Annotated in this window: 66 protein-coding genes, 2 tRNA genes, 1 pseudogene and 1 riboswitch (1 of these 70 only partly in view); of the genes and pseudogenes, 4 read left to right on the top strand and 65 right to left on the bottom strand. The window is 39.1% G+C overall.

Translation table 11 applies throughout. From position 1 onward, the window contains the following. Positions 1-43 precede the first annotated feature (43 nt). The 7 genes and pseudogenes from A5849_RS05715 to ccpA form a co-directional block, all read right to left on the bottom strand. Positions 44-310 (bottom strand): hypothetical protein, encoded by a 267-nt coding sequence (locus tag A5849_RS05715; RefSeq protein WP_002314688.1) that lies wholly within the window; start codon positions 308-310, stop codon positions 44-46. After that, a complete protein-coding gene (locus A5849_RS05710; protein ID WP_002348482.1) occupies positions 303-626 on the bottom strand; it encodes a hypothetical protein in 324 nt (107 codons plus the stop codon). Before A5849_RS05710 ends, A5849_RS05715 begins: the two co-directional genes overlap by 8 nt. 11 nt (positions 627-637) lie before the next feature. Then, a complete protein-coding gene (locus A5849_RS05705) occupies positions 638-1,894 on the bottom strand; it encodes a lipase (protein ID WP_086309988.1) in 1,257 nt (418 codons plus the stop codon). Then, positions 1,891-2,286, bottom strand: coding sequence for a hypothetical protein (locus A5849_RS05700; protein WP_086309987.1), 396 nt, complete (start codon positions 2,284-2,286; stop codon positions 1,891-1,893). The genes A5849_RS05705 and A5849_RS05700 overlap by 4 nt, the downstream gene beginning before the upstream one ends. A gap of 42 nt (positions 2,287-2,328) precedes the next feature. Continuing rightward, positions 2,329-2,582, bottom strand: a pseudogene (locus tag A5849_RS05695) (hypothetical protein). Next, positions 2,579-2,974, bottom strand: a complete 396-nt coding sequence (locus A5849_RS05690; RefSeq protein WP_025478871.1) for a hypothetical protein — start codon at positions 2,972-2,974, stop codon at positions 2,579-2,581. The pseudogene A5849_RS05695 and the gene A5849_RS05690 overlap by 4 nt, the downstream one beginning before the upstream one ends. Before the next feature lie 353 nt (positions 2,975-3,327). Further along, positions 3,328-4,329 (bottom strand): catabolite control protein A, encoded by a 1,002-nt coding sequence (gene ccpA, locus A5849_RS05685; RefSeq protein ID WP_002299439.1) that lies wholly within the window; start codon positions 4,327-4,329, stop codon positions 3,328-3,330. 209 nt (positions 4,330-4,538) lie between these two features. On the opposite strand from ccpA, the gene A5849_RS05680 reads away from it, so the two are divergent. Then, positions 4,539-5,642, top strand: a complete 1,104-nt coding sequence (locus A5849_RS05680) for an aminopeptidase P family protein (RefSeq protein ID WP_002313499.1) — start codon at positions 4,539-4,541, stop codon at positions 5,640-5,642. Between the two features lie 62 nt (positions 5,643-5,704). Here A5849_RS05680 and A5849_RS05675 read toward each other — a convergent pair whose 3' ends face one another. The 28 genes from A5849_RS05675 to A5849_RS05540 all read right to left on the bottom strand — a co-directional run bounded on the left by A5849_RS05675 (position 5,705) and on the right by A5849_RS05540 (position 31,645). Next, positions 5,705-6,307: a YtxH domain-containing protein gene (locus tag A5849_RS05675; protein WP_002308610.1), complete on the bottom strand. Its 603-nt coding sequence runs from the start codon at positions 6,305-6,307 to the stop codon at positions 5,705-5,707. Between the two features lie 2 nt (positions 6,308-6,309). Next, the gene (locus A5849_RS05670; protein WP_002308608.1) at positions 6,310-6,750 is read right to left on the bottom strand and encodes a DUF948 domain-containing protein; all 441 of its coding nucleotides are present in this window, start codon (positions 6,748-6,750) and stop codon (positions 6,310-6,312) included. 125 nt (positions 6,751-6,875) lie between these two features. Beyond that, positions 6,876-7,814, bottom strand: coding sequence for a UTP--glucose-1-phosphate uridylyltransferase GalU (galU, locus tag A5849_RS05665; protein ID WP_002305573.1), 939 nt, complete (start codon positions 7,812-7,814; stop codon positions 6,876-6,878). Between the two features lie 14 nt (positions 7,815-7,828). Next, entirely contained in the window at positions 7,829-8,854 is a 1,026-nt protein-coding gene (locus A5849_RS05660) for an NAD(P)H-dependent glycerol-3-phosphate dehydrogenase (RefSeq protein ID WP_002340896.1), read from the bottom strand. Between the two features lie 43 nt (positions 8,855-8,897). Beyond that, positions 8,898-9,728 carry a prolipoprotein diacylglyceryl transferase gene (gene lgt, locus A5849_RS05655; RefSeq protein WP_002308605.1) on the bottom strand — a complete coding sequence of 277 codons (831 nt, stop codon included), beginning with the start codon at positions 9,726-9,728 and terminating at the stop codon, positions 8,898-8,900. Between the two features lie 14 nt (positions 9,729-9,742). Beyond that, positions 9,743-10,681 carry an HPr(Ser) kinase/phosphatase gene (gene hprK, locus A5849_RS05650; RefSeq protein WP_002289568.1) on the bottom strand — a complete coding sequence of 313 codons (939 nt, stop codon included), beginning with the start codon at positions 10,679-10,681 and terminating at the stop codon, positions 9,743-9,745. Positions 10,682-10,846: 165 nt separating this feature from the next. Next, positions 10,847-11,197 (bottom strand): phage holin family protein, encoded by a 351-nt coding sequence (locus A5849_RS05645; protein WP_002303620.1) that lies wholly within the window; start codon positions 11,195-11,197, stop codon positions 10,847-10,849. Further along, positions 11,197-11,505 (bottom strand): PspC domain-containing protein, encoded by a 309-nt coding sequence (locus A5849_RS05640; protein WP_002292752.1) that lies wholly within the window; start codon positions 11,503-11,505, stop codon positions 11,197-11,199. Before A5849_RS05640 ends, A5849_RS05645 begins: the two co-directional genes overlap by 1 nt. 175 nt (positions 11,506-11,680) lie before the next feature. Next, complete coding sequence (liaX, locus tag A5849_RS05635) at positions 11,681-13,249, bottom strand: daptomycin-sensing surface protein LiaX (protein WP_025478129.1); 1,569 nt, start codon at positions 13,247-13,249, stop codon at positions 11,681-11,683. Positions 13,250-13,348: 99 nt separating this feature from the next. Continuing rightward, positions 13,349-14,116 (bottom strand): YibE/F family protein, encoded by a 768-nt coding sequence (locus A5849_RS05630; protein ID WP_002292754.1) that lies wholly within the window; start codon positions 14,114-14,116, stop codon positions 13,349-13,351. Next, complete coding sequence (locus A5849_RS05625) at positions 14,113-14,805, bottom strand: YibE/F family protein (protein WP_002348473.1); 693 nt, start codon at positions 14,803-14,805, stop codon at positions 14,113-14,115. The genes A5849_RS05630 and A5849_RS05625 overlap by 4 nt, the downstream gene beginning before the upstream one ends. Beyond that, positions 14,766-15,146 (bottom strand): hypothetical protein, encoded by a 381-nt coding sequence (locus tag A5849_RS15155; protein ID WP_002348472.1) that lies wholly within the window; start codon positions 15,144-15,146, stop codon positions 14,766-14,768. The genes A5849_RS05625 and A5849_RS15155 overlap by 40 nt, the downstream gene beginning before the upstream one ends. A gap of 345 nt (positions 15,147-15,491) precedes the next feature. Beyond that, a complete protein-coding gene (phoU, locus tag A5849_RS05615) occupies positions 15,492-16,169 on the bottom strand; it encodes a phosphate signaling complex protein PhoU (protein WP_002289490.1) in 678 nt (225 codons plus the stop codon). A 12-nt stretch (positions 16,170-16,181) separates the two neighbouring features. After that, entirely contained in the window at positions 16,182-16,940 is a 759-nt protein-coding gene (gene pstB / locus A5849_RS05610; protein ID WP_002292757.1) for a phosphate ABC transporter ATP-binding protein PstB, read from the bottom strand. Between the two features lie 15 nt (positions 16,941-16,955). Continuing rightward, a complete protein-coding gene (gene pstB, locus A5849_RS05605) occupies positions 16,956-17,762 on the bottom strand; it encodes a phosphate ABC transporter ATP-binding protein PstB (protein WP_002292758.1) in 807 nt (268 codons plus the stop codon). A gap of 14 nt (positions 17,763-17,776) precedes the next feature. Next, positions 17,777-18,661, bottom strand: coding sequence for a phosphate ABC transporter permease PstA (gene pstA, locus A5849_RS05600; RefSeq protein ID WP_002292759.1), 885 nt, complete (start codon positions 18,659-18,661; stop codon positions 17,777-17,779). Continuing rightward, entirely contained in the window at positions 18,661-19,581 is a 921-nt protein-coding gene (gene pstC / locus A5849_RS05595; RefSeq protein ID WP_002292761.1) for a phosphate ABC transporter permease subunit PstC, read from the bottom strand. Before pstC ends, pstA begins: the two co-directional genes overlap by 1 nt. Positions 19,582-19,695: 114 nt before the next feature. Then, positions 19,696-20,553, bottom strand: coding sequence for a phosphate ABC transporter substrate-binding protein PstS (locus tag A5849_RS05590; protein ID WP_002347800.1), 858 nt, complete (start codon positions 20,551-20,553; stop codon positions 19,696-19,698). 336 nt (positions 20,554-20,889) lie between these two features. Next, complete coding sequence (gene cls / locus A5849_RS05585) at positions 20,890-22,338, bottom strand: cardiolipin synthase (RefSeq protein WP_086309985.1); 1,449 nt, start codon at positions 22,336-22,338, stop codon at positions 20,890-20,892. 151 nt (positions 22,339-22,489) lie between these two features. Beyond that, a complete protein-coding gene (ftsX, locus tag A5849_RS05580) occupies positions 22,490-23,374 on the bottom strand; it encodes a permease-like cell division protein FtsX (RefSeq protein WP_280515002.1) in 885 nt (294 codons plus the stop codon). Then, positions 23,367-24,053 (bottom strand): cell division ATP-binding protein FtsE, encoded by a 687-nt coding sequence (gene ftsE / locus A5849_RS05575; RefSeq protein WP_002292768.1) that lies wholly within the window; start codon positions 24,051-24,053, stop codon positions 23,367-23,369. Before ftsE ends, ftsX begins: the two co-directional genes overlap by 8 nt. 104 nt (positions 24,054-24,157) lie before the next feature. After that, positions 24,158-25,259 (bottom strand): peptide chain release factor 2 gene (prfB, locus tag A5849_RS05570; RefSeq protein WP_179189218.1). Its coding sequence is split into 2 segments (ribosomal slippage): positions 24,158-25,186 and positions 25,188-25,259, totalling 1,101 coding nucleotides; the frame shifts between segments, so codons are not numbered across the junction. A 126-nt stretch (positions 25,260-25,385) separates the two neighbouring features. Continuing rightward, positions 25,386-27,920, bottom strand: a complete 2,535-nt coding sequence (gene secA, locus A5849_RS05565) for a preprotein translocase subunit SecA (protein ID WP_002308589.1) — start codon at positions 27,918-27,920, stop codon at positions 25,386-25,388. 221 nt (positions 27,921-28,141) lie between these two features. Beyond that, a complete protein-coding gene (hpf, locus tag A5849_RS05560) occupies positions 28,142-28,693 on the bottom strand; it encodes a ribosome hibernation-promoting factor, HPF/YfiA family (protein ID WP_002292771.1) in 552 nt (183 codons plus the stop codon). A gap of 127 nt (positions 28,694-28,820) precedes the next feature. Continuing rightward, positions 28,821-29,540 carry a ComF family protein gene (locus A5849_RS05555; RefSeq protein WP_086309983.1) on the bottom strand — a complete coding sequence of 240 codons (720 nt, stop codon included), beginning with the start codon at positions 29,538-29,540 and terminating at the stop codon, positions 28,821-28,823. Then, the gene (locus A5849_RS05550; RefSeq protein WP_002308586.1) at positions 29,537-30,850 is read right to left on the bottom strand and encodes a DEAD/DEAH box helicase family protein; all 1,314 of its coding nucleotides are present in this window, start codon (positions 30,848-30,850) and stop codon (positions 29,537-29,539) included. Before A5849_RS05550 ends, A5849_RS05555 begins: the two co-directional genes overlap by 4 nt. A 79-nt stretch (positions 30,851-30,929) precedes the next feature. Beyond that, the gene (locus A5849_RS05545) at positions 30,930-31,250 is read right to left on the bottom strand and encodes a PTS sugar transporter subunit IIB (protein ID WP_002292778.1); all 321 of its coding nucleotides are present in this window, start codon (positions 31,248-31,250) and stop codon (positions 30,930-30,932) included. A gap of 107 nt (positions 31,251-31,357) precedes the next feature. Next, positions 31,358-31,645 (bottom strand): hypothetical protein, encoded by a 288-nt coding sequence (locus A5849_RS05540; RefSeq protein WP_002292779.1) that lies wholly within the window; start codon positions 31,643-31,645, stop codon positions 31,358-31,360. Positions 31,646-31,771: 126 nt separating this feature from the next. Between A5849_RS05540 and A5849_RS05535 the strand changes: the two genes are divergently transcribed. Then, positions 31,772-32,416: a YigZ family protein gene (locus A5849_RS05535; RefSeq protein WP_002308585.1), complete on the top strand. Its 645-nt coding sequence runs from the start codon at positions 31,772-31,774 to the stop codon at positions 32,414-32,416. A gap of 57 nt (positions 32,417-32,473) precedes the next feature. Here the strand turns inward: A5849_RS05535 and A5849_RS05530 are convergent, their stop codons facing one another. From A5849_RS05530 to A5849_RS05410, 25 genes are all read right to left on the bottom strand, one after another. Further along, positions 32,474-33,181, bottom strand: a complete 708-nt coding sequence (locus A5849_RS05530) for a GntR family transcriptional regulator (RefSeq protein WP_002292782.1) — start codon at positions 33,179-33,181, stop codon at positions 32,474-32,476. Between the two features lie 219 nt (positions 33,182-33,400). Beyond that, positions 33,401-33,571, bottom strand: a complete 171-nt coding sequence (locus A5849_RS14895; RefSeq protein WP_002292784.1) for a hypothetical protein — start codon at positions 33,569-33,571, stop codon at positions 33,401-33,403. Positions 33,572-33,693: 122 nt separating this feature from the next. Then, a tRNA-Gln gene (locus A5849_RS05520) sits at positions 33,694-33,765 on the bottom strand. Positions 33,766-33,771: 6 nt separating this feature from the next. Continuing rightward, a tRNA-Tyr gene (locus tag A5849_RS05515) sits at positions 33,772-33,852 on the bottom strand. Positions 33,853-33,939: 87 nt separating this feature from the next. After that, positions 33,940-34,176: a DUF2969 domain-containing protein gene (locus A5849_RS05510; protein ID WP_002316425.1), complete on the bottom strand. Its 237-nt coding sequence runs from the start codon at positions 34,174-34,176 to the stop codon at positions 33,940-33,942. Positions 34,177-34,286: 110 nt separating this feature from the next. Next, entirely contained in the window at positions 34,287-35,171 is an 885-nt protein-coding gene (locus A5849_RS05505) for an ROK family protein (protein ID WP_002308583.1), read from the bottom strand. Between the two features lie 81 nt (positions 35,172-35,252). Continuing rightward, the gene (locus A5849_RS05500; RefSeq protein WP_002308582.1) at positions 35,253-35,723 is read right to left on the bottom strand and encodes an N-acetyltransferase; all 471 of its coding nucleotides are present in this window, start codon (positions 35,721-35,723) and stop codon (positions 35,253-35,255) included. A 179-nt stretch (positions 35,724-35,902) separates the two neighbouring features. Continuing rightward, positions 35,903-36,199 (bottom strand): membrane protein insertion efficiency factor YidD, encoded by a 297-nt coding sequence (gene yidD / locus A5849_RS05495; RefSeq protein WP_002308581.1) that lies wholly within the window; start codon positions 36,197-36,199, stop codon positions 35,903-35,905. A gap of 131 nt (positions 36,200-36,330) precedes the next feature. Next, on the bottom strand, positions 36,331-36,507 hold the full coding sequence (locus A5849_RS05490; protein ID WP_002292789.1) for a DNA-directed RNA polymerase subunit beta: 177 nt from the start codon (positions 36,505-36,507) through the stop codon (positions 36,331-36,333). Between the two features lie 12 nt (positions 36,508-36,519). Continuing rightward, positions 36,520-37,821, bottom strand: a complete 1,302-nt coding sequence (gene murA, locus A5849_RS05485; protein ID WP_002308580.1) for a UDP-N-acetylglucosamine 1-carboxyvinyltransferase — start codon at positions 37,819-37,821, stop codon at positions 36,520-36,522. Between the two features lie 99 nt (positions 37,822-37,920). Further along, positions 37,921-38,151: a DUF1146 family protein gene (locus A5849_RS05480; RefSeq protein WP_002300479.1), complete on the bottom strand. Its 231-nt coding sequence runs from the start codon at positions 38,149-38,151 to the stop codon at positions 37,921-37,923. Positions 38,152-38,486: 335 nt separating this feature from the next. Further along, a complete protein-coding gene (locus A5849_RS05475) occupies positions 38,487-38,909 on the bottom strand; it encodes a F0F1 ATP synthase subunit epsilon (protein WP_002289005.1) in 423 nt (140 codons plus the stop codon). Between the two features lie 13 nt (positions 38,910-38,922). Beyond that, the gene (gene atpD, locus A5849_RS05470) at positions 38,923-40,329 is read right to left on the bottom strand and encodes a F0F1 ATP synthase subunit beta (RefSeq protein ID WP_002289006.1); all 1,407 of its coding nucleotides are present in this window, start codon (positions 40,327-40,329) and stop codon (positions 38,923-38,925) included. 22 nt (positions 40,330-40,351) lie between these two features. Beyond that, positions 40,352-41,254, bottom strand: coding sequence for a F0F1 ATP synthase subunit gamma (locus A5849_RS05465; RefSeq protein WP_002292792.1), 903 nt, complete (start codon positions 41,252-41,254; stop codon positions 40,352-40,354). Between the two features lie 13 nt (positions 41,255-41,267). After that, positions 41,268-42,824: a F0F1 ATP synthase subunit alpha gene (gene atpA, locus A5849_RS05460; protein WP_002292793.1), complete on the bottom strand. Its 1,557-nt coding sequence runs from the start codon at positions 42,822-42,824 to the stop codon at positions 41,268-41,270. 22 nt (positions 42,825-42,846) lie between these two features. Then, the gene (locus A5849_RS05455; protein WP_002292794.1) at positions 42,847-43,389 is read right to left on the bottom strand and encodes a F0F1 ATP synthase subunit delta; all 543 of its coding nucleotides are present in this window, start codon (positions 43,387-43,389) and stop codon (positions 42,847-42,849) included. After that, a complete protein-coding gene (gene atpF, locus A5849_RS05450; RefSeq protein ID WP_002292796.1) occupies positions 43,376-43,900 on the bottom strand; it encodes a F0F1 ATP synthase subunit B in 525 nt (174 codons plus the stop codon). The genes A5849_RS05455 and atpF overlap by 14 nt, the downstream gene beginning before the upstream one ends. A gap of 90 nt (positions 43,901-43,990) precedes the next feature. Next, positions 43,991-44,206 (bottom strand): ATP synthase F0 subunit C, encoded by a 216-nt coding sequence (gene atpE / locus A5849_RS05445; protein ID WP_002292797.1) that lies wholly within the window; start codon positions 44,204-44,206, stop codon positions 43,991-43,993. A gap of 52 nt (positions 44,207-44,258) precedes the next feature. Beyond that, positions 44,259-44,978 carry a F0F1 ATP synthase subunit A gene (gene atpB / locus A5849_RS05440; protein WP_002300474.1) on the bottom strand — a complete coding sequence of 240 codons (720 nt, stop codon included), beginning with the start codon at positions 44,976-44,978 and terminating at the stop codon, positions 44,259-44,261. Between the two features lie 301 nt (positions 44,979-45,279). Next, complete coding sequence (smpB, locus tag A5849_RS05435; RefSeq protein ID WP_002345266.1) at positions 45,280-45,744, bottom strand: SsrA-binding protein SmpB; 465 nt, start codon at positions 45,742-45,744, stop codon at positions 45,280-45,282. 21 nt (positions 45,745-45,765) lie between these two features. Continuing rightward, the gene (gene rnr, locus A5849_RS05430; RefSeq protein WP_002347796.1) at positions 45,766-48,123 is read right to left on the bottom strand and encodes a ribonuclease R; all 2,358 of its coding nucleotides are present in this window, start codon (positions 48,121-48,123) and stop codon (positions 45,766-45,768) included. 2 nt (positions 48,124-48,125) lie between these two features. After that, on the bottom strand, positions 48,126-48,881 hold the full coding sequence (locus A5849_RS05425) for a carboxylesterase (protein WP_002308573.1): 756 nt from the start codon (positions 48,879-48,881) through the stop codon (positions 48,126-48,128). 102 nt (positions 48,882-48,983) lie between these two features. Next, positions 48,984-49,220, bottom strand: coding sequence for a preprotein translocase subunit SecG (secG, locus tag A5849_RS05420; protein WP_002292802.1), 237 nt, complete (start codon positions 49,218-49,220; stop codon positions 48,984-48,986). A gap of 117 nt (positions 49,221-49,337) precedes the next feature. After that, positions 49,338-49,616, bottom strand: a complete 279-nt coding sequence (locus A5849_RS05415; RefSeq protein WP_002300467.1) for a GNAT family N-acetyltransferase — start codon at positions 49,614-49,616, stop codon at positions 49,338-49,340. 112 nt (positions 49,617-49,728) lie between these two features. Beyond that, positions 49,729-50,697: an alpha/beta hydrolase gene (locus A5849_RS05410; protein WP_002292805.1), complete on the bottom strand. Its 969-nt coding sequence runs from the start codon at positions 50,695-50,697 to the stop codon at positions 49,729-49,731. Positions 50,698-50,911: 214 nt separating this feature from the next. Then, positions 50,912-50,956, top strand: a riboswitch (PreQ1 riboswitch). A gap of 23 nt (positions 50,957-50,979) precedes the next feature. Here A5849_RS05410 and A5849_RS05405 point away from each other — a divergent pair. Continuing rightward, complete coding sequence (locus A5849_RS05405) at positions 50,980-51,954, top strand: nucleoside hydrolase (protein WP_002347795.1); 975 nt, start codon at positions 50,980-50,982, stop codon at positions 51,952-51,954. Positions 51,955-51,958: 4 nt separating this feature from the next. Then, the gene (locus A5849_RS05400; RefSeq protein ID WP_002347794.1) at positions 51,959-52,534 is read left to right on the top strand and encodes an ECF transporter S component; all 576 of its coding nucleotides are present in this window, start codon (positions 51,959-51,961) and stop codon (positions 52,532-52,534) included. Between the two features lie 64 nt (positions 52,535-52,598). On the opposite strand, the gene A5849_RS05395 is transcribed toward A5849_RS05400, so the two are convergent. The 5 genes from A5849_RS05395 to tpiA form a co-directional block, all read right to left on the bottom strand. Then, positions 52,599-53,738: an ArgE/DapE family deacylase gene (locus tag A5849_RS05395; RefSeq protein WP_002347793.1), complete on the bottom strand. Its 1,140-nt coding sequence runs from the start codon at positions 53,736-53,738 to the stop codon at positions 52,599-52,601. Positions 53,739-53,957: 219 nt separating this feature from the next. Then, on the bottom strand, positions 53,958-54,320 hold the full coding sequence (locus A5849_RS05390) for a hypothetical protein (RefSeq protein WP_002346068.1): 363 nt from the start codon (positions 54,318-54,320) through the stop codon (positions 53,958-53,960). Between the two features lie 2 nt (positions 54,321-54,322). Beyond that, a complete protein-coding gene (locus tag A5849_RS14890) occupies positions 54,323-54,484 on the bottom strand; it encodes a hypothetical protein (RefSeq protein WP_002347792.1) in 162 nt (53 codons plus the stop codon). A 578-nt stretch (positions 54,485-55,062) separates the two neighbouring features. Beyond that, the gene (gene eno, locus A5849_RS05385) at positions 55,063-56,361 is read right to left on the bottom strand and encodes a phosphopyruvate hydratase (protein WP_002292812.1); all 1,299 of its coding nucleotides are present in this window, start codon (positions 56,359-56,361) and stop codon (positions 55,063-55,065) included. Between the two features lie 115 nt (positions 56,362-56,476). Further along, positions 56,477-57,032 carry the 3' portion of a triose-phosphate isomerase gene (gene tpiA / locus A5849_RS05380; protein WP_002292815.1) on the bottom strand. The gene runs 200 nt beyond the window's last position, so the window shows 556 of its 756 coding nt (coding positions 201-756); its start codon lies beyond the right edge, outside the window; it ends in the stop codon at positions 56,477-56,479.

Raw genomic sequence — 57,032 nt, 5'->3', positions numbered from 1 at the left:
AATGTGAAAAGCCATTTTCACAAAATTTTTCTACATAACTTTACTAACGAAACTGTTTTAATTTCTTTTCTTGTCTTTGGAATAATTCGGTTAGTTTTTCTGCAAATTGCCCTTTTACTGATTCTTTCAAGTGTACATGTCGGTTAGAAAATTCTTGAGCAGCTTCTTCTGCAGTCATTTGGTAGTTTTGATCTGTCAATCGTTTTTCTGCCCAAATTTGCTGAGATATCCCCATACCAACTGAACGTACATTTGATCGATGTAGATTTTTCTCTAATTCTTTTAGTAATTGCATTAAAAATTCATTCATAAGATGATTTCTCCATAGTTATTTGTCTGATTTTTTGACGATAGGAACGTTCTAGTTCATCTTGCTGCTGATAGAGTATTCGTCGTTCTACTTGTAGGGCTTGTTGATAATGCTCCTGATAATTCGAATAACTTCGTCTTGCTTGAAACAGAGGCTCATTATCTAAAGCTAAGTTCTTTAATACATGATGCAGTCGCTGCTCCTCTTGCTCCATCAATCGTAATCCTTGATTCTTAAAGTGGATCAATTCATCTTCTTGAGCTTCTAATTGTCTTCGTTCACTTCGATAATCTCTTTCCAATTCTTCTAGTTTCATCTACTTCTCCTTTAATTGAATTGCTGTGCTAATTCTCGATCTCGTGCCACGATTTCATTGATTTTGTCTTGGTTCTCCTTCGCCAATGTATCAAAGGCCTCCCCCATACGTCTTGCCTTATTGATTCGTAGCAGATAGACTTCTTTCGCAGAATCGACTAAGTTTTCTTTTGTGGCGCCCACACTAGCTAATGCTTCTATGATTTCCTGTTCAGTCAACGAAGGGGCGACAACACGTGCTTGCCGCAAGCCTTCTTGCCATTTTTTCTCTAGCTCAAAAATTCCTCTTTGATTGATGCGGATAACTTCTTCCATAGCGCTTTTCATTTTTGCCGATAACTTTTCCACTACTAACCTAGCTTGTGTGTCATCTAAGTAAATTTGTTCATTAACTGTCAGCCGGCCGCCACTTAATCGTAGTTTTTTACGTATGTTGTTCAGTTCTTGCAACTGATAGGAAAACAACTGGGTCGCTTGGTTTTCTTTCTGTTGTTTTCGAGCTTTAACATTGTTTTCATTTTCAGGAATAATCAGCTTTCCATTTTCATCAAACTTCCAAGAGGTTAAACTGTGGGAAGCAAGCAGATTCAAGAATGCTGTTTCCATACTGATCCGAACTTCAGCACCTGTGCCATTACCACCAAAATTACCGATAAAATCGGCGTGATTTCGGTAATTGGTGAGCATACCGGGATTTTCTTCCACCCATTTTTTTGCTTCTGGTGATAAGAGATCATACGGGTCCGGCCCGTTGAAGCCGACATTTTTCCATTGTTTCTCTGCTGCTACATATAATGCTAAGAATCCACCTAATGAATGGCCGGTAGTAGAAATAGCAGCTTCTCCATATTCCTTTTTTACTTCATTAGCAAATGCAATCGCTGAATTGATTTGCCCCGCTGTTTTCAATCCACTAACGGATAAAATCTTGTTTGTTGTTGCTTTTTCAGAAAAACTTGCTCCTGGTCTATTCCCATAGAGATTCATAACACTTCTTGCATCCGTTTCCAAATCTTTCCAATCGCTTAAGTTCGTTCCTGCAAAAGCAATCACTACTTGAGAAATATCCACTTTACCGTTCTTGATTGGCGCTACAGCCATCGCCTGCATGCCGTCCAATGAGTCTTTGATTTGTAGGATTTTAAATTCAACACCCGCAAAATCCCACTCACTATTAATTTTTAAATCAGGCTCATATTTTGAATGTTTAGGATCTAGCCAATAAACCTTGTCACTTAACTCCCGATAGAATTCTTCAGTTATAGTCAAACTAGTTCCTCCTCTTTATTTGTATAAGTAACTTTTACTTTTTCTTTAGTGATTCCCTTTTTTTGTATATTTCTATTTTCTATACTATAACTCCCGATTTTGTTTTGCTCTTTCCAAAACGTATACGAGAAAGATACTGTTTCGTTATTAATAGTTATTAGCGTTATATGCATTCCGTAAGAACCAGTTTTTTCATTTTTTCCTGCTTCGTTAATCTTCACTTCCTTGATATCCGCAAAGGTATTTTTCAGAACTTTGACGGACTGTTTTTCTACTGCGAGTAAATCTTGCTGTTTTTGCACTTCTCTTTTGTCCATATAGACTTTCCCTCCGATTCCTAATATGACGATTAACAAAATGGCTAAGCTGAATTTTCTTATTTTCCGGGGCAAGAACGTGCCTCCTTTCTTTTTATGTAAGTATTGATACCTTTATTATTTAAGTACGCGAAAGTTTGCAGGAATTTTTTATTTTTGAAATTTTTCTCCAATTTGCTATGGACGATTGGCGCTACAGCCATCGCCTGCATGCCGTCCAATGAGTCTTTGATTTGTAAGATTTGAAATTCCATACCAGCAAATTCTTTAACAGAGTTCTTTTTGTATCCCTCATTGTAGCGGGGATATTTGGGATCTAGCCAATAAACCTTCTCACTAATATCATTGTAATGCTTATCGTTTATTGTCATACTAACTCCTCCTGTCCGTTAGAAAAAATTACTTTTACTCTTTTTATAGTGACTCCTGTCTTTTGTACCGCTCTGTTCTCAATGCCAAAACCACCAAGTTCATTTCTCTCCTTCCAAAAACTATAATCAAAATAAACAGATTTCCCTTCATTATTTGTCATTGTCACAAGTGCACCATAACTTCCGGTAACAGGGTTTTTTTTAAATTCTTCTACCTTCACTTCCTTGATATCCGCAAAGGTATTTTTCAGAACTTTGACGGACTGTTTTTCTACTGCGAGTAAATCTTTCTGTCTTTGCACTTCTCTTTTGTCCATGTAAAATTTCCCTCCGATTCCTATAGTAAGAATGGTCAAAATGATGACTATGGTCTTTCGTCTTTTCTTAGGCAAATAGAAGTCTCCTTTCGGGCTATGTATGATGGATTGTTTCTCCTTTAAGATAAGTACGCAATCGAGCCTGGAATTTTTTGAATTTTTTAGAGTTACTTATCTACTTTTCTACTTTCTTTTTTATCACGTTTTCATTTTAAAGTAATTTTGATAGTAGTGAACAAAATGTAGCATCTACGCACAGATTGTGTCGTATACGATGGACGTAAGGTTTGTTTCCGCCATTCTCTCTTTTTTTTAAAGTCACAAAAAAAAGGGTTATGACAAAATTTTGTCATAACCCCTTTTCTCGTATAAAGGTTGTTCCAGAAGTTGACCACTTTTGGAACAACCTTTAAATGATTGATCTTTTATTATTTAGTTGATCCTTTTTCTTCGATTCCATAAGGCAAGATAATCGTTTTTTCTTCGACTTCTTCTTTATTCATCATTTTCGTCAATAGGCGCATGGATACCGCTCCTAAATCGTATAATGGTTGTGTGATACTTGTCAAACGAGGACGAGCTACTTCTGTCAGTAAAGAATTGTTGCTTGTGATGATTTCGAATTCTTCTGGTACTTTTACGCCACGGTCTAATAAACCATCCAAGATACCAATGGCTAATTCATCGTCTGAAACATAGACAGCTGTTGCACCGCTATTATGGATCCGGTCAACTAGAGACAGACCATCTTTAAAGTTGTATTGTGCCTCAAAGATTAATCCTTCGCTATATGGTAGATTGTTTTCGCTTAATGCTTCTTTATAGCCTTTCAAACGGTTTTGGCCATTGATAGGATCAATCAGCGCACCGCTGACAAAAGCGATTTTTTTATTGCCGTTTTTTGCTAATTTATTTACTGCATCTTTTGTTGCTGATACATAATCAATGTTTACGCTACCTACTTGTTCATCTGGATCAATGGAACCGGCTAGTACAACAGGCGTTTTTGAACGTGAAAATTCTCCACGGATTTCGTCTGTGATATGGTGACCCATAAAGATCACGCCGTCCACTTGCTTAGCCAATAAATTATTCAATACATTGACTTCTTTTTGATCGTTGCCATCTGAGTTTGCTAAGATGATATTGTATTTGTACATTGTTGCCACATCGTCGATACCACGTGCTAAAGAGGCAAAGAACATATTGCTGACATCAGGAATGATTACCCCAACTGTTGTTGTTTTCTTACTTGCCAAGCCACGTGCGACTGCATTTGGACGATAATCCAAGCGATCGATAACTTCCAAGACTTTTTTTCTTGTTGCTGGTTTGACGTTTGGATTGCCATTTACGACACGTGAAACAGTAGCCATCGAAACATTTGCCTCTCTCGCTACATCATAGATAGTGATTGTTTGCTTTTCCATTTGTGTTCTCCTATTCATATTTTATATGTTTTCTGAAAATACGTCTTACATTTCTAAAATAGGATATCAAATAATCTCAACAATTGCAACCGTTTTATCTCTGTTTTCATGAAAATTTTTACTTTTTTCAGTTTTAAGAACGTTGGTCTTTTAATCAATCAGTGGTACAATTATTGAATACAAAATTAATTTAGAAAGTAGGTTGCCAAATGAATAACGTAAAAATCAATGAACTACGTCAATGGATGGCACAACACCAAGTAGAATTGGCTTATATCAGCGACCCTGGCCACATCGCTTACTTTTCCGGATATGAAAGTGATCCTCACGAGCGTGTACTAGCTCTTTTTATCCCTCTGGAACAAGATCCTTTCCTTTTCACTCCTGCTCTGGAAGTTGAAGATGCTCAAAACAGCAGCTGGGCGTACGATGTACGTGGCTACTTAGACAGCGAAAACCCTTGGGAGATCATCGGAAAAGAGCTTCGCGCACGCTATGGGCAACCTGGTAATGTAGGTATTGAAAAGAATGCTCTGACTGTCGATCGCTTCGATGCTATCTCTGATATCTTGACAGGTACAGATTCTTACACCGATCTAACTTCTATTATCCAGCGTCTGCAACTGATCAAAACGGTAGAAGAAAAAGACAAACTGATCGAAGCTGGTAAATGGGCCGATGTTGCCTTTGAAATTGGCTTCAAAACAGTAAAAGAAGGCGTAACTGAACAAGCAATTATCGCAGAAATCGAATACCAATTAAAAAAACAAGGTGTTTCACAAATGTCTTTCGACACATTAGTCCTTGCAGGAGCAAATGCTGCAAGCCCTCATGGTACACCAGGAAGCACGAAGGTTTCACCAAATGAACTAGTGTTATTCGATCTTGGCGTTATTTGGAATGGCTATTGCAGTGATGCTACTCGTACAGTTGCTTATCAAAAACCAACTGAATTCCAAGAAAAAATCTATAACATCACTCTTGAAGCACAGCTTGCCGCACAAGAGGCAGTTCGCCCAGGTGTGACAGCAGGTGAACTTGATCAAATCGCACGAAACGTGATCAACAGCTATGGCTACGGCGAATATTTCAATCACCGTTTAGGTCACGGAATCGGAACAACCGTCCACGAATTCCCTTCTCTTGTAGAAGGAAACGACTTAGTGATTGAAGAAGGGATGTGCTTCTCTCTTGAACCAGGAATCTATATTCCTGAAAAAGTAGGGGTACGTATCGAAGATTGTGTGTATGTGACAAGTGATGGTTGTGTGCCATTCACGACTACACCAAAAGAATTACTTGTTTTAGAGTAATGAAAATAAAAAAGGTGAGAGCTGGTCCGCTCTCACCTTTTTTATTCTAGAAATGAGTAATCTTAGTGATTGGTAGTCGAATCTGTCATTGTATCTTTCATTTCTTTTTTAGCTTCTTTTGCATCTTCTTTTGCCATTTTCAACATTTCTTTTGTGTCATCTGCAACTGGTTTTGCTTCTGACATTCCTTCATTGACCGTCTCTCCTGCTTTATCTGCAGCATCTTTTACATCGATCATGATATCTTCTGAAGTATCTTTAGCAATACTACCTAATTCGTCTGCTGGCTTTTTCAGATCTTCTGCTGTTTTTTTGAAACGATTAGATAAATCAGCTGATTGTTCTTTGAGGTTTAACAAGATATCATCTGATTCACTTCCTGCTTCCTCTGCTGATTCACTTACCTTCTGCTTAACATTGCCTGCTAGATCCCCTGCTTGTTGAGAAAGATCTTGCGCTTTTTCTTTTGCAATACCTGTTAACTCAGATGATTTTTCTTTTGCCATATCTGTGTAATCTGAAGCCATGTCCATCAAATCATCTGCTTGAGCAGCCAATTCATCCCGAAGTTCTTTACCAGATTTGGGTGCTAACAATAATGCGGCGATTGCTGCGGCTGTACCTCCAACTACTGCACCTAATAAAAATCCACCTTTTTTAGCCATTCTTATTTTCCTCCTGTCGTTTCAGTATGTTTTTTGTTTTTAAAAAATTTCATCGCTGTTCCACCGACTTTTCCGGCAACAGTCGCTTTAGCTGTCGTTTTTCCGATTCCGCCGACTTTCGTCACGATGTTTTTACTAGAATGATTAAGTTCCGATACACTTTCACTTAAATCAGCAACTGCTGTGAACAATGGATCGATCGTTGCGACTTTTCCATTGATATCCAAGAGCAGCTCATTACTTTTGACTAGCAAGCCTTCTACTTGTCTAGATAAAAGATCTACGTCTTGTGTGACGATCTCAATTGTCGTATTTGCTTCTGCGACAGTCTGGTCTACTTTTTCTAAAGTTTTGGAAACTTGCAACAATACGCGAACGATGAAAACGACAAGTATCGCAAAGGCGATTGCTGCGATCAATCCTGCAATTTCTCCTCCTGACATGATCAAACTCCCTTCTTGTCTCTCTTTTCTATAAGGATAGCATTTTCGTGTTTTTTAAACAAATAAAAACGAGCTTCAACTACTTTTTATTCAATTAGCAGCTGAAGCTCGTTAGAAAAAAATGATTATTTTTTCTTTTCTTCTTTGATTTCTGTTATTCCTTTTGGATTATGATCGATCTTGCTTCCTTCTGCTTCTAATGTTTTACCTAAAGACATGATGTATTCACGCAAAGGTGCCCCTACTTCTGGATGTGTCAGACCATATTCAATACTTGTTTTCATAAAACCAAATTTGTCACCAACGTCATAACGTTTACCTGTGAATTTACGGGCAAATACGCGTTGTGTTTTATTCAACGTATCGATTGCGTCAGTTAGTTGGATCTCATTTCCAGCACCTGGTTGTTGTTCTGATAATACATCAAAGATTTCTGGAGTCAATAAGTAACGCCCAATAATAGCTAAATCACTTGGTGCTTTGCTTGGATCTGGTTTTTCAACAAAGTTTTTGACATTGTATAACCCATCTTCCAGTACTTCCCCTGGGTTGATAATTCCGTATTTTGAAGTTTCATCGTGAGGAACTTGCATAACGGCAATCGTAGAAGCGTGTGTACGTTCATAGTCATCGATCAATTGCTGTGTCAATGGTACTTCGTCTTCCATGATATCATCGCCTAGCATAACGACAAACGGTTCATTTCCAATAAAGGCTCTTGCTTGAAGAACGGCGTGTCCTAACCCCTTTGGATGAGATTGACGGATGAAATGCAAGTTGACATCTGTCGTTTCTTCTACTAATTTCAATAATTCGATTTTTCCTTTTTCACTTAGGTTTGTTTCTAATTCGATATTTGAATCAAAGTGATCTTCGATTGGTCGTTTAGCTTTTCCTGTAACGATCAAGATGTCTTCGATTCCTGATTTCAACGCTTCTTCAACGATGAATTGGATCGTTGGTTTGTCCACGATTGGCAACATTTCCTTTGCCATCGCCTTTGTTGCTGGTAAAAATCTTGTTCCTAATCCTGCTGCTGGAATAACTGCTTTTTTTACTTTCATATACATTCGCTCCTTCAAAAAATTGTTAATGAGAATTCATTTTCTTTTTTCCCATCACGTAACATGATTTCTTTTGCGGCTGTTTTGATTTCTTTTTGTTCATACAGCACTTCATAGATTGTTTGAGTGATGGGCATTTCGATTTCCATCATTTGGGCTAGTTCCATCGCTGCTTGAGTAGTATTCACACCTTCAACGACCATTCCCATATTGGCTAGCACCTCTTCTAGAGGCTGTCCTTGTCCTAACAAGTTGCCTGCGCGCCAGTTTCTGGAATGAACACTTGTGCAAGTAACGACTAGATCGCCTACTCCGCTTAAGCCAATAAAGGTCAGCGGGTTGGCACCCATTGCTACACCTAAACGGCTGATCTCAGCTAATCCGCGCGTCATGATTGCCGCTTTTGCATTATCGCCAAACCCTAAGCCGTGAATAGCACCAGCTCCAATGGCAATAATATTTTTCAAAGCTGCCCCCATCTCTACACCAATCACATCAGGGTTAGTATAGATTCGAAAATAATGGTTCATGAACAGCTCTTGTACATATTTTGCTGCTTTTGCATCTGTGCTTGCCGCTGTGATCGTCGTAATGTCATGCTTTGCTACTTCTTCCGCATGGCTTGGCCCAGAAAGAACAGCAACAGCTTTTCTTTTTTCTGTCGGGATTTCCTCTAACAAGATTTCAGAGATTCTTTTATGCGTTCCCTGTTCTAATCCCTTACTTGCGTGGATGATCACTGGCTTCGTATTCAATTTGGCAACTAGTTCTTTTGCAACAGAACGTATCGCTTTCGTTGGGATAACGAATAGTACCGCATCTGCATCTTTTACTGCATCTTCCATATCGGTGAATGCTCGGATGGAATCGGGTAGATGATGATCTGGTAAATAACGTTGATTGGTGTGTTGGGTGTTGATTTCTTCTACTTGTGAAGCACGATGTCCCCAAATCCGAACGTCATGTCCGTTTTCAGCGAGGACTTGTGCTAAAGCAGTCCCCCAAGAGCCTGGTCCTAAAACCGCTACTCTATAATTCATTTTACCACTCCTGAAATTTTTTTCATTTTTAACGCTCTAAAAATCAAATAATTTGTTGATTTTTTCCTAATGAGCGGTCATAATCCGGTAAATTTCCTTTTTTTCTACGCCAAATAAACAGAATCAATGTGCCGACAAATAAAACAGCAGACAATAATTGAGAAATGCGGATCACACCTAAAAAGTAAAGGCTGTCTGTGCGTAATCCTTCGATAAAGAAACGTCCGAAACTATACCACATTAGATAACATAAAAGGACTTCTCCTTTTTTCAAAAGATGCGGTTTCTTCCGCAAAACCAAAAGCAGAATAAATCCAATCAAACTCCAAAGTGATTCATAAAGAAAGGTTGGTTGTCGATAGATCCCTTCGATATACATGTTATCAATGATGAATTGCGGTAAATGCAGACTTTCTAAGAAACTTCGTGTCGTGTCTGGACCATACGCTTCGTGGTTCATGAAATTTCCCCATCGTCCGATTGCCTGCGCCAGTAATACACTTGGTGCAGCGATATCTAAAAAGGTCCACAAAGAAATAAAATGATATTTGGTAAAAAAGTACAGTGTGATTGCACCTGCAATCAATCCCCCGTAAATCGCTAATCCTCCTGAACGGATATTGAATATTTGGATTGGATCAGCTATATATTGGGGAAGATCGAATAAAACATAATACAAACGGGCACCAATAATGGAAATCGGCAATCCCCACAACATAAAATCTGTCACGTCATCTGCTTTTAATCCTACCCGAACAGCTTCTCTGCTGCTGAGCCACATGGCAATAATGATTCCTGATACGATAATCAATGCATACCAGTAGATAGGAATTCCTACAAGCTCAAAAGCAACTCGATTGATTTGTGCTAACATATTGTCACTCCTTGCTAGTCATTGCCTGAGTTTTCTTCAATCAAGCGACTTAATCTTTCTTCAAATGTTTTCGTTGCGTCAAAGCCCATTGTACGCGCGCGGAAATTCATCGCGGCTACTTCAATGATGATTGCAACGTTTCGTCCTGTTTTGACAGGGATTTTTATTTGTGGAATGCCCACTTCCGCGATTTCAACGGTCGTGTCTTCAGAACCCAAACGGTCGTATTTCTTATCTTTCGCCCATGCTTCTAGATAAACAGCTAACTGGACTTGCATAGAGCCTCGTACCGCACTCGCACCGAAAAGATTCATTACATCTATGATCCCGATCCCTCGAATCTCAATCAGATGTTCCAGGATTTTAGGAGGTTCTCCAATTACCGTCAGTTCATCTTGCTGATAGACATCTACTCGATCGTCTGCGATCAATCGATGTCCGCGCTTAATCAGTTCCAACGCCGTTTCACTTTTCCCTATCCCACTGTCCCCTTGAATTAGTACACCTAATCCGTAGACATCGACTAACACACCGTGGACACTTGTTCGAGGGGCTAAGCGCCCATCTAAATAACTAGATAATTCACCTAGCAGCCGAGACGTTGAGATAGGCGAACGCAGCACAGCTATCCCATTTTCATTGGCTGCTTGGATCATTTCTTCCGGAGCCGGCAATCCTCTTGAAATAATAAATGCGGGCATATCTTCACTACATAATCTTCTCATGATGATCAAACGCTCTTCTGGGATCATCCGTTCCGCAAAACTGATTTCTTTACTGCCAAATAGCTGTAAACGATTATGAGAATAATAATTAAAATAACCGGTCAACTCTAGTCCTGGGCGTGAGATGTCCCCAGTCACGATGACGCGGTCTAAACTTTTCTCGTCGCCTGTGACGATTTCCAAAGATAATTTTTTTACTAATTGGCTAACTTTTACAACTTCTGACATTCATGCTACCTCATTTCTATTAGAGTGTTCTCTACCATTTTATCATTGTCTAGCCAAAAGTACTACCAATTAAAAAAAACGTTTTTATTTAATTACCAATGTAATAGAAAACGCATTCTTAATTATAAACAAAAAAGCTGCGCCGAGATCTCGGCACAGCTTTTTTTATTTTCTGCTGTTATGTTCACTAACGATTACATTGACAAGTGACATCAAGATAGCTACGAATAACGCTGCACCAAATGAAGAAAAACTAAAATGTTCTGCTCCTACAAAAAAGGAAGTCATTTTAAGAATCGCTGCATTGATAACAAACGTAAACAATCCCAATGTGACTAATGTAAAGGGCAGGGACAGGATCGTCAGAATCGGTTTGACAAACATGTTCAACACAGATAATACGAAGCTGGCAAGGACGGCTGTCCAAATACTGCTCACATGGACCATCGCAGGAAAAAGAACAGCCAACGATATGAATGTTAACGTATTAACCAAAATACGCTGAAAGTACGACATTAAAAGTCACTCCATTCGTCATCATCGATTTTTTCCGCTTCTTTGCGTTTTTTTGTTTGTTCACGATAATTGTTTTTTTCATAATATGCATTGTTATGTCCATAGTTTGTTCGTGCAGAACGCGCAGATGGGATAATCAAAGCTAATAAAATGTATAAAATGATTGGACTTCCAAAAGCAACTAAGCTTAGGAATACATAAAGCACACGGATAACAGTGGGATCAATCCCGATATATTCCCCAATCCCTGCTAAAGTACCTGTCAAAACAACATTTTTATTGGATTTTGTCAACTTTTTTTTCATCATGTCTCACCTCTGTTCTACTATTTTAAATGAAGAAAATCGTTGTGACAACCTTCTTCTTAATCGGTGTTCAAGAGATAGCCTATCGGCAATAAGGCACAATTTTGTAAAATAGGGGAAGCTATTTTACAAAATCGCTTCTTATTGCTCAAGGCTGAACATCTCTTTCACAACCTCTTTATTTATCTGTATCTTTTAAATAGATACTTCCTGTTGTCGTTGAAAGTTGCACTTGCGCGATCTCATCATCTGAAACACGACGGAATTGCAACATTTGGTTTGTCCGTTCTTTTTTCTCACGAACTACTTCGTAATTGGACAGACGGCTGTTGATGCTTCCAAGACTTGTTTTAGCGTGTCCTTCCAAACCGATGGTATCTGGTAAAGCAACTTTGACATTCCCGTTCACTGAACTTGCTTCTACTTTTTTCAAATTATCTTCTTTAATCGTAAGACGTACATCACCATTTACTAAAGACACAGAAAGGTTTTCTGGTGTGGCACCAAATGTCACTGTGCCGTTTACTGTTTCGATAATAGAATCTAAGATGTTCCCGTTTCGAATATCGATATTGCCGTTTACACCTTCTACTTCCAACATCGTTGCAGTTAATTGGTTCACGATGATGTTCCCATTCGTAGATTTTGTATAAATATCTTTAGCTTCCAATGTCTCAATCATGATGTTGCCATTTAGAAGTTTGATAGCTGCATGGTCGTATACTCGTTTAGGCAAGTAGAAAACAAGGTCTGCACGCACACGCTTATTTGGAATTTGGAAGGAGATATGATCTTCATTGACCTCGATCTGGCTCCGTTCAGAGAATGCTTCAAATGGTTCAGCACCCATTTTTCCGTAAAGTTTGATCTTAGCTTCCACTTTCACATCATCACTGTCCCACGTTTTTAACGTCACGTTTCCGTTTGCTGCCTTGATATCAAGGATACTTGCTGCAGGAGCTTCATAGTAAAATTCGTGTTCAAATTTCGTTGTCGCAATTCCAGGGACACGTAAGCTGACATCTTTCCATTCCATGTTGTCATTTACTGTTTCTGAAACAGTTTGGAATGTTTTCTTCAAGAATTTGCCTAACTGTGATCCAGCTTCTGACATTTTTTCGCCTACTTGATTCAGCGTATCTGTCGCTTGATCTTTCCAATCATCTGGCAATTCAAACTTATCCGTAAACGTTTCTTTTTTCTCAGACCATTGGTTCTTGCGGATATCTTTTAATTCTGCTTCCAGCTTCAATTGTTCTTCTAATAGTGTATCGCCGGTTGCTTCTAACTCTTTGATTTCTGCTTCTAACGTTTGACGCTGTGCTAATTCTTCTTCTGTCAATTCGCCTAATTCTTCTTTTGTATTCAGCTGCATCAATGCTTCCTGTTTCTCATTACGTGCTGCCTTATTGTCAGCAAATTGAGCATTTACTTCGTCTAGACGCGCCGAAGTTTTATTCGCTTCAGTTGCTAGTTCATCTAAGATCTTTTCTAAGTTTTCTTGATCTTGTCTTTCTTTTTCTTTTGGATCAACTGGCTCAGAAATTCTTTCTTCACCGTTTTCAAGTTCATCGATCAATTGACTTGCCTGATCTTTTTCTTTATGACTAGCAGTTACCTTCTCTGCTTCTTTTTTGATTTGTTTTTCGTCTTTTTCAGTTGCCATGCTTTCTAATAAATCTAAGCCTTCTTCAGTCGAAAGGATTCCTTTTTTCACTAAGTCTAAAATACGTTCTCTTTCTTTCATGGAAATTGCCTCCTTAAGCAAAATTGTTTGCAAGCTTTTCCTTACATCCATATTATGCACTGATTCAGTAAAAATGTCATAGGACTTAAGTTGTAACTTTTACTCCATCTTGAGATGTTCTTTCTTTTTTGTAAAGAGATATGCTGTAGTCACGCAAGTTAAGGGCAGGACAAGTAGTGCGGCCAATGTGGTAAGGATAGCCATCGTATATTCCAAGACAAATGATTTTTCATTGATTATTTGCTGAAAAGGAATGTCTAAATCAATGAACCAAAGAATCAACGCTAAAGAACTCCCCATAAACGCAAAAAGAAGAGTCATCACTGTTGACGCCAATATTTTTTTAGCAATGGCAAAACTAGCATGGCGCAATTGGTTAAAAGACAAATGTGGATTTGCCTGATATACTTCGAATGTTCCACTAGAAATCGCTACACTCGCATCTAAAACAGCACCGCTAAGACTGATCAGAAGCAACGACCTCGCAAGTAGTCTAAAATCAATTGCTAACGTCTTATCTAAGCCAGATAGTTCTTCTAGTTCTATCGAAGTAAACCCTTGGATCGCTAAAAAATCAGTGATAGGAATCAATAGTAGGAAACAAAACAAAAAGATCAGTATACTGGCAAAAGCGGCTCGCATTTTCAGATTATAACCGTTGATAAAAAATAAGATAACCACAGCGATCAATAGGAATCCTATAATCGACAATACCAATATCGGCCACTTCTGATGATAGCCGAATAATAATAGGAAAAAGATTCCTAAATTAATGAATAATCCTAAAAGAATATACATACCTTGCGTACCACCGACAAATAGCACACTAATTGCAAAAATCCCAACAAGTATAATAAGTACATTCATTTTTTTAACCTCCTTACAGCGAGAAAAAAGAGGACCGCGATGGGGATTGATAATACTATTCCTAAGCTGCCAGCAATGACGCGTAAAAATTCTAATGATAAATGTTGTTCTACCGTTTCTTTGAAAGACCATTGATTTCCTAAATATAACAGAAGCGATGGAATCGCTCCGCTGATATAGACGAATAAAAGGATATTAGCCATCGAACCAATCACATCTCGGCCCACTTGCCTTCCTGAAAGCCATAACTGTTTCGCTGATATTTTCGGTTGTTGCTTGGTCAATTCTTCTAATGTCGCAATGACTGTGATCACGGTATCGAGTGTCCCTCCAGCTGTCCCGATCAGCACGCTGGAAAGAAAAACAGAACGATACGGTCGTGTCAGATAATTCAGTTCTTCATAGCGCAGTCCTTGATCTTTCCAATGATTCATTGTCAAAAGACAAATAAAAAATGCTAAAAAAACACTTGTAACTGCAGCCGAAATTTTGATTATACTGCTTCTATTCCATCCGTCTAATGCCAATATACTAACGATTATCCCTATAACGACAAATAAGATTACTATATTTAAGAGAGAAATGCCTTCTGTTTTGGCAAAGAGGAGCAACAAAAGTAAAAGTAAAACGATGTTGACGATGAGACTTCCTAAAGCAAATACACCCTGTTTTCCACCAATAAGCAACATGGTGCCAATGAAGATACTTGTAAAGAAAAAAAGCCAGCCATCATTTTTTTTGCTACTAGTTGCCATTCATCTCCATGCATTTGGACAAGATAGATTTGTCTTGTTGTTATATTTGCTGTTTCGATTTGATTTTTTTGATAAGGAGCCGATAAAGAAATCACTTCTCCTTTTTGGTCCGTGTTCATCAATCTTCCTGTAATCAATTGCTGATCCTCTTCTATTCTCACTCTTTCGATCTCGATAACAGGTACGTCATATAGAGCAGCTTGACGCTGAATAAACCATGAAGCAAGTATACAAATAAAAAATAGAGTGATGATGATGCTAATCTTTTTTTGCATTCTTTATCCTTTCTATTGGAATAATGAAAAGGGTTTGTGACATGTTTTGTCACAAACCCTTTTCCCGAATAAACAGTGTTCAAAAGCTTGCATCTGCGGTAATAAGTCCAATCAAACGAAAAATAGGAGGAGCTATTTTTGTTTGGCTGTTCTTATTACTTGATGCAGGACAGCTTTTTCACAACCTCTTCACTAAACGGTGTTCAATCAGCTGACCTTCGGTATTAGCTCAAAAAACGGCAAAATATGAGGAACTATTTTTCCGTTTTTTTCTCTAATACTCAGGTCAAAACGCTGATTTCACAACCTCTTTTCCTAAATAAACAGCAGAATCACAACTTCAGTTTAGAAAATCTCATTGTGGTTCGTATTTAACTCAGTGATTTTCCCTGTAGCCAAGTAGACGATCCATTCACAGATGTTTGTCACATAGTCTCCGATTCGTTCTAGATAACTGGCAACATTCAAATAGTCTGTTCCACTGATGACTGTTTCAGGATTTTCTTGCATGTTTTTGATGGTTGCATTATAGATTCGATTGAAATAGTCATTGACTCTTTGATCCATATTGGCGATCGTACGCGCGTCTTTTTCGTCTGTTTTGACATATGCAACTAGGACGTTGTCCACCATTTTTTTCACGTAATCGGACATATCGGAGATCTCTTTTTCGATTTCCGGTATTCTCGTCTGTCCTTTTACGCGGATTGTGGATTTAGCAACGGACACCGCATGATCGGCCATACGTTCTAAATCAGAGCTAGCTTTCATGACCGTGATAATCATACGCAAGTCAGTTGTAACTGGCTGTTGCAATGCAATCATTTCAAAACTTTTTTTCTCCAAACGCGTTTCCATATTATTGATATTTATATCGTTTTCGATAACTTCTTGAGCTAAGATTTTATCGTGTTTGATGTATGCACGAACTGACTTGTGCACAGCGCTGCTCACCATCATCCCCATTTCGTAGAACTGATTATGGAGATTCAGCAATTCTTCTTCAAATTGTGTACGTAGCATTCCGTTTCCTCCTTATCCAAATCGACCTGAAATATAATCTTCTGTCTCTTGTTTTTCTGGATTCATGAATATCTTCTTCGTATCGTTGTATTCGATCAAGTGACCATCTAAAAAGAATGCCGTCTTATCTGAAATACGTGAAGCTTGAGACATATTATGGGTCACGATGATCATCGTATACCGCTCTCTTAATTCTAACAGCATACTTTCGATTTTCCCAGTAGAAACAGGGTCAAGTGCACTAGTTGGTTCATCCAATAAGATGATTTCGGGATTCACTGCCAAAACACGTGCGATACATACACGCTGCTGCTGCCCACCGGATAAAGACAAGGCACTTTTATGCAGTTTATCCTTCACATCCTCCCAAACAGACGCTGCCTTCAGACTTTCTTCCACTACTTGATCAAGGACTTTTTTATCTTTTTCTCCTTTTAACTTCAATCCATAGATGACATTTTCATAAATAGAAAAAGGAAATGGATTTGGCTGCTGGAACACCATGCCGATTTCTTTTCTTAGTTCAACAACATCTGTTTTCGGACCATAGATGTCTTTGTCTTTATATAAAACACTTCCGGTGATCGTTACATTTGGAATCAGATCGTTCATTCGATTCAACGAACGTAGATAGGTAGATTTCCCGCAACCAGAAGGACCGATCATCGCTGTGATTTCACCTTGATTGAAACTTAGATCGATTCCCTTTAGTGCTTCTTTCTTTCCATAATACAGATGAAGATCTTTGGATGAGATAATTTCTTTTGTCATGTTGAGGCCTCCGTCTTAACCAAAATGACCGGACACATAATCTTCGGTTGCCTGAATTTTTGGTCTGGTAAATATCTTGTTTGTTTTGTCATATTCCATTACTTTTCCTAGATAGAAAAAGGCAGTGTAGTCGCTGATACGAGCTGCTTGTTGCATATTATGCGTCACGATGATGATCGTGTAGTCTTCTTTCAAGTTTACAAGTGTTTCTTCAACCGTTCCTGTCGAAATAGGATCCAAGGCACTTGCCGGCTCGTCTAACAGCAAGATATCGGGTTTCATCGCGATTGCACGAGCGATACACAAACGTTGCTGTTGTCCGCCAGATAAAGCCAAGGCACTTTTATCCAAGCTATCTTTTACTTGATCCCACAAAGCTGCTTGTTTCAAGCTTGTTTCAACGATTTCATCTAATTTCTTCTTGTTTTTTTCACCATGCTGTTTCAAAGCAAAAGTTATATTGTCATAAATCGATTTGCTAAAAGGGTTGGGGCGTTGGAACACCATGCCGATCCGTTTGCGCATTTCATAAACATCCACTTGAGGCGCATTGATATCCACGTCTTTATACATGATCTTTCCAGTGATTTTCGTATTAGCGATCCCATCATTCATACGATTCAAAGAACGAAGATACGTGGATTTTCCGCAGCCAGAGGGGCCAATCAATGCAGTGATCTTATTTTTTTCGAACTCTAGATCCACTCCCTTGATTGCTTCATTGTCGCCATACCAAACATGCAGATCATTCGTATATAATGCTACTTCCTTCTCTTTTGGCATGGTAATGACATTTGTTTCATTCCAATTATATTTTTTCATCTTACTTCTTCTCCTTAGGCTGAAGTCATTTTTCGGTATAATCGTTTGCCAATCGCACGAGCGCCGAAGTTGAACAGTAAAACAGCAATGATCAATACGGCAGAAGCACCAGCCGAAACAGAAACACCATCAGGCATCGTACCTTCTGTGTTGATCTTCCAAATATGGACAGCCAGTGTTTCAGCTTGGCGGAAAATGCTGATCGGACTAGAAACACTTAATGGATTCCAGTTCGTAAAATCTAATGCTGGCGCGCTTTGACCAGCTGTATAAATCAATGCGGCAGCTTCACCAAAAATTCTTCCTGAACTTAGGATCACACCAGTCAAAATTCCTGGTGTTGCTTCTGGAACAACCACTTTTATCACTGTTTCCCAGCGTGACAAACCTAACGCCAATCCAGCTTCTCGTTGTGTGTAATGGACCGCTTGTAAAGATTCCTCGACCGTTCGAGTCAAAAGAGGCAAGTTGAATACGGTCAAAGCCAATGCACCAGAAATGATTGAGAAACCATACTGGAATTGAATAACGAAAACCAAGAAACCGAATAAACCGACAACAACAGAAGGCAAAGAACTCAAGATCTCGATAGACGTACGGATTACGTCTGTCAGCCAGTTTTTTCCGGCATATTCTGAAAGATAGATACCCGCACCTAAAGAAATAGGAAAACTGATGATCATGGTAATCAAAAGCAAATAAATCGAGTTAAACAGTTGAATCCCGATACCACCGCCTTCTTGGTAGGCTTTGGAAGGTTCAGTCAAGAAAGACCATGAAATGTGCGGTATTCCTCGAACTAAGATATAAAGTAATAAAGCTGCTAAGATCAATACGATGATCCCTGAAACCACATATAGAACACCTGTAGCAATTTTATCTGAGCGTTTTGCGTTCATTATTTCAGCTCTCCTTTCTTCCCAATCATACGGATCACGATATTAAAGAATAATGACATCAATAGCAAGATCAGCGCTAATGACCATAACACATTATTTTCAACTGTTCCCATGATTGTATTTCCGATTCCCATTGTCAAGATGGACGTCAATGTAGAAGCAGGAGTAGTAAGTCCTGTTGGCATTAATGCCGCATTACCAATAACCATTTGGATAGCTAAGGCTTCGCCAAACGCACGAGCCATACCAAAAACGACTGCTGTTAAAATCCCGGGCACTGCTGCTCGCAGCACCACTTTGTAGATTGTTTGCCATCTTGTGGCACCTAGCGCTAATGAAGCTTCCCGATAGTGCCGTGGCACTGCCTTTAATGCATCCACAGTCATCGTTGTGACAGTCGGTAAGATCATAACGAATAACACAAATGTACCAGCTAAGATACCGAACCCTGTCCCGCCAAAGATACTTCTAACAAAAGGAACGATAACAGATAGACCGATAAATCCGTAAACGACAGATGGAATACCTACAAGTAGTTCGATGACCGGTTGCAAGATCTTCGTTCCGTTTTTAGGAGAAATCTCCGTCATGAATACTGCTGCTCCGATAGCAAATGGTGTGGCAACGATAGCTGATAAAAAAGTCACAATAAATGAACCTGTAATCATAGGCAATGCCCCTACCATTGGTTTCCCATTTGCTCCGATTTGGCTCGGATTCCAATCTGTACCAAACAGAAAATCAAATACATTGATCTTATCAGTAAAAAAGGTGGCCAAACCTTTACTAGCGACAAAATAAAAAATAGATAATACAACCAACACGATCAGCGCGATACATAAAAAACTAATAAATTTTCCGCGCTGTTCCATTTTTGAACGTTTTGATTTTGTTAATAATACTTTTTTCACATCTTCCACAGATGACTCCCCCTTAATCAGGTTTAACATACTCACTCAGTGTACAAATTGAACATCAATTTGGTTTTAATAACATGTAAAAGTTTAGCTAAGTTTGTAAATTTTGTGTAAAGATTACTCTTTAACAATGTTTCCTTGCCAATCACGTTCAACTTTCATATGTGAAACAGGGATATAGCCTAGCTCTCCGACAATATTATCTTGTACTTCATCAGATAAGATATAGTCTAAAAATTCTTTTGTCAGTTTTTTTGGATGGTCTCTTGTGTACATATGCTCATATGCCCAAATCGTCCATTTGTTCGTTGTCACATTTTCATCTGTTGGTTCCACACCGTTAACGTTCAACGTATCCACATCATCGGAAACGTAAGAAAAAGCAACATAGCTGATTGCTCCGGGTGTGTCCGCAACGATTTGGCGCACCATTCCGCTTGAATCTTGTTCTTGTGCCTGAACAGCTGTTTCTCCGTCCAATACCCATTTTTCAAACGTACTACGGGTCCCGCTTCCTGATGCACGGTTCAATATAACTACTGGCTGATCTTTCCCACCGACTTCACTCCAGTTTTTGATCTCGCCCGTAAATAATTTTTTCAGGTTTTCCATACTGATATCTTTTACGCCAATATCCTTGTTCACAATAGGAGTGATTCCAACAACTGCTACTCGATGATCGACTAATGCCGAAGCATCAATCCCTGATTTTTCTTCCGCGAACAAATCAGAATTTCCGATATCGACTGCTCCTGACTGTACTTGAGACAACCCAGTTCCGCTTCCGCCCCCTTGTACATTGATGAATTTTCCAGGATTTTCTGCCTGGTAGGTTTCAGCAACCGTTTCTACTAAAGGCTGTAAGGCAGAAGAGCCAACTGCAGTAATGGATTCTCCTCGATCAATCCACTTTGAACAGCCTGATAAAAGAATAGCTAATCCTATTATTGGTAAGAATAATTTTAGTTTTTTCATTAGAAATCTCCTTTAATCCTAAAGTATGTTTATTCTATCATTTTCATTACTTGATGAAAACGAATCAAAATCATTAAATAACAAAATAAATTCTCATAATTGCAAAAAAAGCTATATCATTAAAAGTTTCTATGCTATACTGGCTTTGAAATGTGTCTCTTTTAATAGCATATATTAGCTTATTTCTTGCTTTCCCCCAAAAACAAGAGATATCCCAAAGTTAATTTCGCTCATGCGAGACGCTTTCTCCATTTCTGACGTACTCTCAGAAATGGCCCCGAGAGAAAAGGACACGAGATCTCCATCTATTGATGGCTCTCCTGTCCTTTTTGTATTTTAAAGGAGCGGCGAAATCAGTCTTGCTAATCCTTCTTTCATCTTGATCATCATCCCTCGGTTTTCATACACTTCTTTTGTGAGATGCGTCGAAATCTTTGAATCTTCAAAGAATGCTTTTCTTACGCGAGAAGCCATTCGTTCATCATAGATCAGTGTATTGACCTCAAAATCCAATCTAAATGAGCGAACGTCGATATTAGCTGAACCAACGGAAACGATGCCGCCATCGATAATCATCGTCTTTGCATGGATAAATCCATTTTCATATGTTTCGATTCTTGCCCCATACTCGATCAGCTCTGCAGCGAAAGAATACGTTGCCCAGTAAACGAGAAGATGATCTGGTTTGTTAGGTATTTGGATATGGACTTTTACGCCTGAGAGAAGAGCCAACTTCAATGCCTCATGAATCGATCCATCCGGTATGTAATACGGCGTTTGGATCAATATCTCCCGTTTGGCTAACGAAATCATTTTCAAATATGTCATTTTGATTTGCTCATGTTCAGTATCTGGTCCGCTTGTCACGATTTGAACAGCCATATCACCTGTAGAATGAATGGACGGGAAAAATTCCGGTGAATAGCCTACTTCTTTTGTATGCTGAGAATTCCAGTCCATCAAAAAACGGTTTTGCAAGGTGTAAACCGCTTCTCCATAGATACGCAGATGATTGTCTCGCCAATAACCAAATTTCTTTACCAATCCTAGATATTCGTTTCCAACATTGAACCCACCTGTATATCCGATTTTCCCATCAATCACTACGATTTTACGATGATTGCGATAATTGATTCGAGGATTGATATACGGAACGAATAGAGGAAAGAAAAATGCGACTTCTCCGCCAGCTTTTTTTAAATTCTGAAAAAAACTAGAAGAAACTTGTGTGGAACCCCATGCATCAAGAAGGACTCTGACTTTTACTCCGCGTCTTGCTGCCTCTGTCAATGCCTCTCGAACTTCTTCACCTAATGTATCACTGCGGTAAATATAATATTGGAAATGGATATGGTCTTCTGCCTGTTTGATATCCTCGATCAGCGCATCGAATTTTTCACGACCATCTGTAAATAAAGTGATTTCATTTTTAGTCGTATAAAGCGTACTTTCAAATACAGTAAGCATATAGATCAATTGTTTCACATCTACTTGTCCAGTAGGCGGATGAGGATAAAGTCCTCGCATCAATGCTTGTTTATCTTCTTCGATTTCTAGATTCTTACCGATTTTCCCTTGGATCTTCAAATCAAAGATTTTCTCTTTGGAAATCCCTCTTCCTAAAAAAATATATAAAATAAATCCTACAACTGGAATGAACATCAAAACGAGCAACCATGCCCATGTTTGCGCAGTTTCCTTTCTTTCTCGAAAAACGATAATAAAGGAAAGCAAAATATTCATAATCAAAAGGATCGTAAAAAAATTGTCAACGATAATCTTCACGGCTTCACCTCTTTTTCTACCAACTTAAGAATACCCAAGTTGTTTTTTAAAGTAAAGAGAAAAAAGCCGCCCCATTTACTCCACCTAGCTGATAAAAAAAGAAAGCTGGAACGAAATCGTCCAACTTTCTGATTATATTTATCTTGTGACACTAGAATTTCAAGAAACGTCTCATAGAGATGATCGAGCCGAGTGAACCAATGATCACACCAATACCGACCATCAAAAGATTGATTTTCCAAACGATATTTTCTGGATGGATCAATGAATAATGAGATCGTAATAATGACGGATTGATCAATTGGTAAAACCATGCGTAACCAAATGTAATGATCAGTATCGGAAGAATGGCACCGATTAAGCCGATCCAACCACCTTCAAGGAAAAATGGCCAGCGGATATATCCATTTTTTGCTCCTACTAAACGCATGATTTGAATTTCACGCTGTCTAGATAAAATCGTGATCCGAATCGTGTTAGAAATGAGAAACATTGCTACAAACAACAGCAATGCCGCCGCAACTAATCCCCATGTTCGAACTGCACCAGCAATTTGGAAAATCCGATCTGAGGAAGGCCCACCGTAATCAGAACGGGAAACATTCTTCAAATCTGCCGCTTTTTCTGATACTTGTTTTGTATAAGAAGGATCGGTAGCACTTACTACGTATACATCATATAACGGGTTATTATCCCCTTCAAACAATTTCCAAGAATCACCCATTTCTTTTTGGATTTTCTTCAATTCCTGTTCTTTGCTTGAAAATTCGACTTTTTTGACATGATCTAAGTCATTTAATTCTTTTTCTAGTTTTTTCATCTCTTCGTCTTTTGTACCAATGTCTACGAACACAGATACATCCACGTTTCCTTCTATATCTTGTGCTAGTTTGGTTGCGTTCATGATGACCGCCATGAACACACCAACTAAAGTCAACGTGATCGTTACCGCACTGACCGAAGCTACTGTCATCCAGCCGTTACGTTTCAAACTCTTGATACTTTCTAATAAATGGCGGAAAAAGGTTCTAATCATCGTATCCATATTCCCCTTCCGCTTGGTCTCGAATAATGCGGCCGTTTTCGATAGCAATTACTCGGTGTCGAATCGTATTTACGATCGTACTGTTATGTGTAGCCATCACGACAGTTGTTCCTTGTGCATTGATCCGATCTAATAGTTTCATGATTTCCCATGAGTTTTCCGGATCTAGATTCCCTGTCGGTTCATCCGCGATAAGTACTTTAGGTGTATTTACGATTGCTCGGGCAATAGAAACACGTTGTTGTTCCCCACCAGATAATTCGCTAGGAAAGACTCGGACTTTGTGTTTCAAACCAACAAGATCCAGCACTTCCATTACTCGTTTTTTGATATCCCGAGGTTTTCTGCCGATAACTTGCATGGCGTACGCAACATTTTCATATACTGTTTTTCTTGGTAATAATTTATAGTCTTGGAACACCACGCCGATTTCTCTGCGTAGATAAGGAACTTCGCGGTTTTTGATGGCTATTAGATCATGACCTGCGACGTTCAAAGTTCCTTTTGAAGCTTTTTCTTCTCGATACATCAATTTGATGAATGTAGATTTACCAGCTCCAGACGGACCAACAACATACACAAACTCTCCTTGTTCGATGACAATCGAGAGATTGCGGATAGCAGTGGTACCGTTTGAGTACTTCTTCATTACATCCTTCATTTCAATCATGGCGTTCTCTCCATATCTTTTTCAGTCTTTAGCTATTATAGCATGGCAATGTTTCAACTTGCTTGCAAAATCTTACAATTTTATTTCAATTTAACAAAGGGCTCTTATTGCAGATGCATTTTCAAATAGCCGTCAATAAATAAATCAAGATCTCCGTCCATAACAGCTTGGACATTTCCTGTCTCTACGTTTGTCCGATGGTCTTTTACCATAGAATATGGATGGAAAACATAAGAACGGATCTGTGATCCCCAGCCGATTTCTTTTTGTTCTCCTCTCAGTGCAGCTGCTTCTTGTTCTTTCTTTTCCACTTCTAATTGGTAAAGCTTAGCTTTCAGCATCCCCATCGCTTGTTCCCGGTTTTTCAATTGTGAACGTTGTGCCTGACTCGCTACTACTGTTCCTGTAGGCAAGTGAGTGATTCGTACAGCGGATTCTGTCTTATTGATGTGCTGACCACCTGCACCACTTGCCCGATATGTGTCGATCTTCAAATCATCTGGATTGATTTCTATATCGATCGTTTCATCAAGCTCTGGCATCACATCTACCGAACAAAAAGAAGTATGACGACGTTTTGCTGAGTCAAAAGGCGAGATACGTACAAGGCGATGAACACCTTTTTCTGCTTTCAGATAGCCAAATGCGTTGTGTCCTTTGATCAGCAGGGTCACACTCTTGATTCCTGCTTCATCGCCTGCTTGATAATCTAGTGTCTCTACTTGATACCCATGCTGCTCTGCCCAGCGTGTATACATGCGTAAAAGCATGCTGCCCCAGTCTTGGGACTCCGTTCCGCCAGCCCCTGGATGCAATTCGACGATGGCGTTGTTTCGATCATAAGGACCATCTAACAACATAGATAATTCATACGTATTCATTTTTTCATCTAGCGCATTGATACGTGTTTCTGCTTCTTCTTGCATTACTGCATCAGGTTCTTCCTGCAACATCTCCACCATCAATTCGATTTCTTCCAGTTCTTCAGCAAGAGAATGGAATTGATCATAAGTTTCTTTATTTGCATTGTTTTCACTGATCACTTTTTGAGCAGCTTCGCTATCATCCCAAAAACCAGGTTCAGCCATTTTTGCTTCTGCTTCCGCAATGTCTTCTTCCAGCTGGTCTAAGTCAAAGAGACCTCCTGAAGCTTGTGACCTTTTCCTGCATTTCTGTCAGGAGATTTCGAATTTCGGATATTTCCATGTTTTTTTCCTTCTTTCACTATACTTTTTTTATTATATCTAGTCTAACAGAATCGTCAAATAACAGAAAGAAGGTGAGACAAATTCTTTAAAAAAGAATTTGTCTCACCAATCCTGCTGTCAGAAACTAGTTTGCATCTTTTCCGTGACAGTTCTTATATTTTTTCCCGCTTCCACAAGGACAAGGATCATTTCTACCAACCTTGTTCACATGGATTGGTTGTTTTTTCGCGCTAGTATTACTGTTTTCTTTGGCATCTCCATCTTCTGAGTGAGAAGCTGTTCCTTGAGAAACTTGCTCACGTTGTACATTTTGACGGATCTCAGCTTTCATGAAGATACGAGTGACTTCATATTCAATGGCACCTACCATATCTTCGAACATCTTATAACCTTCTGTTTGGTATTCGACTAATGGATTGTTTTGACCATAGGCACGCAAGCCGATTGACTGACGTAATTGGTCCATTGCATCGATATGATCTGTCCATTTAGAGTCCACGACACGTAAGATCACGACTTTTTCAAATTCAAGCAGTTGCTCTGGTCCGTTCAATTGAGCTGCTTTGGTATTGAATACTTCTTGTGCTCGTTCGTTTAGATATTCTTTGATTTCTTGAGAGGTTTTTCCTTCGATATCTGTAAGGGAAATACTGTCTTCATGGACAAGCGTGCTGCCAGCAAAATCGACGATACTTTCCAAATTCCAATTTTCTTTTTCTAATTGCGTATGCGCATCTACCACACGACTGATTGTCCGTTTGACCATATTCATCAGTGGTTTAGATAAGCTTTTTTCTTCCATGATCACTTCTTGACGCTGTTTATAGATTACTTCACGTTGCTCACGCATCACGTCATCGTATTGCAAGACGTTCTTACGTGTGTCGTAGTTGTTTCCTTCTACGCGTTTTTGTGCAGCTTCTACTTGTTTCGTCAGCATCTTGCTTTGGATCACAGCATCTTCGTCACCGATCTTCATTCGATCTAAGAAAGCTTTGATTCGTTCTGAACCGAATCGTTTCATCAAATCATCTTCTAAAGACAAGTAGAATTGTGACATACCAGGGTCTCCTTGACGTCCTGCACGTCCTCGAAGCTGGTTATCGATACGACGAGATTCATGTCGTTCTGTCCCGATAACTGCTAGGCCACCAAGTTCTCTTACGCCAAGCCCTAGTTTGATATCTGTTCCCCGACCAGCCATGTTGGTAGCAATCGTCACTGCACCTTTTTGACCCGCATTCATGATGATTTCTGCTTCTTTAAAGTGATTTTTCGCATTCAGTACTTCATGAGGAATACGTTCTTGATTCAGCATATCTGATAATAACTCAGATGTTTCAACTGCAACAGTTCCGACTAAGACAGGCTGTCCTTTGCGGTAGCGATCTTTGATATCTTGTACGACAGCATGGAACTTGCTTTGTAATGTTGGGTAAAGCAAATCTGGTCGATCGTCACGGATGACCGGACGGTTTGTCGGAATCTGGTATACTTGAATATTATAAATCTCTCTGAACTCTTCTTCTTCTGTCTTAGCTGTACCAGTCATCCCCGCAAGTTTCTTGTACATACGGAAATAGTTCTGGAAAGTGATCGTCGCCATCGTTTTCGTTTCGTCTTCGATCTCTACGCCTTCTTTAGCTTCGATCGCTTGATGAAGACCATCTGAATAACGGCGTCCATCCATGATCCGACCCGTAAATTGGTCAACAATCAATACTTTTCCATCTTGAACAACATAATCAATGTCTAAAAGCATGATGTAGTTGGCTCTCAATGCTTGATCCAAGTGATGGGTCAATGCAGTATTTTCAATGTCATATAAGTTGTCCAAACCGAATGTTTCTTCAGCTTTTTCGATCCCTGCTTCAGTTAAACTGATTGTTTTTGATTGTATATCGATTTTGTAATCTTCTTCTTCTTTCAAACGTTTCACGAAGTTGTCTGCTCTTGTATATAAAGCTGTTGATTTTTCTGCTTGCCCTGAAATGATCAGCGGCGTTCTCGCTTCATCAATCAAGATCGAGTCAACTTCATCGACAATGGCATAATTCAGCGGACGTTGTACCATTTGATGACGGTAAACGACCATGTTGTCTCTCAAATAGTCAAATCCTAATTCATTATTCGTGCTATAAGTGATATCGCAATTATAAGCCTCGCGTTTTTCATCCGAAGATTTTGAGTTGATATTCAACCCAACTGTCAATCCTAAGAAATTATAAAGCTCGCCCATTTCCGTCGAGTCACGGGTTGCTAAATATTCATTGACGGTAACTACGTGGACCCCTTCGCCAGTCAACGCATTCAGATACACCGGCATCGTTGCGGTCAAGGTTTTACCTTCACCAGTACGCATTTCAGGGATATTCCCATCGTGAAGCACGATCCCACCCATCAATTGTACGTGGTATGGATATAACCCCAATACACGTTTTGCTGCTTCCCGAACGACTGCAAAAGCTTCCGGAAGTAATTGATCTAATGTTTCTCCTTTTTGGTATCTGCTCTTGAATTCAGCAGTTTTTGCTTGTAATTGTTCATCAGTTAATGCTGCCATTTGGTCAGCGTATGATTCAACTTTTTTTGCAATGCTATCTAAACGTTTTAGTTCTTTCTTATCATTTTCGATAAGTGAACGAATCAAATTGGCCATGCGTTGTGTAATCTCCTTTTCCTTCTGTGTATTATCCAGACTATGTAGACTCTACTTTTTATTTTATCATTAGTTATAGATAATTGAAATATCTTAATCGTATTAAAGTAAGAACTTCATAATTTATTCATATTTTAACTAAAAAAGAGACGAACTCAAAAAAACTTGCGGCAGCTATTGACAGCTGCTGCAAGTTTTTGATGTTATTTAAGTATGGATGATCAGTCTGTTTCGATCAATCCGTATTTTCCATCTTTTCGGCGGTAAACGATACTTGTACCATTTGTTTCTGCATCTTCAAAAATAAAGAAGTTATGTCCCAGCATGTTCATTTGTAAGACTGCTTCTTCACTGTCCATTGGTTTCAATGAAAGGCGTTTTGTACGTACGATATCTAATTCAGAATCGTTTTCGTTTTCTTCCTCTCCATTGAATAAAACAGCAGCATCTGCAGTATTCATGCCCGTTTCACGGGATTTACGATTGATTTTTGTTTTGAATTTGCGGATTTGGCGTTCCAATTTGTCAACAACCAAATCGATACTTGCGTATAGATCTGGAGAAGTTTCTTCGGCACGTAATACAAGATAAGGTAATGGGATCGTTACTTCCACTTTTGCTGTTTTTTCTGTATAAACTTTTAAGTTCACATGCGCCGTAGCATCGGGTGCGTCACTGAAATAGCGTTCTAGTTTGCCTACTTTTTTCTCAACGTAGTCGCGAATCGCTTCAGTTACTTCGATATTTTCGCCGCGTACATTATATCTAAACATAAAAATTACCCCTTTCGTCTACCACAATCAAGAAGGAGAAGGACCACTCTTTCCCTCTTCTTAATTCTATTATATCGAACTCTAAGTTATTTGCAAATTAAATCGCTATCAAATTTCCACATCTGATTCATCTTGCCAAAGAAATGGTTCGGATGATTTTTGGCTGTGCGGTCTGCAAGCAATCTGCTGCATGAAAAAGTGTCTGACCTGTTGTATAGACATCGTCAATAATCAATATTTTTTTATGTTGTATCTTAGAAATAGGTACAGCAAGCTCAAAAGGCTGAGGCATCTCCAATCTTTCCTTTCGCGTGTTTTTTGCTTGAGCAAGCAGATGTTGCTCTCTTTTGAGCAGCATCTGAAAAGGAATTTTTGCTGCTTTCAACATCTCGCTTACTTGATTGAATCCTCTTTCTAGCCACCTTTTTTCAGATAAAGGTATTGGACAATAAATATATGCCGGGTAATCTTTTTTTATCTGAGTCCATTTATATGCAAAAGTCCCTGCTAATCGGATGTCTCCCATAAACTTGTACCGATTGATCCAAGCCTGCATTTTTTCATCGTACGTAAAAAAGGCGCGGTGTTGAAAATCATATGCAGGATATTTCTTCTTCCATTCTTGACAGTCGTTGCAGAAAACGAAACTAGTCTTTGCTTTCTTTTTCGTCTCCTCGTATGTCAAATGGATTGGTTTTTGACAACCTGCACAACCTTTTGCTTCCAAAAAATGGAATTGTGCGCGGCAAACTGAACAGGTCTGAGGAAGTCTATATTTCGACACACCGATGATCTCGCTGAATGTTAAATTTTGGATGATGTCTTTACTGCAGCAACTACATCTCACAGCATCTTCTTCCCTTCTTCGTTCATTTCTTTGATTTCCTGACAGGCTTTTCGAATAGCTGAAGTTTTTTCTTCATAGAAAAAATAGACCCGACTGTTCGTATAAGGACCTTTACGATCAGCTCTTCCTGCGATTTGCACCAAAGAGGATTTAGTAAAAACTGGATGATCTGCTCCTAAAACGATGACAGAGATTCTTTCAAATGTGACTCCTCGTTCTAGGATCATCGTGGTTAACAGTATCTCGTATGTTGCTTCTCGCATTTTCTGAACTTTCTTTGCCCGTTGATCGTCTTGTGAAGAAACATCTGTTATCTCATATTCTGGAAAAGCTTCTTGCAGTGTGACTTTTAAACGATGCATCATCGTAATACTTGGACAAAATAAAAGGATATGGTTTTCTTTGATTAGTTGCTGAATGATCCGCACCAAAGAGTTGATTTTCTTTTTGTTCCCACATTTTTGTCGCCAATTATTCATGAAAACAAGTACGGGTTCAGGAAGCAAGCGCCGATGAAAGCGCAAGGCAAGTTTGTGGATCTCAAATGTCTGCTTGATTTCCTTTAGTAACTTTTCATCAGGCGTGGCGCTTAAGTAGATGAATCGACCGTCTGATTTGATTGCTGTTTGCACAGCGTGAGCTAGCCCAGCATCCCCGCTATAAGGAAAAGCATCAATCTCATCAATTACTAATAAGTCAAAGGATCGATAAAAACGATATAGTTGATGAATCGTACAGATAACAAAAGAACTAAAGGTATAAGCTGTTGATGTATTCCCATGGAGCAACATGATTGTTTCTTCTGGAAAAACAGGACGATAACGTAAAAACAATTCATTACAAACGTCGATTCGCGGTGTACAAATGGCTACTCTTCCTCCAGCTTTTAACGTTTTCACTAAAATCGGATAAAGCATTTCTGTTTTTCCTGCACCTGTTACTGCCCAAATAAGATGGTGTCTTTTTTCTGAATGATAAAGTATCCTATCTGCGATTTCCGTTTGTTTTTCAGTAAGCTGTCCTGTCCAAGAAAAGACGACTTCTCGAGATTCTGCTTTTGGCTGATCAAATAAATATAACTCTTGTTGACTGTCGCATCGCCCTAAAGACAGGCAATGTATGCAAAAATAGCCATAGTCTGCAAGCTGTCCCTCAAAGAAAGGCGTTTTCACTCCACAACGATGACAAAGAATCCTGTTACCTAAACGTTCTACAGCTGCGATCTTCTTATAATTTGGTAAGTTTCCCTCCTCACAATCCATTGCTTCAATCTCTCTCGTAAGAAGCCTTCTGCCCCAAAAATGATTCATATCATTCGCCCTAAAAAAATATACGAAAAAACAAGCAATCTTTTTTTGATTGCTTGTTTGATAGTTCTATATAATCTATTTATTCACCAATCAATGTAATTGCTTGGTCTAATACTTTTTCGCCATTCATCATTCCATAATCAGCCATATTGATGACGTCTAAAGGAATGCCTTTTGGTTCCAGACGTTTTTCAAAATCAGCTTTCATAAAGCGAACTTGAGGTCCTAATAACAGTACATCTACATCTTTATTTGCAAGATTATTATCTGCATCAGAAGCTGACACAGCGAAAATATCAGAATCGATTCCTTTTGCTTCCGCAGCTTTTTGCATTTTTGTTACTAGCAAACTTGTGCTCATACCAGCCGAACATACAAGCATGATTGTTTTTTTAGCCATACTTTTCTCTCCTTTTTAAAACAGACTACGCAAACGTTTTCTTAGCGTTTGTTACTCTATTATATAAAAAGAAAGAAATTTGTCAACGTTTTCTAAACACGGTTTATTTAATCAAATAGCCAGCTAGATTTCACTAATTTATTGAATACGACATATTCTTTATCCAAATTGATGACCACTACTTCATAGCCTGCATTTAACCAGCCGTAGGCACCCTTTTCTGGATGTCTATAGTCATTTGCCCACCAATCTGTACTTTCCCTGGCTGTTTTGGGAAGTCCGTTACTGGGAAACAACAGTTCATCAAATTGGGTAAAGGTTAATGTTACTTGGGAGCCGCCGTTGTTCTTCAAATAATGCGTAATTGCATCATACTTTTTCATTCGTTCCTTCATCCCCGGATCCACCTGCCTTTGTCTTTATTATCGCATACTACAGTAATTGCGCAACCGTTATAGTGTTGAAACAACCTAGAACTTTCTTTATACTGAATAAAGCAACCGAAAAAAAGAGGTGACAAGATGATCGAACGTTATCGTACAATCAAAGAAAATGGACAAAGTGAGATTGAAATCAAGAAATCACGCTTTATCTGTTCTCTTAAACGAATAGAATCAGAAGAAGAAGCGAAAAACTTCATCCAAGAAATCAAAAAAGAACATTGGAAAGCAAACCATAACTGCAGCGCCTTCGTCATTGGCGAAAAAAATGAGATCCAACGTAGTAGCGATGATGGCGAACCAAGTGGAACGGCGGGCGTACCGATGTTGGAAGTCCTCAAAAAAAATCAACTGATCAATGTAGCTGCAGTAGTCACTCGATATTTTGGAGGAACGAAACTCGGCACGGGCGGATTGATACGTGCATATACTCATGCGGTCTCTCAAGCATTGTCCGACATTGGAATCGTAGAAGGTACCTTGCAACAGGAGATCTCCGTAGTGATCACGTATCCGCAACTAGGAAAATTACAAAATTATCTTGAACTACAGCATTTTTTCATAAAAGAAATCCAATACACTGATCAAGTCATCGTCATCTGTGCAGTGGATGAAAAAAATGCTGACAGCTTTAAAGAATCCATCATTGAGCTGCTGAACGGACAAGTCCAATTTGAAGAAGGTCCTGTTTCTTATCACGAGCAACTGATAACTGATCATAGATAAAAACAGGTGATTCTGATTCTCTTTTTTTCGAATAAGGAATCAGGGATCACCTGTTTTTTATTTTTCCAAATAAAACTCAAAACGATTTCCTACATATTGCGTACGCACATACTCAAATGGCGTACCATCTTCAAAATAGGAAATCTGACGCAAACGAAGAACTGCATCTCCTCGTTTCACCTCTAAATAGTCTGCGATTTTCTCAGAAGCCAATACAGCAGTAATCGTTTGATTCGCTGGACCGATTTTTTTCCCGCCTTTTTCTTCTAATGTGCGATACAGCGATTCAGTAATCTCTGCTTTGCTGTAGCCATCGATCAGCTTTTGCGGAACACTGGCTACTTCAAAACAAATAGGGACATCGTCTGCAAAACGAATACGCTCCATTCGCAAGATCGTGTCATCTTTACTCAAGTTTAGTTTTTCCATTTCACTTGAGCTTGGCGAAGTCAAAAAGTAAGAGATTGTTCGACTAGAAGGTACTCTATTTTGCGATTCCATGATTTCTGTAAAACTTGTCGCGCCAGACATCTTTTCTTGTACTTTTTCTCGCGCAACATATGTACCCGAACCGATCTTTCTTTCTAAGATTCCTTCATCTGCCAAGTTTTGAATTGCTTGTCTCAACGTCATACGGCTGACATTGAATTTCACTGCTAATTCTCTTTCTGAAGGAAGACGGTCTCCGACTTTCCATATACCTTGTTCGATTTCATTTTTTAATTGGTCATGAATCTGTATATATACAGGTAATTGATTCGACATAACGTACACCCGTCCTTTCGTTTCTTCTATTATAACTGGTATATACCTGATTCACAACTGAAAAAGATAAAGGATTCTATCCATAAACAGATGATGTAGGTACAAATCCTTCTTCCCATTCCTATTAATAGAATTCATTTTCTAGATATGTCCTATTGAGAAAATAACAAAAGACCCTATAATCGCTGAAAATGCCGATTTATGGATCTTTTGTTATTATTAGCGGTTTTTAGCCATCCATTTTTTGGTATGATTCGTTGGGCGTTTTGATTTTACATGGACTGCTTTTTCACCTTTTTTAGGAATGTTCACTTCGATATCGTATTTTTCTGATTTGACCAAGTCATATAACTTTTCAGCTGCTTCGTCTACTTTTTCTTTCCACTTCATTTTGATCCCTCCAATTTTTTTGTTAACTTAACTCTATCTTAATTTGACAGAATCTTCAAGGAACAAGGTAGCAAAGCAAAAAAAGAGCTCTCGAACTTACGAGAGCCTACGGTTGTGCTATACTGGGGTAGCTGGATTCGAACCAACGCATGAGGGAGTCAAAGTCCCTTGCCTTACCGCTTGGCTATACCCCAATGAAATGGAGGAGAGTGGATTCGAACCACTGAACCCTAAGGAACGGATTTACAGTCCGTCGCGTTTAGCCACTTCGCTACTCCTCCGAAAGGTTTGTATCAACCTGACTTAGTTATAATACCTAATTTTCCAGATTTTTGCAACCCTTTATTGAAAGTTTTTTTGATATTTTTTTATTCGTGCAGATTCCAGTGACGAATCACTGTTTCTATCGCGTTTTCAAGACTTTTTTCTTTTCCAAAATCTTCTTCACCAAAGAAAATTTCATATTCTTTTGGTCCATAGGCTAAAATTTCACCAATCATTTTTTTTCCTATAAATAACTGAGTGACTTCATAATTCTTACCTTTGATATCTTTTTTTACTTCTTCGATACGTACTTCAATATCTTTATTTTTTTTTGACATCATTTTCACCTCTCAGACATTTTATCATATTGCAGCCAATAAAACATTCCTTAGGCAAAAATCTCTTGTCCATTTCATCTTCTTTTATGCAAGAAGTGACTTCTCTAAAGCTTTTAATTCTCCCCTTGACCTATAGCGATATAGTTGGCCGCTGCGCCTACAAGGTTAGCATCGTTTCTGTATTCACACAATAGGATCTGTGGCTCGAAATCATGCAGGTCGAATTGATCTGTCAACTTCTTCATTCTACTTTGGATCTCATCGATGAGCCCATCCTTTGCAGAAACGCCACCGCCTAATACGATAACTTCCGGATCGAATGAAAATTGGATACTGAATAAACCTTTTGCAAGGTACGTATAAAAACTCTCAACTTCTTCTTTTGCTATTTCATCCCCAGTTTCTGCTAATTCAAAGACGTCTTTTCCGGTATAAGTATTCTTATCGACTCCTTTGCGTTCACAATACCGCCAAGCCATCTGTACGGCTGTACCAAGTTTACTAAATGTCTGATCGCCCTCTAAGAACATCAAACCGAACTCTCCACCATAAAGATGTGCACCTTTATTGATTTGGCCTTTCGTGAACATCGCCCCACCAATCCCAGTTCCTACCACGACAAAAGCAACATCTTGATAATCACGAGCAGCTCCTTCATAAAACTCAGCCATTCCGGCACAGTTGGCGTCATTTTCAATCGTTACCGGAAGTTGAAACAAAGTTTCCAAATCTCTAAAAATATTAAAGCCATGGATATAAGGGATCGCACTGATTCCCTCAATTACCTGTTTCTCATTATTCACTACTCCAGGTGAGCTGATCCCAATTCCTTCAATCTCAAAAGAAAGACACATGTCTTTATAGACTTGTAATAATTGCGCTTTCATTTCTTCCCAAGATTCGGGCGTTGCAAATTGGCCCTTGCCTTTGACATCTTTACTATCCCAACATCCATATTTGACAGCCGACCCGCCAAAATCAAAAACTAATATCCCCATAAACATATTCTCCTTTTTGCTTGCTAAAGCTATTGTAATGTATATGTTTAGTATTTGAAAGCATTTTCTCGGATCACAAGTCTATTCGTTAAAGCTGGTTTTGTGTAAGTGAATTGCTAAAATCACTTGATCTCGCAATTGTTCTCCGTTCTCAAAAATCGGTTTAGAATAATGATGGATAAAATAGTCTTTGACTCGACCAATCTCCACATAGCCCATTTTTTGATAGAGATGTAACGCAGCACTGCTAGTACTGCCGGTTCGTATGATGATCTGAGTTTGACTGGAAGCGAGCTGTGAAAGCTCCTGAAAAGCTGTCTCAAGGAGTTTCCCACCAATCCCTTTTCCTTGATGCGAAGGTTCTACAGCTACGTTAACGATTTCGAATTCTTTTTCCCTTACTATATAGATCAGTATACCTATTGTTTTTTCTTTTTCTTTCCATATCCAGCCGTTCCCCTTTGAAACATATACCTGAACTTTTTCTTTATCAGGATCTGCATCTAATAACAAGGACCATGGTAAATCTATCTTATTGAGTTCTTCGATCATTTTTGACCTCCATATATGTAGTCATGAAGTCGTTGCTTTGATAGTCACTCTCTCTTTTCTTTATTGCCCAGTACTACCCGTATTTTTCACAACCTTTTTTGACGGTGTTCCAAATCCAGCACTTCGACAATAACTCACAATTTTGCAAAATATGGGAAGCTATTTTCCAAATTATTTCTTTATTGCTCAGTGCTACCCGTATTTTTCACAACCTTTTCATAATCTGGTTCTTTTTTATCTTTCTTATTTCTCGTTAATTGAAAGGTCAAAGGTACATAATCAATACCGCCTTTGACAAAGGGATGACAGCGTAAGATCCGAGCCGTTCCCATTACCGTCCCTTTTAGCGCACCATGAGTTTGAATTGCTTTTATCATATAATTAGAACAGGTTGGATAATAGCGGCAACTAGGAGGAAATGCAGGCGAAATAAAGCGCTGATATCCTCTAACTAAATAAATCAATATCTTCTTCATCAACTAGATTCCTTCTTTTCTTTTACTAAAAAAAGGGATCGCGACTAAAGTCAACGTTCCCTTCTGTTTTCTTTTATCCTATGCTGCTTCATGGCTCATTTCCTATCGACTAGAACCACCGTAATTAATTATCAATGAAAAAAGTCTCGAATATGAATCCACAAGCTTGGTTGAAATACTTTAAATGGATTGCCACCACCGATGACACCATATCCAATCATCGTTCCGGCTACAAAAAGAAGGATAAGTAATAAGATCACCACTAAAATCTTTATCAGAGTTAATAAGATATATCGTTGGTTACTCATTCAGCCACTTCCTTATGCAATCGTTTGTGCTGTTTTTTCAGCAGGAGTTTGATCCATGTCTACACGTTCAACATCTGCACCTAATTTTTGTAGTTTGATATGGAAGTTATAATAGCCACGATCTAGATAATTCAAGTTACGGACACGTGTGATTCCATTTGCTTTCAAGCCAGCTAAAACTAATGCTGCTGCTGCACGCAAGTCTGTTGCATACACTTCCGCACCTTGCAATTCATGGTTTCCATCCATGATTGCTACATTTCCATCGATTTTGACGTGGGCGTTCATACGGCGCATTTCTTCTAAATGTTGGAACCGATTTTCAAAAACTGTTTCAGTTACTACGCTTGTACCTTCTGCCACTAATTGGATGGCTGTCATTTGAGCTTGCATATCTGTAGGGAAACCAGGATGAGGCATCGTTTTTACATCTGTAGGTAAGATATGTTTTGGTCCGATGACACGGATTCCGCCTTCTTCTTCAATGATTTCTGCACCCATTTCGATCAATTTAGAAATCAATGGGCGGTTATGTTCAGAGATAGCATCAGCAATCAGTACATTGCCTTCTGTCATTGCAGCAGCGACCATAAAGGTACCAGCTTCGATACGATCTTGTACGATTGAATGGTTGACTGCATGTAAATGATCAACGCCTTCGATACGCATTGTTTCAGTACCCGCTCCATAGACATGAGCACCCATTTTATTTAAAATATTTGCTAAATCAACGATTTCTGGTTCGCGAGCTACGTTTTCAATGATGGTTGTTCCTTTTGCTTTTACGGCAGCCATCATGATATTTTGAGTAGCACCTACACTAGGAAAATCTAAATAAATCGTGTTACCGATCAATTCATCTGCAATTGCTTCAATATAGCCGTTTTTTTGAATAATTTTTGCTCCTAAAGCTTGAAATCCTTTTAAATGTAAATCGATTGGGCGTTTACCAATCGCACATCCACCAGGCATAGCCACTTTTGCATGTCCATTTCTAGCAAGTAGCGGTCCCATCACAACGATTGAAGCACGCATTTGACTAACATATTCATAAGGCGCTTCGATCTCTAATTGTCTTGAAGCGTCGATTGTTACTTGATTCTTTTGTTCATCAAAATCTACATCTACATTTAAGTGACGAATCACTTGATTCATAGTGAAGACATCAGAAAGAATCGGAACGTTGTCTAATGTCGTAATACCTTCTTCTGCTAACAAACTGGCAGCTAAAATAGGCAATACAGCATTTTTAGCTCCTTCAATTCTTACTGTTCCATTTAATTGATTGCCACCTCTTACGATGATCTCTTCCATGTTGTTGTTCCCTCCAAAAAATTCCAATGAGCATACACTTACTCAAAATCTTTTCTATTATAACACCCTTGCTTTTAAAATAGTACCTTTTTTTAAAATTTACAGGCTAACGAAAAGATTTCGGCATAAAGCGATAACTTCTAAGAAAAAATTACTTGCAGTGTACCCTAAAAAGATTGAAAAAAGTACGATTGCCATTCTAATTTGCGTATTATGCATTGGTCTAAAAAAAGTCTCAATGCGTAACGAACGTAAAGACCAGAAGGCTAAGTAGATAAACGCCAAATGACTCACGATTCGAAGTATCGCATCAATTCCGTATACTTGCATAATGACGTCCTTTCTAACAGTTGTTTTTATAATAACTAATAAAATGATAATACCATAAAATGTATAAAAGGAAAAACAAGTATACTTAAAAATAGAGGAATACCCTTACATTTTTAGGAAATAAGGGAAAAAATATGCAAAAAAAGAGACTGAGACAAAAGTCTTGTCTCAGTCCTTTATTCTAAATAAACGGTGTTCTCCTGCCAACTCCTCGGTCACAAGCCACAATATTCATCAAACATGAGAACCTGTTTTTTTTAATTTGTTCCTTGTGACTCGGAGCTGAATGGCAGGCTCACGACCTCTGAAACACGGATAAACATCCGCTTCTCATTTTATGAGTGCTTAGATACTTTAATACGATTGATTGCTCGATGCAACGCAACAGTTGCCCGCTTCAATTCGTTCGTATCTTGTTTTGCTTTTGCTTCTTCGATCTGGCGTTCTGCACGTTGTTTTGCACGTTCCGCACGAGATACATCGATATCCCGTTCACGTTCCGCACTATCAGCAACGATTGAAACAACATTATCACGCACTTCCATGATTCCGCCATTCACAGCAATCCAATCGACATGGGTATCTGAATCTGTCCGTTTTACACGAACTTCATCAATCGTCAAAGGAACGATGATCGGTGCATGTTTAGGCAAAATCCCAAGCTCACCAGCTGTCGTACGTGCGACGACGATAGCTGCATGGTGATCATAGACCAAACCGGCAGGAGTTACCACATTTACTGTTAAATATTGATCCATGGGGCACCCCTTTCTAGTAGCCTAGTGTTTTCGCTTTTTCTACGACGTCTTCGATTCGGCCAACACTTCGGAAAGCTTCTTCAGGAAGATCATCGTATTTGCCTTCCAAGATTTCGCGGAATCCTTTCACTGTTTCTTCTACAGGAACATAAGAACCTGGAAGACCAGTAAATTGTTCAGCCACGTTAAAGTTTTGTGACAAGAAGAATTGGACTCTGCGGGCACGAGAAACTAACACTTTTTCCTGATCGGATAATTCATCCATACCTAAGATAGCAATAATATCTTGTAATTCACGATATCGTTGCAATACGTGTTGGACTTCTGTTGCTACTTTATAGTGTTCTTCTCCCACGATTTCAGGTGCTAAAGCACTTGAAGAAGAAGCCAATGGATCTACCGCTGGATAAATCCCTTGTTCTGTTAATTTACGTTCCAAGTTGGTTGTCGCATCCAAATGGGCGAATGCTGTTGCCGGCGCCGGGTCAGTGTAGTCATCGGCTGGCACATAGATGGCTTGGATCGATGTAATCGAACCTTTTTTCGTAGATGTGATACGTTCTTGCAATTGACCCATTTCTGTTGCCAATGTTGGTTGATAACCAACCGCAGAAGGCATCCGTCCTAACAAGGCTGATACTTCAGATCCAGCTTGAGTGAAACGGAAAATATTGTCGATAAACAACAGTACATCTTGGCCTTCTACATCACGGAAATATTCCGCAATCGTCAAACCAGTTAACGCAACACGCATACGTGCACCTGGTGGTTCGTTCATTTGACCGAACACCATGGCTGTCTTTTCGATAACTCCTGAATCTTTCATTTCATAATACAAGTCATTACCTTCACGAGTACGTTCACCAACACCGGTAAATACAGAAATACCACCGTGTTCTTGGGCGATATTATGGATTAGTTCCTGGATCAGTACGGTTTTACCAACACCGGCACCACCAAATAGTCCAACTTTCCCACCTTTTAAATATGGGGCAAGCAAGTCGATAACTTTGATCCCTGTTTCCAAAATTTCTGTACTTGTACTTAATTCGTCAAAGGCTGGTGCTTTTTTATGAATTTCGCTTCTTTCCGCATCTTCTGGGAAAGGTGTTTCTAAATCGATCGTATCTCCTAGTACGTTGAATACGCGACCTAATGTTTCTTTACCTACAGGAACAGAGATTGCTTTGCCTGTATCAATGACTTCCATTCCTCTTTGTAAACCATCTGTTGATTCCATTGCAATGGTTCGGATCACTCCGTCCCCTAATTCTAATGCTGCTTCAAGAACAACTTTTGATTTATTTTCGTCATTTTTATAAACAACTAATGCGTTGTTGATATCTGGTAAGGATTGGTCTAAAGAAAATTCCACGTCGACAACGGGACCGATTACTTGAACAATCTTGCCTGAACTCATCTTTTTTCCTCCAATCTCAATACTATTCTAGTGCCGAAGCTCCGGCAACAATTTCGGTAATTTCTTGGGTAATAGCCCCTTGTCTTGCACGGTTGTAAGAAACCGTCAGCTCATCAATGATATTAGCAGCATTATCAGTTGCTGTTTTCATTGCTGTCATACCAGCAGCATGTTCTGCTGTTTTGGCGTCAACGATCGCACCGTAGATCAAACTTTCAGCATACTGAGGCAATAACTGAGACAAGATTTCTTCTTTTGAAGGTTCAAAAATATATTCTTGTTCGAAAGTCGTTGCTTCTTCTGGATCTAAGTCTGAGATTGGCAGCATTTTTTCTACACGAAACTGACTAGTTAGCGAATTGATATGATGGTTATAACATACGTATAATTCATCGAATACTTCGTTTTGGTACATAGTTGTTGCCATATTTACGATTTTGCGGACTTCATCAAAGCTTGGCTGATCAGATAAATTGCGCAGCTCATATGCTAGGTTGATACCGCGTGCTTTAAAGAAGTCTGCACCAGTTCCGCCAATTGCGATCATCACGTAATCATCGGGTGATTGGTGGTCTTCTTCTAAAATAGACATCGTTTGTTTCAATATCGAACTGTTATATCCACCGACCAGACCGCCATCTGCAGTGATGACGATATAACCGGTTTTCTTCACAGGACGGCTGAGCAGCATGCTGTTGTAATTGATATCCCCTCTAGGATTTTCTGAGGCAATATCATTTAACTGAGTAGCAGTCAAATGCGTAACGATTTCCCTTACTTTTGTTGCATAAACCTGAAACTTCTGTGAAGAAGCTTCAGATTTTGTCAACTTAGAAGCAGACACCATCTGCATTGCCCGCGTGATTTGGCTCGTTTTTTTCGTTGAAGCGATACGTGTCTTGATTTCATTTAATGAAGCACCCATTCATCTCACCTCACTATGCATTTTGAATGGATTTCAATTTATCTTCTGTAGAGGAATTATTTCCTTTTGTAGCTAAGAACATGTCTTTATATTCCTGAATCGCACTGTTCAACGTTTCTTCTTCTGGAAGATCTTTTGTTGTACGGATTGTTTCAAAAATATCTGAATGATTGGTATCCAGATATTCGAATAATTCATGTTCGAAGTCTAAAATACTGTCTACAGGGATACTGTCCAAGAATCCATGCGTCAAGGCATACAAAATCACTACTTGTTTTTCAACAGCTAGCGGTGCATGCAGTTTTTGTTTCAAGATTTCTACTGTACGGCGTCCACGATTTAGTTTTGCTTGTGTTGCCGCATCCAAATCAGAACCGAATTGTGTAAATGCTTCTAATTCACGATAACTTGCTAAATCTAGACGTAAAGTCCCAGCAACTTTTTTCATTGCTTTGATTTGCGCAGAACCCCCTACACGAGAGACAGATAGTCCGGCATCAACCGCTGGACGAGTACCTGCGTAGAACAAGTCGCTTTCTAAGAAGATTTGTCCGTCAGTGATTGAAATAACGTTTGTTGGGATATAAGCAGAGATATCTCCAGCTTGCGTTTCAACAAATGGCAAAGCAGTCATTGAACCGCCGCCTAAATCATCACTTAATTTTGCTGCACGTTCTAATAAACGTGAGTGCAAGTAGAAAACATCCCCAGGATAAGCTTCACGACCTGGTGGACGGCGAAGTAGCAAGGAAAGTTCACGATAAGCAACAGCTTGTTTTGAAAGATCATCAAAAATGATCAATACATGTTTACCATTGTACATGAATTCTTCACCCATTGCAGTACCAGCATATGGTGCGATATAAAGCAATGGTGCTGGTTGAGACGCACCGGCATTCACAACGATTGTGTAATCCATTGCGCCATATTTTTTCAATGTTTCAACTTGTGTACGAACTGTAGAATCTTTTTGTCCGATTGCTACATAGATACAGATCATATCTTGGCCTTTTTGGTTGATGATCGTATCGATCGCAATAGAAGTTTTCCCTGTTTTACGGTCACCGATGACTAATTCACGTTGTCCGCGTCCGATTGGCACAAGGGCGTCGATCGCTTTTAGCCCTGTTTGCATTGGTTCGTTAACAGATTTACGTTGCATAACGCCTGGTGCCATCGCTTCTACTGGACGAGCTTTGTCAGTAACGATTTCACCTAGTCCGTCGATTGGTTGACCTAGCGGATTGACTACCCGACCAATCAAGGCCTCTCCAACTGGAACTTCCATGATCTTACCTGTTCGTTTTACTTTATCTCCTTCACGAATGGACTCGAAATCGCCAAGGATAATGATACCTACATCATTTGACTCTAAGTTTTGCGCCATTCCGTATGAGCCGTTTGAAAATTCAAGCAACTCACCACTCATCGCGTTTTCTAAACCATGTGCACGAGCGATCCCGTCACCTACATAAGTTACGGTACCGATTTCTTCGACTGAAAGCACGTTTTGATAATTTTCAATTTGTTCTTTAATCAAGGCACTAATTTCTTCTGCTTTGATGGCCATTCGATTCACCTACCTCTTTGTACTATCTATTTAATTGATTACGCATTTTTTCTAATTGCGTGCGAATGCTTCCGTCGATTACTCGATGGTTGGCTTCAACAATCGCGCCACCAATAATAGAAGAATCAACGATTTGTTTTAATTCAACTGATTGATAGTCCATTGTTTTTGCAACATTCTTTTCTAATTGTATTCGTTGTTCGTCTGAAAGTGGGACTGCTGTTGTGACACTTCCCAATAGTAACCCTTGATGTTCATCATATCGACGTTCATATTCTTCGATCATGAACAAAAGGTCATCCATTCGGTTATACTCATAAACAACTTCTAAAAAGTTTTTAACGATCCCATCATAACCGCTGACAAGCTTGTCCATGATTTCTCGTTTTTCATGAGGTTCTAGACGAACATCACTTAACATATTCCCTAATCCAGGTACTTGTTCATAGATTTGACGTAAACTTACGAGATCTTGATAGATTTCTTCTGCTTGATTTGAATCGATCGCCAGTTCAAATAAAGCTTTCCCGTAACGTCTTCCTACTGTATATTTATCTAGTTTCATTTGAAGAACCTAGACCTTCAATGTATTGATTGATTAATGATTCATGCATTTCTGGAGATAATTCTTTGTTCAAGATTTTTTCCGCGATTTGAAGAGAGAGTTCTGCAACGTCGTCTTTTACAGAGTTCAGCGCTGAATCACGTTCTACAGTGATATCAGCTTGGGCTTTGCTTTTTAGACGAGCTGCTTCTTCTTGAGCATCCTTCAAAATATTTTGGCGGCTTAATTCTCCACTTTCTTTCGCATTTTTGATGATATCAGCTGCATCAGAACGAGAGGCTAACAATTGTTGTTCGCGTTCTTGTTCCATTTTCGCTGAGTTGATGCGAGATTGTTCTGCAGAATCTAAATCATTGGCGATCTTGTCTTCACGTTTTTTCAAAATATCGCTGATTGGTCCCCAAGCAAAGTGCTTCAAGAGAGCCAGTAGTATCAAAAATGAGCCGCTGACAACGATGATATTACCTAACATCGCATTGCCAACTTCTGCAATTGCCAATTGATTCAGCATAGGCGAGCCTTCCTTTCTTTGGAGTATTTCTAGTTTCCATGTAAAAAAGCAGTAACAAACGATGTTGTTTCTGCCTTAATACTGATTCAATTAAACGGCAAAAACTAGAATCAAGGCGATAACTACCCCTAAGATAGGAACAGCTTCAACTAGAGCTACCCCGATAAACATTGTTGTACGGAATTGACCAGACATTTCAGGTTGGCGAGCCATTGATTCGATTGTTTTAGAGATAACTTGACCGTTACCATAACCGGCTCCGATTGCTGCTCCCATGATTGCGATTGCTGCTGCGATATAATTCATAATTGTTTTCCTCCTAAAATAGATAAATAGTAGTTTGTTTTTTAACCGAGTATTATTCTTCTACTTCAATCTTATGGCTCATATAAACCATTGACAAAGTAACAAAGACAAATGCTTGGATGCTCCCAATAAACAAGGAGAACGCGATCCAGACCATCTCTAATGGAATTGCTAATGGTAATGAGAACCAGCCTAAGCTTGTCATCATTTTTGCAATCAAGGTTAGCAAAACTTCCCCCGCATAAATATTCCCATAAAGACGTAAAGCAAGTGTTAATAAGTTTGTAAATTCTTCAATCAGTTTCATCGGAAACATAAAACTATAGGGTTTCAAGAACGAATTTACGAAATATCCTTTGAAGCCTAACTTTTTCACCCCGAATAAGTGAGTAAGTAAGATCATTATAAATGCCAAAGTTAAAGTAACAAACGGGTCTGCTGTCGGGCTTTTCCAAAGTGTTGTTTCGTTAGGTAAGACGATTTTTGTTACTAAACCGATGTTGTTTGCAACAAAAACAAATAAAAACAATGTAAATGCCAACAAATGGAAATTGCTCAATTCTTTTCTAGGCAGATTATCTGTTACGATTCCTCGACTAAAATCAATGACCCATTCTATCGCATTTTGTTTGCCTGTTGGTTTCAACTTAAGATTTCTTGTAAAAAAGTAAGCTAAGAAGAAAACAATCAAACAGGTCAGTAACACCATTATACAAACTGTACCATCAAACCAAATTGGTCCAATGTGGAACGTTAGCGAGCGTTCATCCAATCCATTTCACCTCTTTTCCCCGAAATTCACATAAAATCAATTCATGTGCGTATCTGGTTTTTTCCAATCGGTTTCTAACCACACGGTATCATACCACCATGAAACAGAAAATTCAAAACATTTTCATGAAAATTAGACACTTTTTTATTTCAGTCAAAAACGAAGCGAATTTTTCCCCATGCACGGTGCTCCTGATCTAAGAAAAAACCTGTGATAATCATGTTTTATCAGATTAAATGCTAACAAATTTTATCATTAAGTAAAAGCAAAAGCACCGAATATGCGAAAAAGGATAATGAAATTATCTAGAGAAATTTTTTAATGTTCGATCAATTTGTCGATCGATATCTTTTCGTTTCAACTCTTCCCGTTTATCATACGATTTTTTCCCTTTTGCCAGACCAATCAATACCTTGGCATAGCCGTTACGAATATAGACTTTTAAAGGAACAACAGTGATTCCCGTGTTTTTCAATTCGTTTTCAAGACGAACGATTTGTTTCTTGTGCAATAATAGTTTTCTCGTGCGCAACGGATCATGATTAAAAATATTTCCTTGTTCATAAGGACTGATATGAACATTATGCAAGAAAGCTTCCCCGTTGCGGACACGAATAAATCCATCTTTCAGATTGATCCGGCTGTTTCGTATCGACTTGATCTCCGTTCCTTGCAAGACCATCCCTGCTTCCATCGTGTCGATGATCGAATAATCATGGCGAGCTTTCTTGTTTTGTGCAATTAATTTTCCCTCGCCTTTTGGCATAGCTGTTTCCTCCAACTCATTTTATTTTTTCTTTTTCTTCTTTTTGACACCTTTGTAAAATGGCTTTTTCCCTTTTTTCTTACCGAACGTTTGCTTACTATCACTATATCGTTTGTTCTTCTTGCCATTTTTTTCTGAGCGTTTGCCTGCTTGTTTTCCTTCTCGTTTTCCAGATTTTCCATTGCGTGATTTTGGACGTTCCAACGCAGTGACCTCTTCTGCGGAAACGAGTTCAAAATCCACTGCTCGTTCATCTGGATCAGCTTTGACTACTTTTACGCGCACTTTTTGTCCGATTTTAAAAGTCATACCGGTTCTTTCACCTACAAGTGCTAAATGATTTTCAATAAAATGGAAGTAGTCTTGTTTCAATTCATTGATATGGATCAATCCTTCTACTGTATTCGGCAGTTCGATAAACAGTCCGAATTTCACAACAGAGCTGATGATCCCGTCGAATTCTTCTCCCACTTTGTCCATCATGAATTCTGCTTTCTTCATCGCATCTACTTCACGTTCTGTTTCTACTGCGCGACGCTCCATCTTAGAACTATGATCTGCGATTTCAGGAAGTTCCTCAGCCCATAAACTTTGAATGCTTTCACTTTTATCTTGGCTATAGGAACGGATCAGCCGATGGACGATCAGATCGGGATATCGCCGAATAGGAGATGTAAAATGTGTGTAGTAATCTGCTGCTAAGCCATAATGTCCAAAATTATCTTCTGAATAGCGTGCTTGTTGCATACTTCTTAGCAACATAGTATTGATAACTGCTGCTTCTGGTTTATCTTCTACTCCTTCGATCACATGCTGTAAATCTTTTGGTGTAATCGTTCCTTTCGTTCCTCGTACCAGAATGCCCAAAGCTGAAGCAAAATCAAAGAAGCGCTGCATTTTTTCTTCTTTTGGCTGTTCATGGATTCGATAAATAAACGGAAGATTTAATTTATTATAATGTTCAGCTACCGTTTCGTTGGCGGCAAGCATAAAGGATTCGATCAAGCGTTCACCTATCCCTCTGCTTCTTAGCTGGATGTCATTTGGATGTCCTTCAGCATCAACAAGGATCTTCGCTTCACGATCCTCAAAAGAAATCGCTCCACGTTTAATTCGCATCGTTTCGAGGATTCGATGCAATTCACCCATTTCTTGGAACATAGGCACGAGCTGAGCATAGCGTTGCATCGTTTCTTCATCTTGATCTTCTAAGATTTGATTGACAGCTGTGTAGGTCATCCGTTCTGTTGTTTGGATCACACTTGGAAAAATCTCATGTGAGACAACTTGTCCATTTGGATCGATCTCCATTTCACAACTCATGGTGAGTCGTGGAACATGGGGATTCAATGAACAGATACCATTGGATAAACGTTGTGGGATCATCGGAATCACTCGATCGGTCAAATAGACACTTGTTCCTCTTTCGTATGCTTCTCTGTCCAGTTGACTGCCTTGCGTCACATAGTAAGATACATCTGCAATGTGTACTCCAAGAAAATAATTACCATTTTCTAATTTTTTTACCGTTACTGCATCATCTAGATCTTTTGCATCTTCTCCATCAATTGTAACAATGAGCTGATTTCTTAAATCTCTGCGTCCAACAATATCCGTTTCGCTGATCTGGTCTGGAACTTCATCTGCCTCAGACAACACATCATCAGGAAATTTTGTAGGAATACCGTTAGCCACGACAATCGAGAGGATATCCATGCCAGGGTCATTCTTATGACCAATCACTTGCTTGATTATCCCTTCTAAACTAGTCGCATACCCTTTTTCAGGGTAATGGGTCAGTTCGATCAGTACAATACTTCCGTCAACTGGACGAACTCCCTCTGCCGCTGCATACACTTTGAATTGGTTAAGCTTTCTATCTTTCGGGATGACCACACCATAAAGATCCGTTTCCTGTATCTCTTCGTCTGAATAAGCAACAAATTCTCCGGCTAACTGAGTAGTCGCTCGGTCTCGAATCTCCACTACTTTTCCCTCTGCTCCGCGATCCATATCTGTATTTGCTCGCTTCATGATATCAATTGCTACGGTATCCCCATCCATTGCAAAGCCAGTCGCTTCTTTCGGGATATAGATATCATCTTCTTCGGGATCAATTGTTACAAATCCAAATCCTCGTTCATTTGCCCGAAATGTCCCTTCGACCAAGATTGGTTTTAAAGGAAGTTTCACTTTTCCTTTTTTATTGAAAACGATACTCTGTTCTCTTTCCATTTGAGCAATCGTTTGTACTAGTAATTTAAAATCATCGCTTTTTTGAAAGCCTAGACCTTCAGCGATTTCTTCCATAGAAAAACTACGTTTGCGACTGCTTTCCATGAAAAAGAGAATTTTCTCTTTTAGTGTTTCTTTTGTCATATTTATTCCTCATTCCAAGGTAATTTTTCTAAAAATTCCAACACGTCTTTTTCTAATTCGCGTCTTGCTGTGCCAACTGTAATCACATGACCGCTTTCAGGATACCATTGAAGTGTCACCCGTTGGCGGCTCAATTTGCGTGCCGTTTCAAATACACCATTTGGGTCGATCATTTCATCTTTCCCAGCTTGAGCTAAAAATATCGGCTGTTGGATATCTGATAGTCTACTTTCTGCGATTGCTGCTTGGTCTTGTATATCCATTAATTGATGTTCAGCTAACGAGCGATAAGACACTGCTTTTTCATTGATTTCTTTTTCAGATTTGCCTGCTATCTTCAGCACTTGACGTACATATTTTTCAAAATTTTCAGGCACGTTTGTTTTTACAGGAGACAGGGGCGAACAGAAAAAACCGCCGCCAATTACTGATTCTTCTTCTAGTGCCCGTACAGCAAAGATGCCACCCATCGATAGTCCCAATACGGCAATATCAGAAAACTGTTCAGACTGTAAAAAATGGATGGCTTTTTTAGTATCTGCCCACCAGATTTCTGCTTTTTCTTGCAAGATATCATATGGCTCCATCGTTCCATGTCCTTTAAATAGCGGCGCATAGACTGTATAATCTGCTTTTTCTAAAAACCGTGCGAGCATCCGGACATCATTTGGACTTCCTGAGTACGCATGAAGCAGCAAAACTGCTCGTTTTCCATGTTTTGCATAAAGGGGTTTTGGTAATTGTTTCACTCGTTTCACCTCTTTCGCCTCATTTTACCATAGTTTCTTTCATAACTTCTTCTTAAGCGTTCTCTTTGCAATAAAAAAAGCCGCCCGCCGTTGTGCGAGAGGCTTATTCGACTACTTCGAAGATAAAAATGCTAGGACAAATAATAAGATCATCCAGACAGCTCCCATGACTGCAGTTGATCGCTGCATGACAGCTTCAAAGCCGCGAGCTTTTTGTTTGCCGAATAGTTGATCCGCACCGCCGGTAAATGCACTCGCTGCACTATTTTGCTTGCTTGGCTGCATCATAATCGCAATGACCATAACAATTGATAAAACGATCACGATTCCCAAAATTAAATTATACATATAGCAGCCTCCTTCCCAAAAGATATCGTCTCTTTAACTTTATCATAGATAAAACTCCGTGACAACTCTATATAAATGGAAAAACAGCTGAAAGTGCAAAACTTTCAGCTGTTATTATTATGATTGGCGTAAGACGTCATGATATTCTGGTTTCTTCTCAAACTCTTTTTTTGCGTAAGGGCATAAAGGGATGATCTTTTTCCCTTCACGTCTTGCTAGTTCTACTCCAGTATACACTAGCTTTTCAGCTAATTTTTGACCACGATATGCTGGATCGACAAATGTATGGTCAATGATCATGATGTCTGGCCCCGCATCCGACCATGTCATTTCTCCGATTTCTTGTTGCTCATCATTGAATAAAGCAAGACGATTTTTTTCCTCTTTGATTTCCATATGCCGCACTCCTCAAATAACTGATATTTTTTTATTCCTACCTTATTTTAACAGTCTCCTGGTCTATAAACAATTATTTATCCTCGGATTGCTTACAAAAAGGAAGAGGAAATCAATCCATCGTTATTCTTTGTTCAATAAATGAAAAAATCACTGTCCAATAGGTCTTCGGATCTTTCATCGATGCTTCCAAATGTTCTGCTTCTGGAACAAGCAGTAATGCTTTATCCCCTGCCGTAGCGTTTTGAATCGTGTATGCTGCTTCTGTAGGAACAAAATGATCTCTTTCACCATGGATGACTAACAAAGGCAAATGGTTACTACCAAGCTGCCTTGTAGCTGATGCTTGCTTTAAAGAATAACCTGCGTATTTCTGAGCATAGTGATTCGCATATCTCATGATCATTTTTTTAGGAAAGACCGTGATTTTACTTAACATGTACCGAAATTCCGCATAAACAGAAACATATCCGCTGTCTAAGATAAATCCTTTGACTGCAGATGGAAGCTTTTCACCACTTGCCATCATAATTGTAGAAGCGCCCATTGAACCCCCGTGCAAAATAATGGATGCATCTGGTTGTTCATCTAAGATGAGTTGGATCCATGCAATTAAATCTAGCCGGTCTAGCCATCCCATTCCGATGATTTCTCCTTCACTTTCTCCATGCGCACGTAAATCGGGTATAAGAACGTTGAATCCTTTCTCTGCATATCTTTTACCTATATGAGACATATCTCTTTTCCCTGTACTTCGATAATCATGTACACAAATGACCCATTTATTCTGCTGAGTTGGTTGGATGAACATCTGTCCAGCTAGTTTCAACCCGTCATAACTTTTGATCGTTTTCGGTATTCCTTGTTCCCAGAAGCTTTCACACTCTTCTTCTAATTTTTGTCGCTTTTTTTCTACTGACGTGACTGCAGCAGGATCCATCAAGCGGTGCCCAGTGTCTTCATACCAGTCATAGCCTCTCTGTACTCCCGCTCTTACTAATTTCTTTGCATAAAAATAAGAAAGAAAATGGTAACTGATTCCTATAATTATCAGAATAAGAATGAAATAAAAAATAACCATCGTACACCCGCCGCTTTCTGCCAAACTATAATCTATTTATTATACAATATACCGATCAATAGGATTCTTTTTCTTCGGCACACGTAAATTCCATTTCCTTTTCATTGTATCATTTACTTAAAGTTCTTCTCAATAGATTTACTTGTAAGAGAGCATTTACATTCACAATAAAAGCCAGTATACTAATTTCGTGCATTATAAACAAGACGCTCGTCTTGGACTGGTTCGGAAACTTCCCAGAATAAAAAACTAAGTATCTCTAAAGAAAGGAGATTGGAAATAATGCGAAAAGTAATTATTGATTGCGATCCAGGGATCGACGACACTTTAGCTTTATCACTAGCTGTCAAATCCCCTGATATCGAAGTAGTTGCTATTACCGTCGTTTGCGGGAATGTCCCTGTAGATATCGGTACGCAGAATGTGCTGAAATGTTTGGAACGCTGTGATCGTTTAGATATTCCTGTTTATCAAGGAATGGAAAAACCTTTGAAGCAACCTTTCATTAGTGCGCAAGACACTCATGGGTTGGATGGATTAGGGGACACAAATTTCCCGATGGTCTTAGCAAAACAGGCAGAATCGCTCCATGCAGTTGATTTTCTGGCTGATTATTTCAAAGAAAAAACAGATACATCAGTCATTGCTTTGGGTCCTTTGACCAATATCGCTTCTGCTTTGAAAAACAACCCATCTGTTGGAAAACATATGGATCGTTTTGTCTCAATGGGCGGAACTTACAAAAGCCATGGTAACTGTTCACCAGTTGCTGAATACAATTACTGGTGTGATCCTGAAGCAGCTTCTTATGTATTCGAGAAGCTCAAACAACCGATAGAAATGGTTGGGTTAGATGTGACAAGAGAAATCGTCTTGACACCGACTATCCTTGAATATTGCTGCCAAATGAATCCTGAAGAGGGAGAGTATCTAAAAACGATCACTCGTTTTTATTTTGACTTTCACTGGAAACAAGAAAGAATCTTGGGGTGTGTCATCAATGATCCATTAGCTGTTGCTTATTTTATCGATGAGTCCATCTGTGAAGGCTTTAAAAGCTTCACTGCTGTAGAAACTCAAGGACTAAGTCGTGGACAAACATTGGTTGACCGTTATGAATTTTGGCAGAAACCTGCTAACAGTAAAATTATGACAAAAGTAGATACTCGTCTTTTTTTCCAAAAGTTTTTGACCGTTCTTTTAAATGCACAAGAAGAAACGATTATGAAAGATTTGGAAAGGTTAAAGATGGGCTGACAAAATGAATAAAAACAAGATGGCAACTCGCGTACTTACAATGATGGCTTTGTGTATTGGGATCAATTATGTTGGAGGAACGATTGCTTTATGGCTTCGTTTGCCAATCTATCTAGACTCTATTGGAACGATTTTTGCTGGCGCGTTACTTGGTCCCATACCAGGAATGTTGACAGGACTATCCAGCGGTGTATTAAGCGGGGTGACTACAGATATTTTTTCACTGTATTATTCACCGATCCAAATCCTCACAGGTTTGTTGGCTGGATTGATTTTACCAAGGTATCTCGACAAAGATAAAAAACGTTTGAAACTCTTATTACTCGCTTTGATTTTGTCTGTACCTGGAACGATCGTTTCTTCGAGCATTACCGTTCAGTTATTTGGCGGAATCACTTCCTCAGGTTCTAGCATGATCGTCCAATTATTACATGGGTTAGGTTTCGATCAAACCATCAGTGTGATCTTGGTACAGGCGGGCACAGACTACCTTGACCGTCTGCTATCTGTCGTCGTTGTTTCATTAGTCATCACTATGTTGCCGCAACGCTTGATATATTCCAAGAGAAAAATAGGATGAACAAACAGAGCCAAATGAGCAAAAAGTTGCTCATCTGGCTCTATTTTTCATCGATTAAAAAAACTTACGCTAAGTAGGATAAAATAATGGCTTGATATTTTTCGATCATATCTAAATAATTATCGAGCTCGACATACTCATCTACTTGATGAGGCAAAGTAACGACACCAGGCCCAAAGACGACAAAATCGAAGGAGTGGTCAGCTTTTGTAAATTCGGCTGCATCTGTGGTTGCTGCCGCTCCAACTAAAGGTAATGGCTGACTGAATTGTTGCTGAATGCAATGAATCAAAGGAGAATCTGGATCAGCTTTGACAGGTATTTTGTTGTAATCGATCGTCAATTCCAAATGGTAGTCTGTCTCTTGATTCAATTCCTTGACGATTGATTGCAGTAATGTAATGATTTTATCATTTGGATATTCAGGAATCGATCGGATATTCCCTTGAAGCTGCGCGTGGCTCGGAATGCTGTTTACTTGATTTCCGCCGCTGATCAACGTGACATTATGGATTGTTTTTCCTAAGACGGGATTCTCGATTGTTTCAGCGAGGTGATTCATTTCAGCATTTGCTTTCGTAATGAATTCATTTAGATGATTGATCGCATTATAGCCTTGGTCTGGCATAGAGCTATGCGCTTCTTTTCCGTGCGAGATGACCGTATAGTTGATTGATCCCATGTGTGTGTACATCAAACTGTAATTAGTTGGCTCTCCGATGATCAAGGCATCTAAGTCATCCACATAGCCTGCTTTCGTGAGCTGTTCCCCACCTAGTTCACCCACTTCTTCTCCGACAGTGGCTAATAATTTGACTGTTCCGTTAAATGGTTTTCCTGACTCTTTGAGCTCTATCATGGCAATCACCATCGCCGCCAAGCCACTCTTCATATCTGTAGCACCACGTCCGTACAAACGATTCCCATGGATTTCTGCTGCAAAGGGCGCATAGGTCCAAGACGATTCATTCCCCGCCGCCACGACATCCATATGACCAGATAGGCCTAACACTTTTCCTGATTGCCCTTTTTGGAATTGAGCAATCAGATTATCTCTACCATTACTGTAAGAAACGATTTCACCTATTATGCCATGTTTTTCCAAAATCTTATTCAAATAAGCTGCTACTTCGCCTTCGTTTCCATTCACTGATTTTATTCGGATGATCTCTTGTAAAATCGCAATTTTTTCTTCTTTTTTCATCTAATCTTCTCCTTTGCTGTTTCTTTTATTGTATTGGAGTGCACCTAGATTTTCAAATAAGAGAGGCCACAGAAAAAAAGGGCGTGACAAAAGCAGCGTCACATTCCCCTTTTCCAAGTAAATGGCTTTCCAATTCTTGCCTCTACGCTAGTAAATCCAACCAAGTAAAAAAACAAGAGAAGCTACTTTGTTGAACTGTTCTTCTATAGTCAAATCATTTTATTCCTCATCATTGAAAATAAGAGTATCACATGATCTATAGCTACTCCTACTTACGTAATAACCACGTAGCCAATTATTTTCTTCAAGAGAGTAGTCATATTCATACACATACACACTATTCCTTACCATGAAAAAAATACTGACACCGCCTCTACCACTTTTCGTATCTTTCACCACTCTTGAAATAAAAATATCATAATCGGTTAATTGGTATTCCTCCTCTAATAATTGATACAGTGCTCGTGTAGCTATATGTTTCTTGATTGGAAATTGATAGAGCCATGTACCCCCTAACAGTAAACCTATCGAAATAAAAATCTTAGAACAGTAATTTCTTTTTTTAGAAATCCTCCTTCTCATCATCAATTCTCCCATGTTAAGATATGGATCGCTCTTTCATCAAAATAATCAGGAAGATCGTATGGCAAAGCAATAAGCGGCTGATACATCCCTCCTACTTGCACGGCAGCCGAAGCATACCAATAAGCTTGCCAGACGATTTTAGAACAGTAAGCCGGATCCATCCCAAAAATATTTGTAGTTATCCCATATTTATAATTTTTATCATTGTAATTATCTAAATTTTTTCATTTTTCTGTCTCCCTGTTCAAATGATTTTTATCGAAAGAGGAAGATTGCCATCCCCTTTTTGAAGAGAATCATCCTATCCGAGCGTAAAAGGATATGAATGAAACGAAGACTGCTTCCTCCTCTCTTATTGTTCTATCCTTAAAAGGTCCTATACGATGTTATCTCTTGATCACTGACTTTTTTCGATACGATTGTCTCGTATCGATATTTGTAAATATTATATACAGAAGCCAGTTACAAAAATAAAATTATGAGTTATTTTTAATAAATACGGATATTTATATAATAGGGTTTATATGATATATATAAATAAACAGTTGTTATTATAATAATTTATGTAATCTCCCGATTTTTCTGTTCTTAAAAAAGAGATTTATTCATCAAATGATTTTCACAACAAAAAAACTCTCTACTTGCTGAAATCAGCAGGTAGAGAGTCTGATTACTTAACTAAGTGATCATGCTCGTCTATCTTTCAATCGGTCGATCATGTATCTTCATTAGAAAAGAATTATTTGTTTTTCAAGTTGTAGAAAGATTTCAAACCTTTGTATTCTGCAACTTCACCAAGTTGGTCTTCGATACGTAGTAATTGGTTGTATTTAGCAATACGGTCAGTACGTGATAGAGAACCTGTTTTGATTTGACCAGCGTTTGTTGCAACAGCGATATCAGAGATTGTTGAATCTTCTGTTTCACCAGAACGGTGAGATACAACTGCTGTGTAGCCAGCTTCTTTAGCCATTTCGATAGCTTCGAAAGTTTCTGTTAATGTACCGATTTGGTTCACTTTGATAAGGATTGAGTTAGCAATTCCTTTTTCGATACCTTCAGATAATTTTTGAGTGTTTGTTACGAACAAGTCGTCACCAACTAATTGAACTTTGTCGCCTAATACGTCAGTTAATTTTTTGAATCCGTCCCAGTCGTTTTCGTCTAATCCGTCTTCGATTGAGATGATTGGATATTTAGAAACTAATTCTTCGTAGAATTTGATCATTTCGTCAGTTGTTTTTTCGCCTTCGCCTGAGTCAGCTAGTACGTAAACGCCTTTTTCTTTGTCGTAGAATTCTGAAGAAGCAGCATCCATAGCAAGAACAACGTCTTTACCAGGTACATAGCCAGCTTTTTCGATTGCTTCGATGATTACTTCGAAACCTTCTTCGTTTGAACCAAGGTTTGGAGCAAATCCACCTTCGTCACCAACAGAAGTTGCTAATCCACGAGCTTTCAAGATTGAAGCTAATGCGTGGAATACTTCAGCACCCATACGTAGAGCTTCTTTGAATGTTGGAGCGCCAACAGGCATGATCATGAATTCTTGGAAGTCGATTGAGTTATCAGCATGTGATCCGCCGTTGATGATGTTCATCATTGGTGTTGGCAATACTTTCGTGTTGAATCCGCCTAGGTAGTGGTATAAAGGTACTTCTAGGTAGTCAGCAGCTGCACGTGCAACAGCGATAGAAACACCTAAAATAGCGTTCGCACCTAATTTACCTTTGTTAGGAGTTCCGTCTAAAGCGATCATAGCTTTGTCGATAGCCATTTGGTCACGAACATCGTAGCCAATGATTGCTTCAGCAATGATGTTGTTTACGTTGTCGACAGCTTTAGTTACACCTTTACCGCCATAACGAGCTTTGTCTCCGTCACGTAATTCAACTGCTTCGTATTCACCAGTTGAAGCACCTGAAGGAACCATTCCGCGGCCAAAAGCTCCGCTTTCTGTGTATACTTCTACTTCGATTGTTGGGTTACCACGTGAGTCTAAAATCTCGCGAGCGTAAACATCAGTAATAATTGACATGTTTTGTCTCTCCTTTGAGTTTGTTTTTTCCTAAGGGATTTCCCTCATATACGATTTTAGTTAATTTTGCTCATTAGTGCAAACATTTCTTGCATTTTTCGCAAATTTTCACCAATTATTTTACAGCGTCTAACAATGACAAGAATGAATCTGCTTGCAAGCTTGCGCCGCCGACTAAAGCACCGTCAACATTTTCTTTTGCCATGTATTCAGCAATATTTTCTGGTTTTACAGAACCGCCGTATTGGATACGAACAGCTTCTGATACTTCTTTTCCATAAAGTTTTTCAACTGTTTGACGTACAACACCACAAATTTCGTCAGCGATTTGTGCGTCAGCTGATTTACCAGTACCGATTGCCCAGATTGGTTCATAAGCAATCACCATGTTTGACACTTGCTCAGCTGAAAGGTCAGCTAAACCAGCTGTAATTTGTCCTTCGATCCATTCAGCAGTTTTGCCTGCTTCATATGTTTCTAAAGATTCGCCACAGCATAAGATTGGTGTCATACCGTTTGCAAAGATAGCTTTTGCTTTTTTATTGATGTCTTCGTCTGTTTCATGGAAATATTCACGACGTTCTGAATGTCCGATGATCACATAGTGAACACCTAGATCAGCAAGAGCTGCTGGTGAAGTTTCACCAGTGAACGCACCTGAGTTTTCCCAG

Source organism: Enterococcus sp. 10F3_DIV0382, from assembly GCF_002140245.1.
Lineage (GTDB): Bacteria > Bacillota > Bacilli > Lactobacillales > Enterococcaceae > Enterococcus_B > Enterococcus_B lactis.
Note: the sequence above shows the minus strand (reverse complement) of the source record. Positions and strands in the feature narration are given on the sequence as shown.

Bases quoted from the DNA above. Each gene is read 5' to 3' on its own strand.
- A5849_RS05715 (WP_002314688.1), bottom strand. From the start codon at position 310: ATGAATGAATTTTTAATGCAATTACTAAAAGAATTAGAGAAAAATCTA.
- A5849_RS05710 (WP_002348482.1), bottom strand. From the start codon at position 626: ATGAAACTAGAAGAATTGGAAAGAGATTATCGAAGTGAACGAAGACAA.
- ccpA (WP_002299439.1), bottom strand. From the start codon at position 4,329: ATGGAAAAGCAAACAATCACTATCTATGATGTAGCGAGAGAGGCAAAT.
- A5849_RS05680 (WP_002313499.1), top strand. From the start codon at position 4,539: ATGAATAACGTAAAAATCAATGAACTACGTCAATGGATGGCACAACAC.
- A5849_RS05675 (WP_002308610.1), bottom strand. From the start codon at position 6,307: ATGGCTAAAAAAGGTGGATTTTTATTAGGTGCAGTAGTTGGAGGTACA.
- A5849_RS05670 (WP_002308608.1), bottom strand. From the start codon at position 6,750: ATGTCAGGAGGAGAAATTGCAGGATTGATCGCAGCAATCGCCTTTGCG.
- galU (WP_002305573.1), bottom strand. From the start codon at position 7,814: ATGAAAGTAAAAAAAGCAGTTATTCCAGCAGCAGGATTAGGAACAAGA.
- A5849_RS05660 (WP_002340896.1), bottom strand. From the start codon at position 8,854: ATGAATTATAGAGTAGCGGTTTTAGGACCAGGCTCTTGGGGGACTGCT.
- lgt (WP_002308605.1), bottom strand. From the start codon at position 9,728: ATGTTAGCACAAATCAATCGAGTTGCTTTTGAGCTTGTAGGAATTCCT.
- hprK (WP_002289568.1), bottom strand. From the start codon at position 10,681: ATGTCAGAAGTTGTAAAAGTTAGCCAATTAGTAAAAAAATTATCTTTG.
- A5849_RS05645 (WP_002303620.1), bottom strand. From the start codon at position 11,197: ATGTCGTACTTTCAGCGTATTTTGGTTAATACGTTAACATTCATATCG.
- A5849_RS05640 (WP_002292752.1), bottom strand. From the start codon at position 11,505: ATGATGAAAAAAAAGTTGACAAAATCCAATAAAAATGTTGTTTTGACA.
- liaX (WP_025478129.1), bottom strand. From the start codon at position 13,249: ATGAAAGAAAGAGAACGTATTTTAGACTTAGTGAAAAAAGGAATCCTT.
- A5849_RS05630 (WP_002292754.1), bottom strand. From the start codon at position 14,116: ATGAATGTACTTATTATACTTGTTGGGATTTTTGCAATTAGTGTGCTA.
- A5849_RS05625 (WP_002348473.1), bottom strand. From the start codon at position 14,805: ATGTTGCTTATTGGTGGAAAACAGGGTGTATTTGCTTTAGGAAGTCTC.
- A5849_RS15155 (WP_002348472.1), bottom strand. From the start codon at position 15,146: ATGCAAAAAAAGATTAGCATCATCATCACTCTATTTTTTATTTGTATA.
- phoU (WP_002289490.1), bottom strand. From the start codon at position 16,169: ATGCTACGTACACAATTTGAAGAAGAATTGCTGAATCTCCATAATCAG.
- pstB (WP_002292757.1), bottom strand. From the start codon at position 16,940: ATGACAAAAGAAATTATCTCATCCAAAGATCTTCATCTGTATTATGGA.
- pstB (WP_002292758.1), bottom strand. From the start codon at position 17,762: ATGAAAAAATATAATTGGAATGAAACAAATGTCATTACCATGCCAAAA.
- pstA (WP_002292759.1), bottom strand. From the start codon at position 18,661: ATGAACGCAAAACGCTCAGATAAAATTGCTACAGGTGTTCTATATGTG.
- A5849_RS05590 (WP_002347800.1), bottom strand. From the start codon at position 20,553: ATGAAAAAACTAAAATTATTCTTACCAATAATAGGATTAGCTATTCTT.
- ftsX (WP_280515002.1), bottom strand. From the start codon at position 23,374: ATGATTAGAACCTTTTTCCGCCATTTATTAGAAAGTATCAAGAGTTTG.
- ftsE (WP_002292768.1), bottom strand. From the start codon at position 24,053: ATGATTGAAATGAAGGATGTAATGAAGAAGTACTCAAACGGTACCACT.
- secA (WP_002308589.1), bottom strand. From the start codon at position 27,920: ATGGCCAATTTGATTCGTTCACTTATCGAAAATGATAAGAAAGAACTA.
- hpf (WP_002292771.1), bottom strand. From the start codon at position 28,693: ATGTTTAGATATAATGTACGCGGCGAAAATATCGAAGTAACTGAAGCG.
- A5849_RS05550 (WP_002308586.1), bottom strand. From the start codon at position 30,850: ATGAATCATTTTTGGGGCAGAAGGCTTCTTACGAGAGAGATTGAAGCA.
- A5849_RS05545 (WP_002292778.1), bottom strand. From the start codon at position 31,250: ATGGCTAAAAAAACAATCATGCTTGTATGTTCGGCTGGTATGAGCACA.
- A5849_RS05540 (WP_002292779.1), bottom strand. From the start codon at position 31,645: ATGAAGGAACGAATGAAAAAGTATGATGCAATTACGCATTATTTGAAG.
- A5849_RS05535 (WP_002308585.1), top strand. From the start codon at position 31,772: ATGATCGAACGTTATCGTACAATCAAAGAAAATGGACAAAGTGAGATT.
- A5849_RS05530 (WP_002292782.1), bottom strand. From the start codon at position 33,181: ATGTCGAATCAATTACCTGTATATATACAGATTCATGACCAATTAAAA.
- A5849_RS14895 (WP_002292784.1), bottom strand. From the start codon at position 33,571: ATGAAGTGGAAAGAAAAAGTAGACGAAGCAGCTGAAAAGTTATATGAC.
- A5849_RS05510 (WP_002316425.1), bottom strand. From the start codon at position 34,176: ATGATGTCAAAAAAAAATAAAGATATTGAAGTACGTATCGAAGAAGTA.
- A5849_RS05505 (WP_002308583.1), bottom strand. From the start codon at position 35,171: ATGGGGATATTAGTTTTTGATTTTGGCGGGTCGGCTGTCAAATATGGA.
- A5849_RS05500 (WP_002308582.1), bottom strand. From the start codon at position 35,723: ATGATCGAAGAACTCAATAAGATAGATTTACCATGGTCCTTGTTATTA.
- yidD (WP_002308581.1), bottom strand. From the start codon at position 36,199: ATGAAGAAGATATTGATTTATTTAGTTAGAGGATATCAGCGCTTTATT.
- A5849_RS05490 (WP_002292789.1), bottom strand. From the start codon at position 36,507: ATGAGTAACCAACGATATATCTTATTAACTCTGATAAAGATTTTAGTG.
- murA (WP_002308580.1), bottom strand. From the start codon at position 37,821: ATGGAAGAGATCATCGTAAGAGGTGGCAATCAATTAAATGGAACAGTA.
- A5849_RS05480 (WP_002300479.1), bottom strand. From the start codon at position 38,151: ATGCAAGTATACGGAATTGATGCGATACTTCGAATCGTGAGTCATTTG.
- A5849_RS05475 (WP_002289005.1), bottom strand. From the start codon at position 38,909: ATGGATCAATATTTAACAGTAAATGTGGTAACTCCTGCCGGTTTGGTC.
- atpD (WP_002289006.1), bottom strand. From the start codon at position 40,329: ATGAGTTCAGGCAAGATTGTTCAAGTAATCGGTCCCGTTGTCGACGTG.
- A5849_RS05465 (WP_002292792.1), bottom strand. From the start codon at position 41,254: ATGGGTGCTTCATTAAATGAAATCAAGACACGTATCGCTTCAACGAAA.
- atpA (WP_002292793.1), bottom strand. From the start codon at position 42,824: ATGGCCATCAAAGCAGAAGAAATTAGTGCCTTGATTAAAGAACAAATT.
- A5849_RS05455 (WP_002292794.1), bottom strand. From the start codon at position 43,389: ATGAAACTAGATAAATATACAGTAGGAAGACGTTACGGGAAAGCTTTA.
- atpF (WP_002292796.1), bottom strand. From the start codon at position 43,900: ATGCTGAATCAATTGGCAATTGCAGAAGTTGGCAATGCGATGTTAGGT.
- atpE (WP_002292797.1), bottom strand. From the start codon at position 44,206: ATGAATTATATCGCAGCAGCAATCGCAATCATGGGAGCAGCAATCGGA.
- smpB (WP_002345266.1), bottom strand. From the start codon at position 45,744: ATGCCAAAAGGCGAGGGAAAATTAATTGCACAAAACAAGAAAGCTCGC.
- rnr (WP_002347796.1), bottom strand. From the start codon at position 48,123: ATGACAAAAGAAACACTAAAAGAGAAAATTCTCTTTTTCATGGAAAGC.
- secG (WP_002292802.1), bottom strand. From the start codon at position 49,220: ATGTATAATTTAATTTTGGGAATCGTGATCGTTTTATCAATTGTTATG.
- A5849_RS05415 (WP_002300467.1), bottom strand. From the start codon at position 49,616: ATGGAAATCAAAGAGGAAAAAAATCGTCTTGCTTTATTCAATGATGAG.
- A5849_RS05410 (WP_002292805.1), bottom strand. From the start codon at position 50,697: ATGGTTATTTTTTATTTCATTCTTATTCTGATAATTATAGGAATCAGT.
- A5849_RS05405 (WP_002347795.1), top strand. From the start codon at position 50,980: ATGCGAAAAGTAATTATTGATTGCGATCCAGGGATCGACGACACTTTA.
- A5849_RS05400 (WP_002347794.1), top strand. From the start codon at position 51,959: ATGAATAAAAACAAGATGGCAACTCGCGTACTTACAATGATGGCTTTG.
- A5849_RS05395 (WP_002347793.1), bottom strand. From the start codon at position 53,738: ATGAAAAAAGAAGAAAAAATTGCGATTTTACAAGAGATCATCCGAATA.
- A5849_RS05390 (WP_002346068.1), bottom strand. From the start codon at position 54,320: ATGAGAAGGAGGATTTCTAAAAAAAGAAATTACTGTTCTAAGATTTTT.
- A5849_RS14890 (WP_002347792.1), bottom strand. From the start codon at position 54,484: ATGGATCCGGCTTACTGTTCTAAAATCGTCTGGCAAGCTTATTGGTAT.
- eno (WP_002292812.1), bottom strand. From the start codon at position 56,361: ATGTCAATTATTACTGATGTTTACGCTCGCGAGATTTTAGACTCACGT.